This is a genomic window from Cryobacterium zongtaii (assembly GCF_002909375.1).
Classification (GTDB): Bacteria; Actinomycetota; Actinomycetes; order Actinomycetales; family Microbacteriaceae; genus Cryobacterium; species Cryobacterium zongtaii.
Genome location: NZ_PPXD01000017.1, coordinates 1 through 56,837 on the forward strand (window position 1 = coordinate 1; position 56,837 = coordinate 56,837).

Here is a 56,837-nt window from a genome sequence, read left to right on the forward strand (position 1 = left end):
ATGATGCCCTTGAGCTCCGGCGTCACCCCACCGCGCAGCGGGTGCAGGCCTTGGCTGAGCTTGCCGAACGAGAACGTGGACTTGGCCTCGAGGATCTCCACGGTGGGCGCGGCACCGTCCGGGTTCAACACCGCCTGCCACGTCGCCGCCATCTCCCGAATCCGGTCCGCCGGAAAAGTGAACCCCGCCGACGCACCCAGACGGCGGACCGGCCCCGTGCAGGCAGGCCCGGCACCATCGGTATCGGTATCGGTATCGGTATCGGTGGCGATGGCGATGTCGCCGGGTCCGGGGGTGCGGCCGAATACCGACCCGGTTGCCGATTCCACCAGCTCGGCTTCACCGCCGTCCACCAGCGACTGGTCTGCATCGAAGCGGCCGTGCACCTTGTAGTCGGCCAGGCCCTTGACGATGTTCTCGGCCGCGTCGATGCCGATCTCCCCGGCGGTCAGTGCCGCGGCCACGAACGGGAACTCGGGCTCGAGGACCGTGCCGCCCAGCATCCGCGGTGCGACCTTCTCACCCAGGGCCACGCGTCGTTTCATCTCCGGACCCGACATGCCCGTCAACCGAATCAGCAAATCCGTGGGGTGCGAGGCGCCCAACCGCCACGCCAACGACTCGGAACCCAACCCCGTACGAGCCCGGTAACCCACCACGGTCGCCGTGGCCACCCGGGCCGCATCCACCGGCCGACCGGTGCGCTCGACCATCTGCGTCAACGCGACCACCTCCGGGTCACTCAACGCGTTCACGTCAATGGAGTCCATCACCGCCATCACCGTCCGCGCCGCATCATCCAACGCCTGGAGCTTCTGACCGAACGCACCGGTATGCGCGCCCTGCACCCCGGGCAGCTCGGCCGGGTCTCTCCACTCAGGCCGTGGCTTAGAGCGGCCCCGACCGGTCTGGCCGGGACGGGACGAGCCCGCGACAGGGCCAGTCGCAGGGCCGACTGCAGGGCCGGCTGCAGTGTCGGCCTTCATGTCGATGGTGCCGCTCAAACTGTGGGCATCCAGTGCCGTGAAAGGATCCGGACCGGCCAGGCCAGTGTTCCAGTCGTGCAGGTTCGACCCGGTGGGAGTCGTTCCCGTCGGTGCGGTGGAGCCACTATCCAGCTCGTCGTCCATACCCCCATTCTCTCACGAATCGCACCTATATGCGAGGAAACGTCAGCAAATTCTCAAGCACATATCGAACACAGTTCTGAGCTAAAGGGGCGGGCAGCGAGGGTCTCGACAGGGTCGACCGATGGGCGGGGTCGGTCGCCCTCGAGGACAGGTTCCAGGGCCTGCTGCGACCGGACCCGACCGGGCGCTCGGTTAGAAGCCCAGCCGACCGAGCTGCTTCGGGTCGCGCTGCCATTCCTTGGCGACCTTGACCCGCAACGAGAGGAATACCCGCTTGCCGACGAGAGGTTCGATCTGCTTGCGGGCGCGCATGCCGACGTCTTTGAGCCGGCTGCCCGACTTGCCGATGATGATGCCCTTCTGGCTGTCCCGCTCCACGAAGAGGTTGGCGTAGATTTCGACGAGTTCCTGGTCGTCACGTTCGATGATGTCGTCGATGGTCACGGCGATCGAGTGCGGCAGTTCGTCGGTGACGCCCTCTAGCGCCGCCTCGCGGATGTACTCGGAGATGCGCGATTCCAGGCTTTCGTCGGTGACGGCATCCGCCGGGTACAGCGGCGCGTCGCTGAGCGGCAGCAGGCGCAGCAGCTCGCTGCTGAGCACATCGAGCTGGATGCGGCTGGTCGCCGAGATCGGCACGATCGCCTCCCAGTCGCGCAGCTGCGAGACCGCGAGAAGCTGGTTGGCGACGCTGGTCTTGGAGGACATGTCGATCTTCGTGACGATGGCCACCTTCTTGGCGCGCGGGAAGTTGTCCAGCTGTTCGTTGATGAACTTGTCGCCGGGGCCGATCGGCTCGTTGGCCGGGATGCACAGGCCGACGACGTCGACGCCGCTGAGCGTCGACTGCACGAGACTGTTCAACCGCTCACCGAGAAGCGTGCGGGGCCGGTGGATGCCGGGGGTATCGACCAGGATCAGCTGGCCGTTCTTCTGGTGCACGATGCCCCGGATGGCGCGGCGGGTGGTCTGCGGCTTCGACGAGGTGATCGCCACCTTCTCCCCCACCAGGGCGTTCGTCAGGGTGGACTTGCCCACGTTGGGGCGCCCGACGAAGGATACAAATCCCGCCCGGAAATCAGGTTCTTGTGTCATTGCCGTGTGCTCCTTCGGTGTCCGGCATTCCCAGGAATGCGGACTGTGCGTTTCTCAACGCCTTGTCTGGTTCAACCAGCACTGTGCTGATTCGTTTGCGTCGACCCTCGGTTCGCTCCGCGGTGAGGATCAACCCGCTGGTTCTGGCTTCGGAGCCGGCGACCGGCAACCTGCCGAGCGCCTTGGCCAACAGTCCGCCGACGGAGTCGACCTCGTCGTCGTCGAGGTCGAGGTCGAAGAGTTCGCCGAGTTCATCGACGGGCAGGCGGGCGCTGACCCGGAAACGGCCGTGGCCGAGATCCTCGATCTCGACGACGTCCCGGTCGTACTCGTCAGAGATGTCCCCGACGAGTTCCTCGATCAGGTCCTCGAGGGTGACCAGGCCGGCGATGCCGCCGTACTCGTCGACGACCATGGCCAGGTGGTTCGACTCCAGTTGCATTTGGCGCAGCAGCGCGTCGGCCTTCTTGGACTCCGGCACGAACTGGGCGGGTTTGGCGAGTTCGCCCACCCGCAACGTCTCGAGGTTGCGGGGCCGTTCGTAGACCAGCCTGGACACGTCCCGCAGATACAGGATGCCTGTCACGTCGTCGACTTCGCCGTCGACCACGGGGACCCGGGAAAAGCCCTTGCTGAGGAACAGACCCATCGCCGCACCGACGCTGGAATCGGCGTCGATGGTGACCATGTCGGTGCGCGGGATCATGAGCTCGCGCACGACGGTCTCACTGAACTCGAAGATCGAGTGGATCAGCTCGCGGTCGTCTTCCTCGATCACGTCGAGTTCGGTGGCCTCGTCGACCATGCTCAGCAGCTGGTCCTCTGAGGTGAACGTGGCAAGCCGGCTGCGGCCGGGGGTCACCCGGTTGCCGAGGGCGACGAGGGCGTTGGCGACCGGGCCGAGAAGCACCCTGAGGAAGTGCACGAGGACGGCAGTGAGCGTGAGCAGGGTCTGCGGATGCGCCCGACCGACGCTGCGGGGGCTCGCACCGACGAGGACGAAGGACACCGCCGTCATCAGCAGAGCCGACAACAGCAGGGCAAGCCAGATCGCGTCGATGGTCGTGGCGAAGACCAGGGTCACCAGCACCGCTGCGGTCGTCTCCGCGATGATGCGCACAAAGTTGATGGCGTTCAGGTGCGCGCCGGTGTCGGCGGCGATCGCGCTCAGGGACCGCTTGGATCGCGCCGTCACGGCGAGCTCGGCGATATCCGCCCTGGACTGGGACATGATCGCCGCATCGACGGCGGCCATCAGCCCGCCGAAGGCGACGAGCAGGATGGCGGCGGCCAGGAACCACCCGACGATCATCGGGGCCGGCGTCGTTCCTGCATGGCGAAGCCGATCAGGATGTCGCGCTGGATGCCGAACATTTCTTTCTCTTCGTCGGGCTCGGCGTGGTCGAAACCGAGCAGGTGCAGCACGCCGTGCGCGGTGAGCAGCAGCAGTTCGTCGAGGGTGCTGTGGCCGGCGGTTTCGGCCTGACCCTGGGCCACCTGCGGGCACAGCACGATGTCGCCGAGCAGACCCGGCGGGGTCTGGGCGTCTTCGGTGCCCGGGCGCAGCTCGTCCATCGGAAAACTCAGGACGTCGGTGGGACCCGGCTCGTCCATCCACTGCACGTGCAGCGCTTCCATAGCGCCCTCGTCCACGAGGACGATGGCCAGTTCGGCGTCGGCATGCACATGCATGGTGTCCAGCGCGAAGGCGGCGAGGCGCTGGATGGTGGCTTCGTCGACCGGGATGGCCGACTCGTTGTTGATTTCGATGCTCAACTGGATCTCCGTTTCGGGGTGCGATCGCGCGGGTTCCCCTGGTGCGGAGCGCGGGAGGCGAAGTCGCGGGCCTGTTCGCTTTCGTAGCGTTGGGCCTGCTTCTGCGCGTCGTATTCGGTGTAGGCGTCGACGATGCGGCCGACGAGGCTGTGGCGCACGACGTCGGCGCTGGTCAGGCGCACGAAGGCGATGTCGTCGATGCCGTCGAGAACCTTGGTGACCAGGCGGAGGCCGCTGGCGCCGGCGGGCAGGTCTACCTGGGTGATGTCGCCGGTGACCACCATCTGGGAGCCGAAGCCGAGGCGGGTGAGGAACATCTTCATCTGCTCCGGGGTGGTGTTCTGTGCTTCGTCGAGCACGATGAACGCCGAGTTGAGGGTGCGGCCGCGCATGTAGGCCAGCGGGGCCACCTCGATGGTGCCGGCCGCGAGGAGCTTGGGCACCAGCTCGGGGTCCATCATCTCGAACAGGGCGTCGTAGAGCGGCCGCAGGTACGGGTCGATCTTGTCGGTCAAGGTGCCGGGCAGGAAGCCGAGCCGTTCGCCGGCTTCGACGGCCGGCCGGGTGAGGATGATCCGGTCGACCTCCTTGCGCTGCAGGGCCTGCACGGCCTTGGCCATGGCGAGGTAGGTCTTGCCGGTGCCGGCAGGGCCGATGCCGAAGACGATGGCGTTCTCGTCGATCGCGTTGACGTAGTCGCTCTGCCCGAGGGTCTTAGGCCGCACGGTGAGGCCACGCGAGGTGAGGATGGCCTGCCCGAGCACCGTCGAGGGGCTGGAGGTCGCGTCGGCCCCGAGCATCCTGGCGGAGGTGCTCACCTCGGCCTCGCCGAGGTCGGCGCCGGTGCGGAGCAGCAGCTGGAGCTCCTCGATCAACCGCACCACGGCCTCGACGGAGACCGCCGCGCCGGTGAGGGTGACCTCGTTGCCGCGCACGTGCACGACGACATTGGGGTATTCCTTCTCGATGGTGCTGAGGAACCGGTCCTGCGGGCCGAGCAGGCGCACCATGGCGACGCCGTCCACCAGGAGCTTGCGCACCACGTCGAGCGCACCGCCGTCAGGAGTTTCGGCGTCAGAGGGCAGCAAGCGTGCCCTCCTCAAGAGCGCCGCCGAGGACGTGCGCGTGCACGTGGAAGACGGTTTGACCGGCCGAGGCTCCGGTGTTGAAGACCAGGCGGTACTCACCGGCGCAGTGTTCGTCGGCCACCCGGCCGGCCACGGCGATCAGCTCGGCCAACAGCGCAGGGTCCCCCGCGGCGAGTTCACCGACGTTGCGGTACTGCTGCGACTTCGTGGTCACCACGACGTGCACGGGCGCCTGCGGGGCGATGTCGTTGAACGCGATGATGTCATCGGTTTCCGCGACGATGGTCGCGGGAATTTCGCGCGCGGTAATGCGGCTGAAGATCGTGGGTTCTGCACCGGAGGAAGCCATGGTTCTATCTTAAGCGCTCCTACCAGCGCCCGAGGGTTGCGTTCAGGATGGCGACCGCGGCGGGACCGGCCGTCGAGGTGCGCAGCACGGTATCGCCCAGGCGCACCCGGCTGGCACCGGCCTGCTCGAGGATGTCCAGTTCACTCGGGGCGATGCCGCCCTCCGGCCCGACGACGAGCACGATATCCCGGTCGTCGGTGGGCACGGCGATCGCGGTCAACCTGAGCTCGGCGGTCGGCTCGAGCAACAGCATCCGGCTGGTCCCAGCGAGCTGGGCAAGCTGCTTGGTACTGGTCAGCGGCAGCACGTCCGGCAGCCACGGCCGGATGGACTGCTTGCTGGCCTCCCGCACGATGGCGGACCAGCGCGCCTGCCCCTTGGCGATCTTGACACCCTCCCAGCGGGCCACCGACCGGGCGGCGGCCCACGCGATGACCCCGTCGACGCCGAGTTCGGTGGCGGCCTGCACGGCGAGTTCGTCGCGGTCACCCTTGGCCAGGGCCTGTACCAGCAGGATGCGCGGCACGGCCGGCGGCGTCCGGGTCACGGTGTCCACCCTCGCCGTGAGCTCGGCCGGTGCGGCCGACAGGACCGTGACGCCGAGCACCAGGCCGGCGCCGTTACCGAGCAGCAGGGTCTCGCCCGGGCGCACCCGGCTGACGGTGACGGCGTGCTTGGCCTCGGCCCCGGTGATGCTCACCGTGGCCCCGACCGCGGGGTCCGCGGTGGACGAGCCGTCGGCGGAGGCGCCGAGGGCCTCTGACAGGAAGAAGTGCGCCATCGAACGTTGTCCTAGCCGAGGAACCTGTCGCGGAGCTTCGCGAACAGGCCCTGCTGGAACTGGCTGAGGGCGGGCGCCGGAACCTTGTGCCTGGCGGCGAAGGCCTCGATCAGTTCCCGCTCCTTGTGGTCGAGCTTGGTGGGGGTGAGCACCTGCACGCCGACCCGCAGGTCGCCGCGGCCGTTGCCGCGGAGCCTCGTGACGCCGCGGTCCTTGACCGTGAGGATCTCGCCGGCCTGGACGCCGGGGCGCAGTTCCACTTCGATGTCACCGTCGAGGGCCTTCACCGTGGCCGTCGCTCCGAGGATCGCGTCGGTCATCGGCACCTCGAGGGTGCAGAGCAGGTCGTCACCGTCGCGGCTGAAGACGTCGTGGTGGCGCACCTTCATCTCCAGGTACAGGTCACCGTTCGGGCCACCGGCCGGCCCGGCCTCGCCGCTGCCGGGCATCTGCAGGCGCAGGCCCGTGTCCACGCCGGCGGGGATGTCGACCGGCACGGTGCGGCGGGCACGCACGCGGCCCTGGCCCTGGCAGGTGACGCACGGGGTGGCGATGATGGTTCCGTAGCCGCGGCAGGAGCCGCAGGGGCTGGAGGTCATCACATTGCCGAGCAGCGAACGCACGGCGCGCTGGATGCTGCCGGTGCCGTGGCAGATGTCGCAGGTGACCGGGGATGTACCCGGCTGGCAGCAGGTGCCCGAACAGGTGGCACAGACGATCGCCGTGTCCACCTCGATGTCGCGGTGGGTGCCGAAGATGACCTCGTCCAGGTCGAGTTCGACGCGGATGAGGGCATCCTGGCCGCGTTCACGCCGGGATCGGGGGCCACGGCTGCCGCCGCCGCCCCCGCCAAAGAAGGTCTCGAAGATGTCGCCGAAGTTGCCGGCGTCGAAGCCGCCGCCCTGGCCGTTGCCGGAGCCGCCGCGGTCGTAGTTCTGGCGCTGCTTGGGGTCGCTGAGAACGTCGTACGCGTGCGTGACGGTCTTGAACCGTTCGGACGCCTCGGCGCCGGGGTTCACGTCGGGGTGCAGCTGGCGGGCGAGCTTGCGGTACGCCTTCTTGATTTCGTCGGTGCTGGCGTCGCGGGCGACGCCGAGTGCTTCGTAGTGGTCAGCCAAAGCTGGCTCTCCTTGGGGTTCTGGGGTGGGGAAGGCGGTCGAGATAGGTGTGGGGCGGCTAGTTCTCGCCGAGCAGTCGGGAGAGGTACCGGGCGACGGCGCGCACGGCCGCCATGTTGTTGGAGTAGTCCATCCGGGTCGGGCCGAGCACACCCAGGCGGGCGGCGTCGCCGCGGGAGGTATAGCCGCTGGTGAGCACGGAGGTCTCGCCGAGCCCGAACGGTGCGTTCTCCCGGCCGATGCTCACCGACACGCCGTGCTGGTCTGTGGCCATTTCGCCGAACAGGCGCAACAGCACCACCTGCTCCTCGATGGCCTCGAGAACCGGATAGATGCTCCCGGTGAAGTCTTCCTCGGTGCGCACGAGGTTCGCGGCTCCGGCCATGACCAGGCGGTCCTGCCGGTTCGCTCCGACCTGATCGCGCAGGGTGCCGGTGATGAGATCGACGAGCTCGGTCTGCTCCGGCGATCCCAGACCGGTCGGGCCGCTCAGGGCCGTGGCGGCCGCCGCCATGCCGAGGCCGCCGACGACGGCGTTCAGCCTGGAGCGCAGCTCAGCCAGGGCGGCTTCCTCGATCGGGCGCGGCAGTTCAACGACCCGTTGCTCCACCCTGCCGGAGTCGGTGATCAGCACCGAGAGCACCCGGGTGTCGCTGAGCGGCACGAGCTCGATGTGGCGGACCGTGGCCCGCGACAACGAGGGGTATTGCACCAGGGCCACCTGGTGGGTGAGCTGGGAGAGCAGGCGGACACTGCGGGCGAGGACTTCGTCGAGATCGGCGGACTGGCCGAGGAAGACCTCGATGGCCTGCCGTTGGACGCCCGTGAGTGGACGCAGGTCGGCCAGGTGATCCACGAACAGTCGGTAGCCCTTGTCGGTGGGGATGCGCCCCGACGACGTGTGCGGCGCGACGATGAGTTCTTCCTCTTCGAGCAGGGCCATGTCATTGCGGATCGTGGCGGCCGAGACGCCGAAAGCGTGCCGGTCGACGATCGACTTGGACCCGACCGGTTCGCGGGAGGCCACGTAGTCCTGCACGATGACCCGAAGGACTTCGAGGCTGCGGTCTGATACCACTGGACGCTCGCCTCCCTCTCCCGTTTGTGCCGCCGACGGCTGGCACTCTCTTCGTATGACTGCCAATCATAACGCGGGCGTCTGGGATACCCGTTGCTCACGGACGAATTCGCGCAGTACCGTGGTGGCACACGTATCTCCGTGGCGGTATCCACCGCTGTTTTTCATCGCTGAATCCACTTGCACGTCGAAGGGCATCGTCATGAGCTATCCCAATGGGCCTGGACAACCGACAGGGTCGGGCACCGCTGCTGCGCTGACTCCGGAGCAGGACAAGCTGTGGGCGTCCCTGGCGCACCTGGGCGGCATCCTCTCGTTCCTGCCGGCCCTGATCATCTGGCTGGTCTTCAAGGAGCGCGGGCGATTCACCGCCGGCGAGGCCAAGGAGGCGCTCAACTTCCAGATCACGCTGTTGATCGGCTATCTCGCCATCAGCGTGCTCAGCACCGTCCTGGCACTTCTCACCTTCGGCCTGCTGGCCGGGCTCGGCTCGCTCACCTGGGTGCTCTGGCTGATCGGCGCGATCTTCTCGGTACTCGGTTTTGTCAGCGCCCGCGACGGCCGCCCGTATCGCTACCCGTTCGCTCTGCGCCTGATCAACTAGCGCCCGATCAGCTAGTTTTCTCACTGCGGGCGCCCGAGACCGGCGCTATTCTGGTGACAGCTCGACCAGCACCATCCTCGCTCCCCCGAGCGCCCACGAAGGAGATTTAATGTCTGAGGCAACGCCTCCCCCCGCCAACCCGTACCAGGCACCCAGCCAGCTGAGCCCGGCCGACGAGAAGCTGTGGGCGACCCTGATCCACATCGGCGGAATCCTCTTCGGCTTCCTGCCCGCCCTGATCGGTTACATCGTGCTCAAGGACCGCGGTCCGTTCATCCGCGCACACGCCGCGACGGCCCTGAACTTCCAGATCACCCTGGCCATCGCCTACCTGGTCGGATCGATTCTCACCGTCATCCTCGTCGGCTTCCTGATCCTGGCCGCCGCCTGGATCCTCAGCATCGTCTTCAGCATCATGGCCGCGATCGCCGCGAACAAGGGCGAGTGGTACACCTACCCGCTGACGATCAAGTTCGTCAGCTGATCGTAAGAACCGGGCCTCACTAGTCGGTAAGCAGTCGGCGCACCACGGCGTCGGCGAGCAGCCGACCTGTGAGGGTCAGTTCGATGTTGCCGCCGATGGCCGCGCGAGCGTCGATGAGCTCGTCGGCGATCAGGCCGGCGACCTCTCGGCGGCCGAGCGCCGACAACGTCGCCACCGGGATTCCCTCGCGGATGCGCGTGAGCAGCAGCACCCGTTCGGTTTCGCGGGTGGCCTCGTCCAGGGTTTCCCGTCCGGCGGCCGGTGAGTGGCCGGCCAGAATGCGGTCGGCGTACGCCGCCGGATGCTTGACGTTCCACCAACGCACCCCACCCACGTGGCTGTGCGCGCCGGGGCCGATGCCCCACCAGTCGGCGCTGCGCCAGTAGGACAGGTTGTGCCGGGACCGGTGTTCGGTTCCCCGGGACCAGTTACTGACCTCGTACCATCCGTAACCGGCCTCGGCCAGACGCGCATCCGCGAGTTCGTAGAAGTCGGCCTGCAGGTCTTCGTCGGGCTGGACGAGCTCGCCCCGGCGGATCTGCCTGGCCAGCTTGGTACCGTCCTCGACGATGAGCGAATAGGCGCTGATGTGGTCGGGCTGCTGGCCGATGGCCGCGTCCAGGCTGGCCCGCCAATCCTCGATGGTCTCCCCCGGTGTGCCGTAGATCAGGTCGAGACTCACGTCCAGGCCCGCCTCGCGCGCCCAGGCCACCACGAGCGGGACCCGTTCGGGATCATGCGTTCTCTCGAGGGTGGCCAGGACCCGCGGTACCGCGGACTGCATGCCGAAGGACACCCGGGTGAAACCGGCCTGCTTGAGCTGGCGGAGATAGGCGAGGTCGACGGAGTCAGGGTTGGCCTCGGTGGTGATCTCGGCGCCCGGCACGATACCGAAGGTGTCGCGCACGGCATGCAGCATCCGCACCAGATGGTCTGCGGGCAGCAGCGTGGGGGTGCCGCCGCCGAAGAAGACCGTCGCGGCGGGCCGGGCCGGCACACCGGATTCGGCCAGGATGCGGGCGGCGGACTCCACCTCGAGGACCGCCTGGCTGGCGTAGTCGCTCTGCTTCACCCCGCGCAGTTCCGTGGCGGTGTAGGTGTTGAAGTCGCAGTAGCCGCAGCGCACCTTGCAGAACGGTACGTGCAGGTAGACCCCGAAGTCGCGGGTCGAGGCGCCGAGCGCGGCCGAAGCCGGGATGAGGCCATCCAGTGGTGCGGGGTCGCCGACCGGGTGCGGTCCAGCCATCCGGTCAGCCTCGTCCGACGGGGTGCAGGGCGAGCAGGTACTTGCGGGTGTAGCGCTCCTGCTGGACGCGCAGGATGGGCCAGGCCAGCGTGTAGTACCAGGTGCTGGGACGCGAGAAGGAGCGGATGGTGAGCCAGACGGAGTCGTCAGCGCGACGGTCGACGATGAAGCACTCCTCGCCGGTCTGCGGGTGGCCGCGCATGGTTCCGTAGGCGAAGCCGATCTTGTCGGCCTCGTCGATGACGTAGACGACCCGCACCGGTGCGGCGACGGTGAACGGGCCGGTGGGGATGGCCAGCTTGGCGGTCATCCCGTTGCTGATGAACGCGGTGCCGTCCTCGGCGAAGGTGGCCTCGTTCACCGGGTGTTCCTGGTTGGGCGCCGGGGTGCCGTTCTCGGTGAAGACGATGCCGGTGTACTGCACGCCGGTGCCGGCGTCGAGGTCGGTGACGTCGATGCCGCTGCCGCGCTGGATGCCCCAGCTCATCAACGCCGTCGTGGCCACCCGGAACCGTTCCTCGCCGCTGCCCAGGCGCACCGTACGCTCCAGCGGGCGGTGGCCCTTGGGCGGGTAGCGCATCAGGTCGGGGGCCAGGGTGCCGCCGATGGCGGCGTAGGTCACGGCGGCGTCGGTGAAGGTCGAGCGGCGCATGATCGTTACTTCTTTTCCTTCTTGGCCGGCTCGTCGCCGGAGAGTGCGGCGATGAAAGCCTCCTGCGGAACCTCGACCCTGCCGACCATCTTCATGCGCTTCTTGCCTTCCTTCTGCTTCTCCAGCAGCTTGCGCTTGCGGGAGATGTCGCCGCCGTAACACTTGGCGAGGACGTCCTTGCGGATGGCGCTGATCGATTCGCGGGCGATGATGCGGGCTCCGATGGCGGCCTGGATGGGCACGTCGAACTGCTGGCGCGGGATGAGCTTCCGGAGCCGTCCGGTCATCAGTACGCCGTAGTCGTAGGCCTTGTCGCGGTGCACGATGGCGCTGAACGCGTCGACCTGTTCGCCCTGCAGCAGGATGTCGACCTTGACCAGGTCGGCCTCCTGCGAGCCGATGGGCTCGTAGTCGAGGGACGCGTAGCCGGCGGTCTTGCTCTTGAGTTGGTCGAAGAAGTCGAACACGATCTCGCCCAACGGCATCGTGTACCGGATCTCGACCCGGTCCTCACCGAGGTACTCCATGCCGAGCAGGGTGCCGCGGCGACCCTGGCAGAGTTCCATGATCACGCCGACGTAGTCCTTGGGCGCGAGGATCGCGGCCTTGACGATGGGTTCCTCGACGACAGCGATCTTGCCGTTGGGGAACTCGCTCGGGTTGGTGACCGTGACGGTCTTCTTGTCGTCGGTGGTGACCTCGTAGATCACGCTGGGCGCGGTGGTGATCAGGTCGAGGTTGAACTCCCGGTCGATGCGCTCGGTGATGATCTCCAGGTGCAGCAGGCCGAGGAAGCCGCACCGGAAGCCGAAGCCGAGGGCGACGGAGGTTTCGGGCTCGTAGACCAGCGACGCATCCGAGAGCTTGAGCTTGTCGAGCGCTTCGCGCAGCGCCGGGTAGTCGCTGCCGTCGATCGGGTACAGGCCGGAGAACACCATCGGCTTGGGTTCGGTGTAGCCGGGCAGCGCCTCGGTGGCGGGCTTCATCGCGGTGGTGACGGTGTCGCCGACCTTGGACTGGCGCACGTCCTTCACGCCGGTGATCAGGTAGCCGACCTCTCCGACGCCCAGGCCCTTGCTGGGGGTGGGTTCCGGGCTGGTGACGCCGATCTCGAGGATGTCGTGGGTGGCGCGGGTCGACATCATCTGGATCTTCTCGCGCGGGCTGAGGTGCCCGTCGATCATGCGCACGTAGGTGACGACGCCGCGATAGCTGTCGTAGACGGAGTCGAAGATCATGGCGCGGGCCGGCGCGTTCGCGTCGCCGACGGGGGCGGGGATCAGCGAGGTGGCCCGGTCGAGCAGTTCGGACACGCCGACGCCGGTCTTGCCGGAGACCCGAAGCACGTCGTCGGGGCTGCCGCCGATGAGGCTGGCGAGCTCCTTGGCGTACTTGTCGGGGTCGGCGGCCGGCAGGTCGATCTTGTTGAGCACCGGGATGATGGTGAGGTCGTTCTCGAGCGCCAGGTAGAGGTTGGCCAGGGTCTGGGCTTCGATGCCCTGGGCGGCGTCGACGAGCAGGATGGCGCCCTCGCAGGCCGCCAGGCTGCGGGAGACCTCGTAGGTGAAGTCGACGTGGCCGGGGGTGTCGATCATGTTCAGCGCGTAGGTCTGACCGTCCATCTCCCACGGCATCCGCACCGCTTGGCTCTTGATGGTGATGCCGCGTTCGCGTTCGATGTCCATCCGGTCCAGGTACTGGGCACGCATGGAACGGTCGTCGACGACGCCGGTGATCTGAAGCATCCGGTCGGCCAGCGTGGACTTGCCGTGGTCGATGTGCGCGATGATGCAGAAGTTACGGATGAACGCGGGGGCGGTGGCGGCCGGTTCCAGCGCCTTGAGAGCTCTCGGTGACATGATGGCCCAATTCTCCCATGCCCCGCAGCATCGGTGTGACCTGCCCGGGTGGCAGTCGGTCATCCATTCGACGGATGACGGAACCAGCGGTCCTGATTAGGCTGGGCGCACCATGTCCAGCCTCGCACTCCGCACGTCCCCGCTCCGCCGGGATCCCATGCCGCCCGCCAGCATCGGCGAGGGTCTTCCGCACTCAGCGCTCACCCCGGTGTTCTCCGGCCTGCGGATCGGCCTGCACGTTCTGATCATCGGGCTGACCGGGCTGGTCATCGTGCGGACCCTGTTGGGGGCGGTGCCGAACCCCGTCGCCGTGGTGAGCCTGTCGCTGCTCTTCCTGGCCAGCTATGTCGGCGGCAGCGAGCTGGCCCGCCGGCGGCCGTGGCGATGGGTCGTGCCGGTCTGGATGGCCGTGCTGCTGGTGGAGTGGCTCGCACTGACCCTGCTGGCACCGGATGCCGCCTTCATCGTTTTCCCGCTGTTCTTCCTGCAGCTGCACGTGCTGCCCCTCAGGGCCGGCATCCCCCTGGTCCTGCTCAGCGTGCTGTTGACGATCTGGGCGATGAGCTTCCACGTGGGCCTGAGCCTGGGCGCCACCCTCGGCCCGCTGGTGGGCGCGGGCGTGGCGGTGGCGGTGGGCCTGGGCTACCGGGCACTGCTGCGCGAGGCCGCCGAACGGCAGAACCTGATCGAAGATCTGCTCACCACCCGCACCGAGCTGGCGGCCACCGCACGTGACGCGGGCACCCTCGCCGAGAGGGAACGCCTGGCCAGGGAGATCCACGACACCGTGGCGCAGGGGCTGTCGAGCATCCAGATGCTGTTGCACGCCGTCGAGGGCCGGGTGTCCGATCCGGCGGCCCTGGAGCACCTGCGCCTGGCCAGGGATACCGCGGCAGCCAATCTGCAGGAGACCCGCCGGTTCATTCGGGAGCTCACCCCGCCGGCCCTGGACAGCCAGACCCTGCCGGGCGCACTCGCCAGGCTCGCCTCGTCGGCAGAGCGCACCGCACCGGTCGGCGACCATGCCACCAGGGTCAGCCTGCATGTGACGGGTGACCCGATCGCGCTGCCGATGTCGCTGGAGACGACCCTGCTGCGGATCGCGCAGGGCTCGCTCGCCAACGTCGCCCAACACGCCGGCGCCAACCGTGCCGAGGTCACCCTGAGCTACATGACCGATGAGGTGGCCCTCGACGTCGTCGACGACGGGCGCGGCTTCACCCTCACGGACGCCACGGCTCAGAGCCCTGACTCGTTCGGCCTGGTCGCCATCCGGCAACGTGTCGAAGCGCTCGGCGGCTCCTTCGTCCTGGAGTCCGCACCGGGCTTGGGCACCGCGGTCGCGGTGCGATTCCCGATTCGTCAGGCGCGGGCATGATCCGGGTGCTGCTCGCGGACGACCACCCCGTGGTGCGGGCGGGACTGCGCGCCATGCTCGGCGCCGAGCCGGACCTGGAGGTCGAGCTGGAGGCCGGCACGGCGGAGGAAGCCGTGGCCCTGGCCGCCTCCGGCCGGGTCGACGTGGTGCTGATGGACCTGCAGTTCGGTGGTGCGCTGCCCAATACCGACCCACCGGGCACCCCCATGCAGGGCGCGGAGGCCACCCGGTTGGTCCGGTCCCGACCCGGCGCCCCGCACGTGCTGATCCTCACCAATTACGACACGGATGCCGACATCCTCGGTGCCATCGAGGCCGGCGCCAGCGGGTACCTGCTCAAGGACGCGCCGCCCGCCGAACTCGTCGCCGCCGTGCGGGCCGCGGCGGCGGGACAGAGCGCACTCGCTCCGGCCATCGTGACCCGGCTGGCCGACCGGTCGCTCGTTCCGGAGGGCCGGCTCTCCCCCCGCGAGGTCGAGGTGCTTGCCCTCGTGGCGGCCGGCCGCTCCAACCGGCAGATCGGCCAGGACCTGTTCCTCAGCGAGGCGACGGTGAAGTCGCACCTTGTGCACATCTTCGGCAAGCTCGGCGTCGGCTCGCGGACCTCCGCCGTCGCCAGCGCCCGCGCGTCGGGCACCCTGCGGGGCGCCTGATGCCCACCGCCGGTTACCGGGTCCCCGTCGTGCTCGTGCACGGGATCCGCACCTCGGCCAGCATGTGGCGGCACCAGCTGGAGTGGCTGGAGGCGGCGGGACATCCGGTTGTCGCCGTTGACCTGCCCGGCCACGGCTCGCGCCTGGGCGAGCCGTTCACCCTCGACGGTGCGCTCGGTGCCATTGATGGGGCGGTGGACGCCGTCGAGGGGCCGGTGCTGCTCGTCGGGCTGTCGCTCGGCGGCTACTACGCCATCGCCTACGCGGCCAGGAACCCGGACCGGGTGCTCGGCCTGGTGGCCGCCGGGTCGTCGTTCGAACCGGGCGGGCCGGGACTGGCCGCCTATCGCTGGCTCGCCCGGATCATCCACAGGTTCCCGGACCGCGGTCTCTGGCTGCACACCTTCCTGGTCCGGCGGATGCTCCCGCCGGCCGGGGTGCGGGATGTGCTCGCCGGCGGCGTAGGCCTGGACGTCATGGACGCGGGCCTCGCGGCGACGGGGCGATTGTCGCCGCTAGCCGATCTCAGGGCGTTTCCCGGACCGGTCTGGCTGGTCAACGGCGCGTACGATCACTTCCGCCTGCACCAACGACGGTTCCTCGTGGCGGCGCAGCGAGGCACCCTCGTGACGGTTCCCGGGGCCGGCCACCTGGTCAGCCTGCATCGGCCGCACCGGTTTGATACTGTGCTCAGGCGCATCATCACTGAGATCGAGGCCGATCTCGATCAGAACTCGCCCGATTCGGTCAGCCAGCCGGGCAGATAACTGGTATCGTTGCCTGTTGGCTTGCGTGTTGGGTCCCACCCCACACGATTTTCGCCGCACGGTGCCCTCTATCGCCGGGCGGCCCATCCGAACAAGAACCTAACGAAAGCGTATAAAACGTGGCAAACATCAAGTCGCAGATCAAGCGGATCCTCACGAACAAGAAGTCGCAGGAGCGCAACAAGGCGGTCAAGAGCGAGTTCAAGACCGCCATCCGGGCCACGCGCCTCGCCGTCACCGCTGGTGACAAGGACAAGGCTGTCGCCAGCCTCGCCGTTGCTTCCAAGAAGCTCGACAAGGCCGTCAGCAAGGGCGTCATCCACCAGAACCAGGCAGCGAACAAGAAGTCCGCTATCGCCAAGGCTGTCAACGCGCTCTAAGCAGCACCGCTCTTCAGCAGTTCAGAAGTACAGACACACCCCCGCCCTCCTGGGCGGGGGTTTTCTGTGTTGCCGCCGGATCCGGCCGGCCCTTTCCGAGGTGCCCGGCCGACGCTATGGTGGCGTCGTGACAAGCGAGCAGACCGGCCCGGTAAAACCGTCCGCCTGGCGCCATCAGGCCCGGTTCCTCGGCGGCGCGTTCGCCGTGGCAGCCGCCGTCATCGCCGTCGGCCTCTGGTCGGCCCCCGCAGTCACCGCATACGAGGGCCTGAACCCCTGGGTGTTCGCGGGGCTGCTCGGTTTCATCCTCGTGTTGACCGGGGCCTGCGTCCTGTTCGCGGCCTCGCTGCCCACCGCGCCCCCCAACACGGCACCGTCCACCGCCGCACTGTCCATCACCGCGCCCGCCGCAGCGCCGCCGGCCACCGAAGCTGCCGCGCAGCCCGCAGCTCAGCCTGCAGCGCACCCGGCAGCACACACGGCAGCCCCTCGGCGGGGGCTGACCATCCTCGGGTCGGTGTTCGGCGTCGTCGGCCTCGCGCTGGCCGCTCTCGCGGTGGTGCTCACGGTACTGTTGCCGATGCCCACCCAGCGGATCATGGTGCAGTTCACCGACCTGTATGGCAGGGTCCAACTGGAATACTGCCCGTCCCTGCCGGCGTCGTTCGCCGCGACGGCATCGCGGGCCGATCTGGCCGGCTCCTCGACCATTTTGCCGGTGAAGGTGAGCGGGGATATCTGCGGCGACCCCGAGTTCACCGACGGGGTGTGGATCTACCTGAACCGCTCGTCGGTCACGGTGTCCGGCCAGCCCTGAGTCGGCCTCGGCCGCCCGGTCCGTGACCGGCCGCCCTCATTCGCCGCGTTTGGCGATGACCGTGACGAGCCGCTCGAGGGCGAAGATCGGGTCTCTGCCGGCGCCCTTCACGGCCGCGTCGGTCTCGGCGAGCATCACGATGCACCGGGCCAGACCGTCATCGCTCCAGCCGCGCAGATCGCGTTGGGCGCGCTCCACCTGCCAGGGGGCCAGGCTGTAGGTGGCCGCCAGCTGGGCGGACCCGCCGCGCACGCCGAACAGCTTCGCCATGGTGCGGATCTTGCTGGCGAACGCGGCGACGATCGGGACCGGGTCGGCTCCTGACGACAGCGCGTGCCGCAGGGTGACGAGTGCCTCGCCGAGACGCCCGGCGATGGCGGAATCGGCGACCTTGAACGCGTTGGTCTCGACTCGGCCGCCGTAATAGCGGTCTACCGTGGTCTCGGTGACCTCGGCTCCGGTGTCGGCGATGAGCTGCTGGCAGGCGGCGGAGAGCTCGGCCAGGTCGTCGGAGAACGCGGCCACCAGCGACCGCAATGCGCTCGGGGTGACTCTTTTGCCCGCCGAGCGGAATTCGGCGGTGGCGAAGTCGTGCTTGTCCGAATCCTTCTTGAGCTCGGCGCAGACCACTTCCACGGCGCCGCCCACGCCGCTGCGGATGGTGTCCAGGAGCTTCTTGCCGCGCACGCCGCCGCCGTGGCGCAGCACGACGTAGGTGTCGTCTGCGGGGTTCTGCAGGTAATCGATGGCCTCGGTGAGGAAGGTGTCGCTGCACTTCTCGACGTTGCTCACGCGGATCAGCCGCGGCTCGCCGAACAGCGAGGGGCTGGCCAGGGTGAGCAGCTCACCGGGCGCGTAGCTGTCGGCCTGAATGTCGCTGACCTCGAGGCTGGGGTCCTCCAGCTTGAGGAAGTCCCGCAGCGACCGGATGGCGCGTTCGGCGAGGAAGGTCTCGGTGCCAGAGACGAGCACGACGGGCGCCGGGCGCACCTGATGCCAGGCGAGCTGCGGGATCTTCGCCGCGCCGGCCTTGGGGGCCGGTTTGCCGGCTCGTGCCTGTGCGGTTGTTCGTGCGGCCACGCGGCTCCCTTCGCTACCAACCCAGCCTAACCGGCACCTGTGACCTTCTCCGTCCAGACCACGAGTCCCCGGCGGGCCGTCGGGGCACCGGTGCCGGGCGCGACCACCACCATCCCGTCCCGGTCGGTGCGCAGCACGGTGGTTCCCGCCGCGCCGAGGATGTCGAGCACCGACCTGGTGGGGTGTCCGTAGCCGTTGTCCGCACCGACCGATACGACTCCGATGCTCGCCTCGATCTCGGCGTAGAGGGCGGCACTCTGGTCGCGAGAACCGTGATGGGCGACCTTGACCACGTCGACGGCAGCGATCTGACCGGCGGCCATCAGCCCCTTTTGCGCCTCTTCGTCGAGGTCGCCGAGGAAAAGCGACCGGATGCCGCCGCCGTCGAACGCCATGCTGACGCTACCGGGGTTCCCGGTCTGCATGAAGGTCGAGCCGCGGATCGGCCACAGGATCTCCCAGGTCAGTGCGCCGAGGGCGCCGGTGTCGCCGCGGGCGGTTTCGCGTACGTCGGCCCCGCCGGCGGCGAGCCGGTCGAGCAGCGCCGCATCCTGGCTGGTCTCCGGCCGGCCCACCAGTGCGGTGTCCACCCGGCCGATCACCGCGGCCAGACCGCCGATGTGGTCCAGGTCGTAGTGGGTGAGGACCAGCAGATCGACCCTGTCGACGCCGAGGGTGTCCAGGCAGTCGGCCAGCAGCGCCGGGTCCGGGCCCACGTCGACGAGCGCGACCGACGCACCGTCACGCACGAGCACGGCATCGCCCTGGCCGATGTCGCAGGCGGCGATCTGCCAGGCCGGGGGAAAGACTGCGGCCCGGCCCAGCTCGTAGCCGACCGCGCCTCCGATCGCCCACCCGGCGACCACGCAGACCAAGGTCCCGCTGACGGTCCGCACCAGCACTGCCACCCGGCCGGAGCCGCGGGCGGCAAGCAGAGTCAGCACGGCGACGGTACAGGCCACGACGAGGACCACTCCGAACGGTCCACCCGGCCAGGGCAGGCTGTTGGCAGGCATACCGGCGGTCGTGGTCGCGACAGCGGCGATCCAGGTGGCCGGCAGCCAGGCCAGCCACACCAGCGGGGTCGCGAGAACGGGTGCCCAGGGCAGGAGCAGACAGGCGACCAGGCCGGCGACAGTGGCCACCGGCGCGGCGGGGGCTGCGAGCAGGTTTGCCGGCACCCCGTACATCGGGAGCGTCGGACTGAGCATGACCAGCACCGGCTGGCAGGCCAGCTGAGCGGCGATCGGGATCGAGAGTACCGCGGCGACGGGTGTGGGAAGCCAGCGTCTGAGCCGTCGGCTGAGCGGCCCTGCCAGCACCAGCAGCCCGAGGGTGGCCAGCACCGACAGCGCGAAGCCGTAATTGCGGGCCAGCCAGGGATCGAAGATCAGCAGACACAGCGAGGCCATGGCCAGGGCAGGGAGTCCCCGCCCTGGCCGACCGAGCGAACCTGACAGCAGAACGATGGTCGCCATGGTCGCGGCCCTCACCACGCTCGGTTCCGGAGTGACGAGCACCACGAAGCCGGCCAGCACGACCAGCCCGCAGACCAGCCGCCACACCCGGCCGAGGCCCAGCGCGGCTGCTGCCACCAGGACGATGGCGAGCACAATGGCGCAATTGGCTCCGGACACCGCGGTGAGGTGGCTGAGCGAGCTCGTCTTCATGTCCTGGTCGAGGCTGTCATCCACCGCCGTGGTGTCGCCGATCGCCAGCCCGGGCAGCAGGCCGGCTCCATCACCGGGCAGCTCGGCGGACGCTGTCGCGAACCCCTCGCGAACGGCGTTCGCCCAGGCCAGCCACCACGGCGCGGGGTGAACCGGTTCCGGTGGGGCTCGCCCGAAGATCAGGACGGCGGCCGCGTCACCCGGCTCCGTTGCGCCGAGAGTGCCCGTCATCCGGATCCCAGCGCCGATGGCGGGGGTCTCAGCGGATGCCGGGGCGAATACGACGGCGGGCACCGACAGGCCGGTCCCGGCTGGGGAAGCCTCCCCCGTGCTCGCCTGACCGGGTGGCTCGCCGATGGAGGTGAGCGTGGCCCGGAACCGCATCTGCACCCCACCCCCGATGGCCGACCGGCGACTCTGCGCCGGCGCCGACCAGACCGTGAGAACCACTGAGGCCTCGCCGTGTTCGGCTGCGACGGCGCGAACGGATTCGGGCAACCGCACCGGCGCCTGCACCGCGACGGACAGCCCGGCCAATGCGGCCGCAGCGCAGCACACGGCCAGGGTGGCCAGTACCGGGCGGACGCGCTCCACCAGGAAGCCCGCGCCACGTGCTCGCGACCCGGTCACGAGTGCACCAACGGTCAGCAGGATAGCGGCGGCCGCAGCCAGGCCGGCCACGAGGGCGGCATCCGTCGTCGTCGCCACCAGCAGCCCGGCCGACAACCAACATGCCATGGCCGGCAGCACCAGCCGCAGGTCCACACTGTTCCGGCTTCGGGTCATGCCGTCCTGGTTCATACGGTGATCAGGTCCGTGAGCGCGGCGAAGGTCTTCTCGCCGATCCCGGTCACATTGCGCAGGTCGTCGATGCTCGCGAATCTGCCCTCCGCCGCGCGGTAGTCGAGGATGTGCTGGGCCATAACCGGTCCGATCCGAGGCAGTGTGTCGAGGTCCGCCAACGTGGCCGTGTTGAGGTCGACTTTCGCCGCCGCACCCCCGTTTCCGGTTCCCGGTGCGCCGCCGGGCGTCCCGGCGCCTCCGGCCTGCGCCCCGGCAGGCGGACCGGGCACGACCTCGCCGTGCGCCGGAACGTAGAGCTGCTCGCCGTCGGCGACGAGTCTGGCCAGATTGAGGCCGGCCTCGTCTGCGGTGGGCAGCAGACCGCCAGCGGCGGCGACCACGTCGATGACCCTGGCACCCTCGTGCACTTCGAAAAGACCGGGATGCGCGACGGCACCCAGCACGTGCACAAACACTCCGGGCGCTTCCGCTTCGCCGGTCGGCGCACCGGTGCCGCGCGGGTCGGCCTGTGCTTCCGGGGTCGCGCCGGTGGGCGGACCCGCTGTCTGGCTCGCAGTCGCGTCGTCCACCAGCGGGTCCGCGCCCGGATTCGCCGGTACCGCAACGCTGTGGCCGACCTGCCCGATGGCGGTCACGGTCACGCTGATGCCGAGCGCCGCGAGCAACAGGACGATGGCCGCGCCCACCCCGACGCGTATCCGGGTGCGGCCGGGGCCGGCCGACAGGGCCCCTGGCCTCCCAGAGCGCGGGCGGGATGACGGCGTCAAACTGGCGAACGGGTCAAAATCCATGCGGACAGGCTAAACAGCGCCGCCGCTCGCACCGGTTCCGTGAGGAATCTGTGTCGGGGCGACTACCGGCCAGCCTGTGGAGGAACCCACCGCGGGGCGCCGGGGTTTTAGAGCCGGTCCGCGTTGTGGTGGTTACAGCGCTCCGCCCCGCGCACCGGCCCTCAGGGGAACCTGTGCGCGGGGCGGAGCCGGGCCCGCCTGTGGAGGCGGGGCGTGCGGCCTAAGCGGCGGGCTTGGTGACGATGCTCACCATCCGGGGCGCCCGCACGATCACCTTGATGATCTCGCGGTCGCCGATCGAACGGATCGCGGCGGCCGATGCACGGGCGAGGGCCTCGAGATCGTCGCTGCTGATCTTCGGGGAAACCTCGAGGCGGTCGCGCACCTTGCCGTCGACCTGCACCACCGCGGTCACCGACTCGGCGACCAGGAGGCTGCGGTCGGGCTTCCGCCACAGGGCGAGCGCGACGCACGGTTCGTAGCCGAGCCGCTCCCACATGTCTTCGGCCGTGTACGGGGAGAACAGGTTCAACGCCATCGCGGTGACCTCGGCGGCTTCGCGCACGGCGGCATCGGCCGGTCCGGCACCGGTATCGATCACCTTGCGGGTCGCGTTGACGAGCTCCATCATTCGCGCCACGACGACGTTGAACTTGAACGACTCGATCAGCGAAGGGGCGTCGGCCAGGAACCGGTGGGTGACGCGGCGCAGGGCAACGTCCCCGGTCTTCCACTCCACATCCGGGGCGCTGGTGACGTCGCGCGCGACGCGCCAGGCACGGGCCAGGAACTTCGCCGAACCGACCGGGGACACGTCGGCCCAGTCGATGTCGTCTTCGGGCGGGCCGGCGAACGCCATGGTCAACCGGACGGCGTCGACGCCGTACTTGTCGACCTCCTCCGTGAAATAGACCAGGTTGCCCTTGCTCTTGGACATCTTGGCACCGTCGAGGATGACCATGCCCTGGTTCAGCAGAGCCGTGAACGGTTCGGTGAAGGTGACGTAGCCGAGGTCGAAGAGCACCTTGGTGATGAAGCGGGCGTAGAGCAGATGCAGGATGGCGTGCTCGACGCCTCCGACGTACTGGTCGACGGGGGCCCACTTGTCGGCTTCCTTCGGGTCGAACGCCTTGGTGTCGTCGGTGGGGTTGAGGAAGCGCAGGAAATACCAGGAGCTGTCCACGAAGGTGTCCATGGTGTCGGCGTCGCGCTTGGCCGGGGTACCGTCAATCGGGTTCACGACGTTCACCCAGTCCGCGGCACCACCGAGCGGGGAGGTGCCCTTGGGCTTGAGGTCGAGGCCGTCAGTGGGCGGCAGCAGCACCGGCAGCTGGTCTTCAGGCACCGGGATCTCGGTGCCGTCTTCGCCGTGAATGATCGGGATCGGGGTTCCCCAGTAGCGCTGGCGGGAGATCAGCCAGTCGCGCAGGCGGTAGTTCTTGGCCGCCCGCCCGGTGCCGTCGGCGACGAGCTTGTCGATCATCCGCTTGATGGCGTTGGCCTTGGTGAGGCCGTTGAGGGCCCCGGAGTTGACCAGGCGGCCGTCGCCGGTGAGCGCGACGCCGGTCTGGGCGGGGTCGAGGGCGTCGGAGTCGAGGGACGGCAGTTCTTCGGAGCCGTCCAGCATCCCCGGGGTGATCACCGGGATGACACCGGTGACCGGCGCCGTGGTGTCCACGACGACGCGTACCGGCAGGTCGAACCGCAGGGCGAAGTCGAGGTCGCGCTGGTCGTGGGCCGGAACCGACATCACGGCGCCGTGACCGTAGTCGGCCAGCACGTAGTCCGCGGCCCAGATCGGCAGGCGCTCACCGTTGGCGGGGTTGATCGCGTACCGTTCGAGGAAGACGCCGGTCTTCTCCCGGTCGGTGGCCTGGCGTTCGATCTCTGTGCTGTTCTGCACCTGCACCAGGTACGCCGCGAAGCGCTCGCGTACCTCGGGTGAGGCGTCGGCGACGAGGTCGGCGGCCAGGTCGGCGTCGGGGGCGACGACCATGAACGTGGCACCGAAGAGGGTGTCCGGGCGGGTCGTGAAGACGCTGACCGGCTCCGCGCGACCTTCGATAGTGAAGTCGACGTCGGCGCCGATGGAGCGGCCGATCCAGTTGCGCTGCATGTTCAGGACCTTGGCCGGCCAGGTGCCCTCGAGCTGGTTGAGGTCATCGAGCAAGCGGTCGGCGTAGTCGGTGATCTTGAAGTACCACTGGGTGAGCTTCTTCTTCACCACGACGGCGCCGCTGCGTTCGCTGGTGCCGTCGGCGAGCACCTGCTCGTTGGCGAGCACGGTCTGGTCGATCGGGTCCCAGTTGACCCAGCTGTCCTTGCGGTAGGCCAGGCCCTTCTTGTACAGCTGCAGGAACAGCCACTGGTTCCACTTGTAGTACTCGGGGTCGCTGGTGTGCAGCTCGCGGGACCAGTCGAAGGATGCCGCGTAGAGCTTCATGCTCTTCTTCTGCTGCGCGATGTTGTCGTAGGTCCAGCCGCGCGGGTCGATGCCGCGCTTGATGGCGGCGTTCTCGGCGGGCAGGCCGAAGGAGTCCCAGCCGATCGGGTGCAGCACGTTGAAGCCCTGCTGGCGCCAGTAGCGAGCGACGATGTCGCCGAGCGCGTACACCTCGGCGTGGCCCATGTGCAGGTCGCCGGACGGGTACGGGAACATGTCCAGCACGTACTTGCGCGGCCGGGTGTCGTCGGGGTCGCTGGTGCGGAACGGCTCCAGCTCGTCCCAGATCGGCGCCCACTTCGCCTGGATGGCGGCGAAGTCGTAACCGTCTTCGTCCTCGGGGCCGTTGGACATGGTGTCGTGCTCGTGTGCCACGTGACTCTCATTCATTGTGGTGAGGTGGCGTTCTGCACAGCGGGTATGTACCCCGTTGGCGACGCCCAAGCTCCTAGGTTACTAAACCCTGGCCATCCGCCGGGTCCGGCGCCGCGGCGGAGGCCAGGATCGCGCCGATCAGGGCCCTGGCTTTGATTCGGGTCTCCTCGATTTCCTCGTCGGCCACCGACAGAGCGGTGATCCCACCGCCGGTCCCGATGGAGGCGCCGGCCGGGCCGAGCACGATACTGCGGATGACCATGGCCAGATCGACGGCGCCGTCACAACCGAGGTAGCCGAACGCGCCGGCGTAGACGCCGCGCTCGCCGCCCTCGAGCCCCCGGAGGATACTCATGGCGCTGGTCTTGGGCGCCCCGGTCATCGATCCGGCTGGGAAGCAGGCCTCGATGGCGTCGACCGGCGTCAGGCCGGGCGCGAGGCGCGCCTCGACCGTGCTGACCAGCTGATGCACGTGCGGGTAGCTTTCCACCTGCAGCAGCGACGTCACGGCGACAGTGCCGAGCGCGGCGACGCGGCCCAGGTCGTTGCGCATGAGGTCGACGATCATGAGGTTCTCCGCCCGCTCCTTGTCGCTGGCGAGCAGCTCCGAGGCCAGCATCCGGTCGGTTGCCGGGTCGAGGGACCGGGGCCTGGTGCCCTTGATGGGGCGGGTGCGCACCCTCCCCCGCGGGCTCACGGAGAGGAATTCCTCCGGCGAGGCGCTCAACAGCGCATGCGCGCCGAATCTGAGCAGACCGCCGTGGTGGCTCGGGCTCCCGACGCGCAGCGCGCTGTAGACATCGAGGGGGTCGAAGCGGCCGCTGACGGTGACTTCGTTGGTGAGGCAGAGCTGGTAGGCGTCGCCCGCCGCGATGCGCTCCTGACAGGCGCCGATCAGCCGGGTGTACTGCGCCCTGTCATGCCGCCAGCGCACCTCGGGCGGCGCGGCGGGTGTCTGCGGCCGGTGGGCCGCGACGGGTGCGCCAGCCAGCCGGGCGTCGAAACGGCGGGCGGTGTCGAGCAGCCAGTCCTCGACGTCGTTCCCCGGCTCCCCCGCCGCCGCGCGGGCCAGCAGCGTGACGGTGCGCGCAGCGTGGTCGAAGGCGATGGCTCGGTCCACACAAAGCAGCGCTGCGTCAGGCGCCGCGTCGGGCGCCGGGCCGACCGCGAGGCTGTCGGACGCCTCCCCCGACCTGACCAGTCCGTAGCCGAACCAGCCCACCCAGCCGAGCCGGAAACCGACGTCGTCCCTGGCGTCGGCTGAGGCTGCCTCGGCGCCAACCGGTTCCGACCGAAGGAAGTCGAAGACGGTGCTGACCGACGTGACGGGTGCCGTAGCGGGGTCCATCGGCCGGGAGCAGGTTACGGTGCCGGCGCGGGCCGATGCAGTAACGAACCGCGAGCCGTGGTGCGCGGCGGCGAGGTAGCTCACCCCGGTGCTCGCGCCGGCCCCGGCATCCAGCCAGACGGCGTACGGCGACTCCGCGTACAGCAGGTCGAAGGCATCGGCAGGGTCAAGCCAGTGCGGCAGCGAAACCGAGCGCAACGCCTCTGAGTGCACCGGGAGGCCCCGGTCGGGGCGGCTGGAGGTGGTCGGCACCCGTCCAGCCTAGGGTGCGGCAGGCCCTGGTCCCCGGGATGCGCGGGTCAACCGAGTCGCCAGGGGAAGATGCCGTGGGTGACAACGGCCACGAGGAGTCCCCACAGGGTGCCGATGGCGAGGGCGACAACGATCCTCACGGTGCGCGGCTTGAGCCAGGCGATAAGCGCGAAGGGAACGGTCATGACCACGGCGGCGAAGATGCACGCGCGGACCGCGAGTCCGGCATCACTCGTATCGAGTCCGTAACCGCCACCGCTGCAGCCGCTGATCCCGCACCATGAAATTCCGGCCACTGCGGCTGCCGGCAGGCTGATGAGGATGACCACGGGGACGGCCCACAGCAGGTGCAGTGCCTGGCGCGATTGCAACCCGTTGGTCACATACCGGGACCGGCCGGAATTCCCGATTTTGGTCACTGTTCAGTGTCGCGCTTCGCGGCCGGTCGTCACCAGGGCCCAGAACACGGGCCAGCACCGCCGACGCGGCACACAACACGAGTTCGCAGACACGCTTTAGGCTGGCGGGGTGAACGACGTACTCAACTGGATCCTGGATGCCGTGAGCGCCGTCGACCCCGTCGTGCGCACCCTTCTCGCGGGTGTGGGGATGCTCCTGGAAACCTCCGTGCTGATCGGGTTGGTCGTTCCCGGCGACACCATCGTGATCGTGGCCAGCACCGCGGTGGAGGGCCCCGTCGAATACATCGCCCTGGTGTTGGCGGTCATCCTGGGTGCGCTGGTCGGCGAGAGCATCGGCTTTTACCTGGGACGCCGGTTCGGACCCTGGATCCGGCGCAGCTGGCTGGGCCGGCGGATCGGGGAGAAGAATTGGGCAGCCGCGGAGCGCTATCTCGCCCGGCGGGGCGGTATCGCCGTGTTCCTCTCGAGGTTCCTGCCGGTGCTGCACTCTGTCATCCCGCTCACCGTGGGCATGAGCACCATGCGGTACCGCACCTTCCTGACCTGGACCGTGCCCGCCTGTGTGCTCTGGACCGTGGCCTACGTGAGCGTCGGCGCCGCCGCGGCCGAGGGCTACCGCAGCATCTCAGACCAGTTGCACTTCGCGGGCTACCTCTTCGTCGGGGCGATCGCGGCGTTCGGTGTCGTCGTGGTCGTCATCAAACGGTGGCTGAAGCGCCGGGAAGCCCGGTTCATGGAGCGAGAGCTTCCCCCGGAGTAGCCTCCAGCTGGAGTCCGGACCCGGCCGTGAGCGTCAGAGTGCGAGTGATCAGCTCCGCGGGCACCGGCGTGTGGGAGATAAGCAGCACCGCCCGGCCGGCGCCGGCCGCCGCCGACAGGATGTCCCGCACGAGAGTGTCGCCGAGGCCGGTGTCTACGTTGGCCGTGGGCTCATCGACGATGAGGACCGGGAAGTCGGCCAGCAGCGCCCTGGCCAGGGCTATCCGCTGGGCCTGGCCGCCGGAGACGAGGGCCCCGCGCTCGCCCACCCGGGCATCCAGGCCGCCGCGCCGGCGAACCCAGTCGGCGAGCCCGACCCGGGCGAGCACGTCGAGAAGGTCATCGTCGGTGGCGGTGTCCCGCGCGAAGAGCAGGTTCTGCCGTACGGTGTCGTCGAACAGCCACGGTCGTTGCTCGCACAGTCCCACGATCCGCCGCACCTCGGCCGGAGCCAGGTCTCTGGCTTCGACGCCGTTGACCCCGTATGACCCTGTGTAGTCGAGGAAACGCACCAAGGTCTGCGCGAGGGTGGTCTTGCCCGCTCCACTGGCCCCCGCCAGGTGGACGCGGTCGCCGGCGTTCAGCCGTAGCGTCACCCCGGCCAGCGCGGGATGATCTGTTCCCGGCCAGCTGGCTCCCAGCGCCGTGAGCTCAATGAGCGGGTTGCCGGTCTGAGGCACGACGGCGGTCGGCTCTGACGCCTCTCGCAGGGCGACATCCGACGGGATTTCGGCTGGAATCGTCTCAGGCACCGCCGTCGCCACCCGCTCAGCACTGGAGCGGACCTGGCGCCAGGCACTGATGGCCGGGGGGATCATGGCGAAGACCTCGAACACTGCCATGGGAATCAGCACGACCACGGCGAGGGCGGGGCCGGACACGCCGCCGGAGCCCAGGGCCGGGATTGCCGCAATGAGTGCGAGCACGGTCGCGGCGCCGGCGCACAGTGAGATCACGGCGGCCTGCACTCCGGCTCCCGTTGAGCTGCGGAGCGACGCCGTCCGCAGCCTGTTCTCCACCGCTGCGAGTTCGGTCAGTCGGGTCTCGAGGGCGCCGAAGGCCGTGAGCACGTCGAGGTTCTCGACGACCTCGAGCACCTCGTCGGCCAGGGCACCTCGAAGCGGTGCCAGGTCGCGCTCGGAGCGGGCCGACAGCGCCGCTGTCGCGAGGGTGCCGACGATGCCGGCCACGATCAGGCACACCATCAGGATGAGCCCCGCCGACGGCAGCACCCACCAGACCCCGACGACGCTGAGAACGGCCACCAGGCCCGAGGTCGCCAGGGGCTGCACTACCCGCAGCGGCAGGTCCTGCAGGTCGTCGACATCGCGCACCAGCCGGGTCAGTAGGTCGCCCCTCCTGGTGCCGGCGAGTCCGGCGGGGGCCAGGGGCAGCAGACGGGCGAAGATCCCCAGCCGCAGTTCTCCGAGCTGGCGGAACGCCGCATCGTGGCTGAGCAGTCGCTCCAGATAGCGGAGCGCCGCGCGGGACAGGGCGAACGCGCGTACACCGACGACGGCCAGGCCGAGGAACAGGATCGGTGGCATTTCGGCGGCGCGGGTGATGAGCCACGCCGAGCAGGCCAGGAGCGCCACCGCACTGGCGGCGCTGCCCACCCCGGCCGCGAGGCCGGGCAGGCTGCGGCGTGCCGGCGGTTGGGCGAGTCTGAGCACGGACCGGGTCGCCGTGGACACACCCAATGCGAAGGGTGAACGTCGATCAGACATGGGCGACCTCGTTCAGGTGGACGACGTGGTCGGCGGCGGACACGAAGGCCGGGCGATGACTCACGACGATGACGATGCGGCCCTGTCCGGCCAACCGGCGCAGTCCCACGATGAGGGCCTGTTCCGACGTCGTGTCGAGAGCCGAACTCGGCTCGTCGAGCACGAGGACCGGACAGTCCAGGGAGATGCATCGGTAGATGGCCCTCGCGGCGGCGACCCGCTGGGATTGACCGCCGGACAGTCCGGCCCCGTTGACACCCAGGCGCAGTGCGGGATCCAGATCGCCGGCGCCCGCCCACCGCAGCGCGGTGGTGACCAGGGCATCGTCGGTGACGTCTGCGCCGAGGGCGACGTTGCTCGAGATACTGCCGGAAAATAGGCCGGCGCGTTGCCCGGACCAGGCGAGCCAATGCCGGCTGTCGTCGGGGAGCACGGCCCTGGCGCCGAGGAACAGCCTGCCGTCGTACGGAATGAAGCCCTGAAGGGCACCGATCAGGGTGGACTTGCCCACGCCGCTCGGGCCGCTGAGCACACTGAGCTGCCCGGCGGCGAAGTCAGCGCGGAGACTGTCGATAATCGTGGCGTCGCCGCGGCGGATGGTCACCGCGTCGAAGAGGAGGGTGTCGACACTGTCGACGTTGTGGGGCGTTGCGGGAACAGTCGCGCCGGCCGTCCCTTCCGAACCGACCCGGGGCATACGGTCCGGGAGGTCGTCGTTTTCCAGGATGGCGAACACCTCTTCGGCCGCGGCGAGGCCGTCGGCCGCAGCGTGGAACTGTGCGCCGACCTGTCGCACCGGCAGGAAGGCTTCCGGCGCCAGCAGCAGCACGAACAGGCCCACACCCAGCAGCAACGACCCGTCGACGAGCCGCAGTCCGATGGACACGGCGATCAGGGCCACCGAGAGGCTGCCGGCGAGCTCCAGCGCGAATCCGCTGAGGAACGAGACCCGCAGCACCTTCATGGTGCGGCCCCGGTACTCGTCGGTGAGGTTGCCCAGGCGGGCGGCTTGGCGGCGGTCCCGACCGAAGATCTTCAGGGTGGCCAGGCCGCCGACCACGTCGAGGAAACCCGCCGACAGCCGTTGCAGGGCATCCCATTGCTGACGTTGCACGACCTGGGTGGCCTGGCCGATCAGGATCATGAACACGGGGATGAGCGGAAGAACGATGATCACCGTGATGCCGCTGGCCGGGTCCTGCCAGAGCATCACCAGCACCAGGATCGGCGTGGCGATGGCCGTCAACAGCAGTTGGGGCAGGTACCTCGCGAAGTAGTTGTCGAGTGCGTCCAATCCGCTGGTGACCACTGTCGCAACCCGGGCGGACTGCTGGCCGGCCAGCCAGTCCGGTCCTCGCTCAGCCAGCCGGCGAAGAACCGCGGTGCGCAGCTGACTCTTCACGGCTGCGGCCCCCCGGCTGGCGGCGACCTCGAGAAGCCACACCAGTGTGGCGCGCAGGATGACCACGGCGGCCAGCGCGGCGACGGTGCTGCTGAGCGACTCCAGCGACTCGCCGCTGACCGCGAGCGTGATGCTCTGGCTCAGGAACCAGGCGAACGCGACGATGGTGAGGGTCTGGGCCAGGCCCAGAACCGCACCGACGAGGAGGAACCACCGGGCTGCGGAGGCATGGGTGAGAAGCCGAGGATCGAGGGGACGCATCCGTTTTAGTGTACGGCGGCTTCGATGTGCGACCGGCTGATCCGCTTGCGGAACACCCAGTAGGTCCACCCCTGGTAGCCCAGGATCACGGGGGCCGCGATCAGCGCGGTCCAGCTCATCACCTGCAGCGTGTACGGCGTGGACGAAGCGTTCTCGATGGTCAGGCTGTTGGCCACATCGTTGCTGGCCGGCATCACATCAGGGAACAGCGACGCGAACAGGGTCAGCACGGCGAAACCGATGGTGACGGCCATGAGGCCGAACGCGGTGCGCTCGTTGCCGCGCAGGTTGGCCAGGTACGCGGTGATCAGGGCCACGGCCGCGACGGCGGCGAGGATGCCGGAGGCGAGGGTGCCGTAGGCGAGCGTTGTCCAGACCAGGAAGGTCGCTGCCACGACGATGGTGACCAGCCCCGACTTGATCGCCAGGGCGCGGGCCCGCACCCGGATGTCGCCCTCGGTCTTGGTGGAGACGAAGATCACGCCGTGCGTGAAGAAGAGCAGCAGCGTGGTGAGGCCCGCGAGCAACGCGTAGGGGTTGAGCAGATCGAAGAAGCTGCCGATGTAGTTGAAGTTCTCATCCAGCGGCACGCCGCGGACGACGTTGCCGAAGGCCACACCCCAGAGCAGGGCGGGCACGGCCGAACCGACCACGATCATGGTGTCGAAGGACTTCTTCCACTTCAGCTCGGGCCGCTGGTGCCGGTACTCGAACGACACGCCCCGGGCGATCAAGGCCAACAGGATGAGCAGCAACGCCAGGTAGAAGCCGCTGAACATCGTGGCGTACCACTCGGGGAACGCGGCGAACAGCGAGGCGCCGGCCACGATGACCCAGGTCTCGTTGAGGTCCCAGACCGGGCCGATGGTGTTGATCAGGACGCGGCGGTCGGTGTCGTCCTTGCCGAGGAACGGCAGGGACATGCCCACCCCGAAGTCGAACCCGTCGAGGACGAAGTAGCCGATGAACATCGCGGCGATGATCCAGAACCACAGGATATTGAGTTCCATGGTGAGCTCCTAGTAGACCGTGGTCGTGTGCTTGATTTCGCCGGACACCGGGTCCGGCGCCGGAGCGTCGTCCGGCCCCTTCTGGACCGCCTTGAGGATCAGGCGGAATTCCACCACGGCGAGGGCGCCGTAGAGCAGGGTGAAGGCGATCAGAGAAATGAGGATCTCGAGCCCGCTGACGTTCGGCGAGACACCGTCTGCGGTTTTGAGGAGGCCGAAGACCAGCCACGGTTGCCGGCCCATCTCGGTGAAGACCCAGCCCACACTCATGGCCAGCAACGACATCGGGAAGGACCAGATCGCGATCTTCCACATCCAGGTCTTCGGGCTCCGTCCCTTGCGGGTGAACCAGAGGCCGGCGACGGCGACGAGGATGTGGGCGATGCCGAGTCCGATCATCCACCGGAACGACCAGTAGGTGACCCAGATGATCGGCGCGTAGTCGCCGGGACCGTAGAGCTGCACGTACTGCTCCTGGAGGTTGTTGATGCCCTCCACCGTGCCGTCGAAGGTGTGCGTGGACAGGAACGACAGCAGGTACGGGATGCGCACGGAGAAAAGTTCACTGACACCGTCGGGGGTGCCGAGGGTGAAGATCGAGAAGGAGGCCTCGGCGCCGGTGGCCGTGTTGTACATGGCCTCGGCCGCGGCCATCTTCATCGGCTGCGCCGCCACCATCGCCAGGCTCAGCTGGTCGCCCATCAGGGTGGTGAGGGCTCCGGAGATGACCATCATCCAGAGGCCGAACTTGAGCGCGGGCCGCATGGTCTCGAGGTGTTGATTGCGGGACAGGTGCCAGGCGGCGACCGAGATGATCAGGCCGGCGGAGACCATGAAGCAGGCGAAGATCGTGTGCGGGAAGGCCGCGAGGGCGATCGGGTTGGTGAGCAGCTCGCCGATGCTGGTGAGCTCGGCCCGACCCTTTTCCTCGTTGATCTGGTACGCGACAGGATTCTGCATGAAGGCGTTCGCGGCGATGATGAAGTACGCCGACGCGATGCTGCCCACCGTGGTGAGCCAGATGGTGGCCAGGTGCAGGCCCTTGGGCAGTTTGTCCCAGCCGAAGATCCACAGGCCGATGAAGGTGGCCTCGAGGAAGAAGGCGGTGATGCCCTCAAAGGCCAAGGGCGCTCCGAAGACGTCGCCGACGAACCGGGAGTAGTCCGACCAGTTCATGCCGAACTGGAACTCCTGCACGATGCCGGTCACGACGCCCATGGCGAAGTTGATCAGGAAGATCTTGCCGAAGAAGTGGGTCAGTTGGAGGTACATGGCCTTGTTGGTGCGGTACCAGGCGGTCTGGAAGATCGCCACCGTCGTGACCAGGCCGATGGTCAGTGGTACGAACAGGAAGTGGTAGATCGTCGTCAGGCCGAACTGCCAGCGCGACAGGAGTAACGGGTCAAGCCACTCGTTCATTTGCCCTCCAAGACGGTTTTTCTACGTGTCGTAGAAGACTACTATTCTACGTTCGGTAGAAAGCGCCGTTTCGCTTGGTAAAGTTTCCTCATGGGAAGTCTGGGCGTGCTCGAGCGAATGTTGATGGACCTGCTCTGGTCTGCCGACGCTCCCCTGACCGCCAACGAACTGCGTGATGCTCTGCTCGATCCCGCCGCCACCGGCGCGAAGCCCCTCGCAACGACGACGGTGCTCACCGTGCTGTCGCGCTTGGAGAGCAAGGGCTTCGTCACTCGCGACCGCGATAGCCGGCCGCACGGGTACACGGCAGTGAGCTCCCGGGCACAGCACACCGCCGAGCTCATGCACGAGGTTCTGGGCACGACGAGCGACCGCACGGCGACGCTGGCCCGGTTCATCGGCAACGTCAGCCCGCAGGAGGCGCAGACCCTGCGCGCCCTGCTCGAGAGCATCGGCCCGTCGCCGGAGTGACGATGGCCGTCATCCCCGGCACGAGCCTGTCGGCCCTGGCCGGGTAGCGCGCCGTGCTCAACACCGCACTGGCCCTGATGGCGCTGGCCGTACTCCTGGCCTGGCCCGTTCCGATTCTCCTTGCCGGGGCAGACTGGCCGCCTCGCGCGCCCGGCCTGGCCCTCGCCCTGTGGCAGGCGATCGCTCTGGCCGGTGGCATCTCGATGATCGGCTCGTTGCTGGTCTTCGGCCTGATCCCGTTCGGAGCCACCCCCGTGTCGGCCCTCGGCGCCCTCGCCGTGCACGTCGCGGCCGGCACTCTACCCGCCGGGGCCACGCTGGCGGGGGTGATGGCGCTCTGCCTGGCGTTGATCCTCGGCACCCACCTGCTGCTCAACCTCAGTGCCACGTTCATCCGCGCCGAGCGGCAGCGCCGTCGTCACCACACCCTGATCGGACTGCTCAGCGATCCGTTGCCCTTCGATACCGAGGGCACCAGGGTCATCGACCATGCCGCGCCGATCGCGTACTGCTTGCCCGGGGGCACCAGATCGGCCACGGTGTTGTCCAGAGGTCTGCTGCACCTGCTGGATGCCGACCAGCTGCGTGGCGTCGTGGCGCACGAGCGCGCCCACTTGCGTCAGCAGCACCACGTGGTATTGCTGGCGTTCAAGTCCTGGCACAGCGCCCTGCCCTGGTTCCCCATCGCCAACCGCGCCGAAAATGCGGTGGCCCTGCTGGTGGAGATGATGGCCGACGACCAGGCCAGGCAGGCTGTCGACGACCGCACCCTGGCCAGGGCGATCGCGCTCGTGGGCACCGCCCACCTGTCGGAGGTCTCCGGTACCCAGACGCCGCTCGCGGCCGCGGGCGGCCTCGATGACGTCTCCTCGGCCGACCTGGTCGGGCCGCGGGTGAGCCGTCTGCTGGGCGAGGTCCCCGGGCTGAGCACGACGGCGCGCACCCTGGTGGTCTGCACGACCGTCGCCCTGCTCCTGCTGCCCCCGGCGCTGCTGCTGACGAGCTGACGTTCGGGGGTTGCCCCCAGAACGGTCCCCGGGACGGTTCCCCGGGAACGTCTGCGCGGTTAAGCCGCAGAGGCCGGTTCGGGCCTGGCGGCGTCGAGCGGGCCCACCGCCGTGCGGGATTCGCGGAATGCCGCCCGGTACGTGAGCTGCGCGCCCACCGTCACGGCGGCGACGAGAACGGCCGTGAGAATGAGCCATCCCACCGGCGGTTGCCAACTCGGTGCCATGAACATGGCTTCGATGCCGCCATTGACCGTGACCATGTACCGCCGGAGGGTGGAGACGAAGGAGAACACCTGCCCGATCGACAAAAGAGCAAGCAGGGTGATCACGAAGCGTTTGAGGCTCGCGGAAGGCTGTGGCCGCTGATCGGAATCGTCGATCGCCAGGCCGCAGGCGACGAGCAGGCACATCATCATGGCCAGCATGTAGCGACCCTGCCAGATGCTGCCGATCGAACTGATCAGAATGGCCTGCGTGATCGCCGGCACCAGCACCATGACCAGGGCCAGGCCGAGAACGGCGAACTTTCCCCGCCGCGATCCCCAGGCCACGGCGGCGACCAGCACGGTCACGATACCGAAGCTGAACACGATGATGCTGAAGCTGGGCGACGGTGTGTCGGTCCAACCGAAGAACCCGATCAGCCCGTCGCTGAAGTCGAGCGTACGCAGCACCATCGTGAAGAACTCGATGGTCGGGCTACTCCCGGTATTGGCGGTGGGGTGCTCCGCGAAGGTGGCCAGGCCGAGGTACCACGCGACCGTCAGTCCGCTGACGAGGCCGCATGCTCCGATGGCCACCCAGGCAGCCGGTTGGCGGACCAGACCCGCCACGACACGCGGATTGGCGAACACGAGTGCCGCCCCGACGATGATCAGCACCCAGAGCAGCGAGATGCTTCGTGTGCTCAGGAGCGCCGCGGCCGTGACGACTACCAGTGCGGCGCGTTCCCACAGGAGACGTCTGGAGGCCGGTGTCTGCAGGGTGAGCACCAGGGTGGCGAACAGCGCCCCCGCTGACGCGACTTCGACGCCGTTGGGATTGATCGACCCGCCGAGATACAGCACCATCGGCGTCACCGCGACCGCGGCAGCGACGATGACCCATCGGGACCGGGGCAACTGCATCAACTGCATGAACATCACGGCCAGGGCGGCGGCGGACAGTACCGCGCTGAGCGCTCGCATCGCATACAGCGCCGGTGTCCCGTCCATCACCAGCGTCGGCAGCCCGACGATGGCGTAGTAGGCGGGGCTGTTCAGCCCGGCGGACGTTCCGGTGACCACGATGTCGGTCGGATCGCCCTCGACAGGGCGAACGCAGCCGGCAGAGATATCCGGCCGGAATTTGTAGCAGCTGAGTTCGTGGGCGTGGGCAACGGACCGCGGGACCTCAGCGCGAGCCAGCGACCGGTCCTGGTCCCAGGGCACACTCTCGATCTGTCCGCGGGCGACGGCGGCGGCGCGGATCGCATGCGACGCCTCATCGGGTGCTGACATCATCGGCGACGCCAGGGCCCACAGCAGCATCGGGGCCAGGATGACCACAAAACTGGTGACAAAGACCCGCCATCGGCGGCCGGTGCGATCCGATGGTGCCGATGACGTATCGCTGGTTGCTGCTGTCTTCATGCCGCTGCTGTGTCCGCATCTATTGAACCGTTCGGCGGGGGCGACCGCGGACGGGAGGAAAGGAATCACGGCGGGCTGCCCACGCCGCGGAAAGTTTAGCGCTCGGGTCAGAGCTCCTGGGTATCCTGCAGCCGCTCTCCGCGGCCGGTCGCGGTACCGTGCAGATCTTCGGAATCCACGCGGCTTTCCAACTCCCGGAGGCGCAGATCCTGCAATGCGGACATCTCCACGAGAGTGCGGGTCTTGCTTTCCAGATCGGTCAATTCGGCGCTGTGCTGGATACAGACGAGGAACAACACGGCGATGCTCACGAAGAAGACCAGGTTGGTCGGCACGTCCACTCCGAAGCGCGCTGCCGCCCAGATGAGAGTGTCGGGGAACACGCTGATGACAAGCGCGAGAAGGCCGGCGATGACCCACCACAGCGCGTGGCGCTCGCGCAGGCGACGTCGGCGCAGCATCTCGATCACTACGCCCAGCGTCGCGAGAGCGGCAAGGACGCCGATGATATAGGTGGAAAAGCTCACGGACTCAGGCCTCCGGTCGAAGTGGCAGCGACGGACGGATGAGTGCGAAGCACAGGGCGACGAAGGCCCGGCCGAGGTAAGCGGCGGATCGAAGCGGGTTGTGTGACGGCTGCCCCCCTGCGCGCACCCGCATGACGACAGGCACCTGTTCGATGCGGCAGCCGGCACGAGAAGCGATGACAAGGGCCTCGATGGTATCGCCCAGGTATTCCGCCGGATAGTGCGACGCGAACAGTGCGACCGCACGAGGCCCGGAGGCCTTGAACCCGGAGGTCGTATCGGTCAGCGTGGTCCGCGCGGTCCGGCTGAGAATGACGGACAGCACACGCATAGCCCATCGACGAGGTCCGCGTGCCTCGTAGTCGCCGACTCCGGCGAAGCGGGCACCGATGACCAGGTCAGCGTCATCGAGTCGCTCGAGCAGGGCCAGCACGTTCGCCGGATCATGCTGGCCATCTGAATCGATCTGAACGACATTGTCGAAGCCGTGAGCAATGGCGTACTTGAAGCCCAGTCGCATGGCACCGCCGACCCCGAGGTTGACGGGAAGCTCAGCGACGACGGCGCCGGCGCGACGGGCAAAGGCCGTCGTCTGGTCGGCCGAACCGTCATTGACCACCAGGCAGTGCACCCCCGGCAGAGCGGAGAAGACTTCACGCACGACGTCACCGACCGACTCTTCCTCGTTGAAGGCCGGCATGACGATCAGGGTGCGCGCGAGGACCGACGACATGTCCTGGGCGAGCCTCACCGGGCTGGCCCCGACCGGCGGGACCGAGACGCTCCCGAGGGAGCGGTCCCCCGGCGTGATCGCCAGGGCGTGGCCGAGAAGAGCGCGGGTGCCCCGGCGGTCCCTGGCCGTGATGGACGCGGGGATGCGGGTCACGGCGTTGAGCCGGGAAGAGTAGTGGCGCGAGGCGACCCGCGCCGCACGTTTCCACCCCATGGCGGTCATCCGCTCCGCACACTCCGCGAAGTAGCGCTGCTCTTCGACGAAGCGGGACCCGTCGTCTGCCTTCCACGAGGAGACGCTGCCGGAGTGCCGGCGATACCGGAAACTCGGCTGGTCGTCGAGCACGAGCGTGCCACCGGCTACGACGATGTCGATGAGCAGGGCGAGGTCGAGGGCGACATCGAGGTCGTCCCGGAAGCCGTGTCGGTGCAGACGTGACGTGCGCCACGCGATGGAGGGGAAGTAGGTCCAGGCGCCAGCGAGGAGACTCGATGCCAGCCGTTCTCCCGAGATCTGCGTCGCCCCGGTCACGCGCGGCCGATACCAGCCCTTGACCCGATCAGCCAGGGGCAGGACATCCTGGCCGGTGGCGTCCATGACCTGAACCCCCGGCTGAACGAAGTCCGCTTCGGGGAATTCCTCGACAAGCTGGCGAATCCGGGCCACGTAGTTGGGCAGGAGGAGGTCGTCGCATCCGACGATGGTCGTGAAATCCGCAGTGGCCAGTTCGGCGCACTTCTTGAAGTTGCCGCTCACGCCCAGATTGATCTCGTTGCGGAGGTAGACGATGCGGGGATCGTCCAGACCGGCCACCCAGGCTCCCGGGGCGGCATCCGGGTACTGGTCATCGATCACAACGAGACGCCAGTTCGGATCCGTCTGCGCCAGAACACTCTCCACGGCAAGCCGGAACAGAGCCGGATCGCCGTAGAACGGCATCATCAGGTCGACGGAAAGGGCCTGGATCGGGCGAGCGCTCGACGACGTCATGAGCGACTGACGTCTGCGCTAGGTGCGGACGCGGAAGAAGCGACGTCAGCGTCGCTGCAAACCGTGTGTTCCAGCGAAGATGTGCTTAACATTCTGATTAGGACTCTCTGGTGACTATCGATCGGATCTCCTGCGGCCCAGGGCCATGTTGCCGCGACGTTCACCCACCATTCTAACGACGGGAATTCCAAAGAGCCGCGCTGACCCGCGAGATGGGGTGCTATCGCCAGAGTGTCGTCGAGGGGGTGTAGCCGACGCGGTGTAATAGAGTACCTAAAAGTACTGAATGGCAACACGCGTTCAGCTGCTGGGGGGAGCGCGCGATTGCCTGTGGGCGGCCACCCGAATCTGACCTCTGAACGCGCTGGCCAACGTAGGGAAACGCTCATGATCCGTCTGCCGAATGTCTTACGGATGAGCGCTCGGCGCTGGACGGGATTCCTCGCGGCGATCATCGCCGTCGTGCTCATTGCCCCGCTTCTGGTGGTCGGCCAGGCGCCGTCCCGCGCGGAAGCCGCCTCGGCCGCCGACTTCAACCCCGGCAACATCATCTCTGACGCTCAGTTCTACAACTCGAAAACGATGAGCGTCGCGCAGGTGCAGGCGTTCCTCAATGCCAAGGTGCCCTCCTGCCGCTCCGGCTACACCTGCCTCAAGGACTACCGCGCAGACTCGTCCTATCAGCCGCAACGGGCCGCCGGCTGCGCCGCTTACCCCGGCCCGGCCAATCAGAGCGCTGCGGAGATCATCTGGCAGGTGTCCTCCCTCTGCGGCATCAACCCGCAGGTGATGCTGGTCCTGCTGGAAAAAGAACAGGGACTGGTGAGTGCAACCGCACCCACGTCCGGCATCTACCGCAAGGCGACGGGGTTCGGCTGCCCGGATACCGCCGACTGCGACGCCGTGTACTACGGCTTCTTCAATCAGGTTTACAACGCCGCATACCAGTACAAGAAGTACCAGGCCACACCGAGCGGACGTAACTTCCAGGCCGGCCGGACGAACACCATCCAGTGGCACCCCAACGCCGGATGCGGATCGTCACAGGTGTACATCGAGAACCAGGCCACGGCAGGCCTCTACAACTACACCCCGTATCGACCCAACAGTGCCTCGTTGGCCAACATGTACGGCACCGGCGACGGCTGTTCCACCTACGGCAACCGCAACTTCTTCCGTATTTTCACGGACTGGTTCGGCAACACCCAGGGCGGGGGCGACTTCGCTCGCACCGAATCGAACGGCACGATCTACCTGCTCTCCGGAACCACGAAGTACGCCGTTCCGTCGATGGACGTCCTGAACGGCCTCGGCGCGCTCGGCCCGTTCCGGATCGTTTCGCAGAGCTACCTCGACAGCTTCTCGACCTCGCCCCTCCTGGCGAGCACCCTGGTGCGTGACGCGGGCAGCGGCGATATCTCCCTCGTCCAAGCCGGTGTGCGGCATCGCTTCACCTCGTGTGAGCTCGTGAGCTCGTACGGATTCGCCTGTGCCGCGGCCGTCAACCTCTCCCCTGCCCAGCTGGCCAAGCTGCCGGTGGGTGGCGAGATGAGCAAGTTCTTCGTGGTCAACGATGGAACCGTCTACATGCTGTCACCGGGCGGCCGCACCGCGATCACCGCGTGGGAGACCGTCATCAGCCTCAACGGAGGCACGGTCCCCTACATCGCCACCATGAGCGCCCAGGCGGCCGCAGCGCTTCCCATCGTCCAGGCGGTGCTGGCACCGATGAGCCTGGCCAAGTCGTCCAGTTCGGCAACCGTTTACTTCATCGACGGGCTCAAGCGCAAGCTCCCGATCGCCTCGTTCGGTCTGGCGAGCGAGTTCGGTGCGAACGGCTTCAAGACCGTGCCGCAGTCCCAACTCGATACCTACTCCACGGGTGCGGCACTGACGCAGACCGTTCGGTGCGACGGCAAGGCTTACTTCGCGGCCGCCGGCACCTTGCGCGAGTTGGCGCAGGGCGCGGAAGCGGCAGGCCTGCCGGTCACCGATCTGTCGGCCGACTCGTGCGCCCGGCTGCCCCGGGGCGAAACCATTGCCGGCGCGTTGTTCGTGATCTCGCCGGAAAGCCCGACCGTCTACGGGGTCAAGGCCGGCACGGCTCGCGCCGTACCGACCTGGACCACGTTGCTCGCCTTGAACAACGGTTCCGCTCCTCAGATCGTGTGGATTTCGCAGGGCGCACGATCCGTGATCCCGCTCGCGTCCCCGTACCTGCCGGGCGCCTCGCTCGTTCGCAGCCCGGGTGACACCACGATCTACTTCGTTGACGGTGCCACCCGCAAGATCCCGGTGGCCTCGTTCACGACGACGTCGGCGTTCGGAATCAACTCGTGGTCGTACGCCACCGATGCGTCACTGGCCACCTATACCGCGGCCCCCGGGAGCCTCACGCGCGTCGTGCGGTGCAATTCCACCGAGTATTTCGCCGCGGGCGATCGAATCTACCCGCTGGCCGGTGGAGTCACTCATGGAATGCCCGTGACCGACCTGACCGGAGGAACCTGCGCTGTGCTTGCCCAGGGCGGCGGCGCACCCATCGAGCACGTCTTCGTGAAGACCTCCGACAACGGCACGGTGTACGTGGTCGAGGCCGGGACACGACGTCCGCTCGGTTCGTGGAACCAGATCGTAGCGATCAACGGCGGCAAGCAGCCGGTCATCCTGGTGGATGGCCCGGGAACGCTCAACGACATCCCGGTCGGTCCCGCCGTCTAGGGCACTGAGCACACACCCGAACACACAAGAAACGGCCCCGTGAAGATCACGGGGCCGTTTCTTGTGTACGCAGGCGGCTAGATCAGGCCTTCCTGGGTCAGCCACTCCGTCGCGATCGTGTCGGCGGCGGCCTGGTCGTTCACGCTCTGGGCGTTCAGGGCCATCAGGGTGTCGGTGTCCAGGGCAGCGCTGACGGCGTTCAGGATGTCCGCGGCCGAGTCGTCGACCTTGTCGGAGACGACGGGCACGACGTTGTCCGGCAGGAACAGGTTGTCGGGGTCGTCAAGGGCGATGAGGTTGTTCGAGGTGATGTTGGGATCCGCCGTGTAGATGTTCGCGAGCTGGATCTTGTTGTCGACAAGAGCCTTGACCGTCAGAGGTCCGCCGCTGTCCTCAACCGGGGTGAAGCCGGCGATCTCGATGCCGTACTCCTCCTTGAGGGCGGTCGGTCCATACGGGCGGGTCTCAAGCTCGGAGTTGCCGCCGACGGTGATCGGTTCGGTGACCTCGGACAGCGAGGCGATGTCGGTGAGGCCGTAGGTGTCCGCGAACGCCTGGGTGACGGTCCAGGAGTTCTGGTCGCTGGCCTCGGCCCGGTCGAGCACGGTCAAGCCCTCCGGCAGGGCCGCTTCCAGGGCCGTGTAGACCTCGTCGGCGGTGCCGGTCGGGGCATCGGCATCCAGGGCCTGCAGCAGGCTGCCGCTGTATTCGGGGAACACGTCGATCGAGCCTGCCTCGATCTCGGGGAGGTAGGCCTCACGCTGGCCGATGCGGAACTGGCGGTCGACCGTGAAACCGCCGTTCTCCAGCGCCTGCGCGTAGATCTCCGCGATGATCTCGTTGGAGTAGTAGTCCTGCGATCCGACGACCAGAGTGTCGGATCCGGCCGAACTCTCTCCCTCGTCCAGGGGATCCCCGGACGCGCACCCTGCAAGGGCTACGACAGCCCCAACCGCGACCGCGCTGACAAGCGCGAGCCGGCCTCGTGTGTTTGTGAACATGCTGTTGTCCTTCCTCAGGTACCGAAGATTCGGTAGATGTATCACCGTGCGGCTGCGGGGCCGCCGGTGCGAAGCTTGGGGGCTGTGCCGAGGCGCCCGGAGACACCCCGCGGTACAACAAACCGTTGGATCAGCGCAAAGATTCCCTCCAGCGCCAGGGCCAGCAGGATTACGAGGATCGACCCGCCCAGCATCTCGGCATAATCCCTGGTTTTCAACCCCGAGAACAGATATCGACCCAGACCGAGATCGGCCACATAAGCGGCCAGGGTCGCTGTCGCGATCACCTGCAGGGTGGCCGAGCGCAGCCCGCCGATCAACAGGGGCAGGCCCAGGGGCAGTTCGACCTTCCTCACGATCTGCAGTTCGCTCATTCCCACGGCGCGCGCTGCGTCGATGGTGCGCCGGTCGATCGCCTCGAACCCTGTGTACGCGCCGGCCAGGATGGGCGGGATCGCGAGCACCGTGAGGGCCACGTACGGGGCCACGACGCCGATGCCGACCCAGAGCGCGACCAGGGTCAGCAGGCCCAGGGTGGGAATGGCCCGCAGCCCTCCCGACGTCGTCACCGCGAGGCCGCGGCCTCGGCCGGTGTGACCGATGAGGTAGCCCAGCGGGATCGCGATAGCCGACGCGAATACCAGGGTGACGAGGGAGAAGACGAGGTGCTGTCCGATGCGCAGCGGAATCGCGTTGAGCCCGACGTAGTTGGCCGGGTCGAGGATCCAGTCGATGGCGCTGGCGAAGAGGTTCATGCTGCGCTCACCTCGAGAGGAACACTCGGCTTGGGCGGGGCGACCCGTCGGGTCCAGGGCATCAGCAGCCGACCGGCGAGCACCAGCGCACCGTCGAAGACGAGCGCAAGGGCCACCGTGGCGACGAGGCCGGCGACGATCTCGGCCTGGATTCCGCGCTGGAAACCGTCGGTGAAGAGGCTGCCCAGGCTCTGCACCCCGATCACCGCGCCGACGGTGACCAGGCTGACGGTGCTGACCGCCACGACCCGCATGCCCGCGAGCAGGACCGGGCCGGACAGCGGGAGCTCCACCTGCCAGAACCGCGACCAGGTGGAATAGCCCATCGCGGAGGCGGACTGGCGGACGTCGGCATCCACCGAATCGAGACCGTCGGTGACGACCCGCACCATGAGGGCGATGCCGTACAGGGTCAGGGCGATGATCACGTTCACCGGGGACAGCAGGCTGGTGCCGATCACGGCGGGCAGCACGAAGATCAGCGGCAGCGAGGGCACCGCGTAGAGCAGGCCGGCGCCGGTGAGGATGATCCCGCGGCTCACCCGGTAGCGCCGGGCGAACCAGCCCAACGGAACGGCGATCACGAAGCAGATCACGATCGGCGGCAGGCTCAGCACCACGTGGTCGAGGGTGCGCGCCCAGATCAGGCCGAGGTTGGCCAGGACCCAGGTCATCGGGCGCTTTCTGGCTTCAGCACACCGGCTAGGCGCCCGTCGCTGTCGACCACGACGTCCTCGTTCCCGTGCCGCTCCACGTGCAGCGCCCGCCGGCCCCGATCGGCGCCCACGAAACTGGCGACGAAGTCGTCGGCGGGGTTGGCGAGCAGTTCGGCGGGCGAGCCCACTTGGGCGATGCGGCCGCCGTCCCGCAGGATCACGATCTGGTCTCCCAGCAGGAACGCTTCCTCGATGTCGTGGGTGACGAAGACGACGGTCTTGTCCAGCTCCTTCTGCAGCCGAACCAACTCCTGCTGGAGCTCGGCGCGCACGATGGGGTCAACGGCACCGAACGGTTCGTCCATCAGCAGGATGTTCGGGTTGACCGCCAACCCCCTGGCCACGCCGACGCGTTGCTGCTGACCGCCGGAGAGCTGGCTCGGGTATCGGTCGGCCAGCGCGCGGTCCAGCCCGACGGTGTCCAGCATCGCCAGGGCATCCGCTCTGGCTTGACGCTTCGGCGTGCCGCGCAGCAGCGGCACCGTGGCGACGTTGTCGAGGACCGTGCGGTGCGGCAGGAGTCCGGAGTTCTGCATGACATAGCCGATTCCGCGGCGCAGCTTCACGGGGGGCAGAGTGGCGATGTCCTCGCCGTCGATCTCGACCGAGCCGCTGGTGGGGTCGACCATGCGGTTGATCATCCGCAGCAGGGTGGTCTTGCCCGATCCGGAGGACCCGACGAGCACTGTCGTCTTGTGGGAGGGCAGGACCAGGCTGAAATCCTCGACTGCGAGGGTGCCGTCGGGGAAGCGCTTGCTGACGGAACGGAACTCGATCATGGCTGGGCTCAATCCTCGGTGCGGGCTTGACGTCCGTCACCCCCTTCGAATGCGGGGCGACGGAAGCAGGCAAGTGCGGATGACCAGCCAACCATTCTTCGGAGCCGAATCCAAAGCGGATTGCCGTTGTTCGTCTTCAGCGCCACAGGCGACGAGTCGGGCTAGGCGTCCGTACCGTAGTAGCCGACGAGGTAATCGTGCATGATGCGTCGGCACTCTGCGATGAAGCGCTCATCACCCTGGGTGTTCCAGGTGAAGGCGCGAGACAGCAGGGAGTCGGCCATTTCGACGGCGACTTCGAGTCTGAAGATGAGGTCGGGGCCACCGGACAGGCCGAATTCCTCCGACAGGACTCCGGCGATCTGGTTGGCGAAGAATCCCGAATCCAGCTGGTCCGGCCCGGTGGACTGGGCGCGTTCACGATCGGCGAAGTGCAGGATGCGGAATCCTGGCTCGGCGCGATACAGCTCCACGAAGGCCGAGATCCCGCAGTCGACGGCTTCCCACCAGGTTCCCGGCTGGGTCTCCTTGAGGGTGTCGGCGACACGCTGGCGGAAGCGCTGGACCGCACGCTCGCGAAGTCCCTCGAGGACCGCGACCCGGTCGGGGTAGTAACGGTACACAGTGCCGATCGAGGCTCCCGCACGTTCGGCGACCATGGCCGTCGTGATGCGGTCGAAACCGACCTCGTCGACGACCTCGGCCGCAGCGTCCAGAAGTGCGGTCAACCTGGCGGCACTGCGCTGCTGGATGGGCTCGGTGCGGATCTGCCGTCCCTGTGCGACAGAGTCTCCCCCGAATGTGTCGATCAGCGCCACGTGTCCTCCTTGAATATACGTCACAATCTTAGGGCCCCCGACTGACACCCCAGACACAGAACACACCCCCCAAATGGAGTGGGGAGTCTGCCCCGGGCGGGTCGCCGTGGTGGTTCTCCAGCCCGGGACCGTGCCAAGCAGCCCCGCGGCGCATGAGAGACTGAACTGTGTCAAAGTCCCCCGCCACACCTTCCACTCCCCTCAACCCCGTGCGCCTCATGCACCGAGCCGCGCGGATCGAGGATTGGCTTCACGACAAGCGGGAAAAGTTCGCCCGTCGGCGCGGACACCTGCCGGTCGTCATCCCCTATACCGGCTATGGCACCACGGAACGCGTGCGGATTCTCTGCCGCGTCCTGTTGGCGAAACCCGTGAAGTCCACCGGCACCACCCCCAAGCGACGTCGCACCGACAGGCGTGACGCGAGCATCCGGGGCTGGCGGAGCTTCACCAGCGTGCCGGTCAACGACGTCACCGTCACCATCGACATCGGCGGCAAGGCACACCGGGTGCAGGCCGACCGCGGCGGAGTCGTCGACACCGTGATGCAGGTCAACCTCGAGCCGGGCTGGCACACCGCTTCGCTGCACACCCACGCCTCCGGCAGCGTCGACGCTCCGGTCTTCGTGGTCGCCCCCGATGTGCGCACCGGCGTGATCTCCGACGTCGACGACACCGTCATGGTCACCACCTTGCCCCGTCCGCTCCTGGCCGCGTGGAACACCTTCGTCCTCGACGAGCACGCTCGCGTTCCGACGCCGGGCATGGCGGTGCTGCTGGACCGCCTCGCCGATGCGACACCGGGGGCTCCGGTGATCTACCTGTCCACAGGTGCCTGGAATGTTGCGCCGACGCTCAGCCGGTTCCTCTCCCGTAACCTCTACCCGGCCGGGGCGCTGCTGCTCACCGACTGGGGACCCACCCACGACAGGCTGTTCCGCAGTGGCAAGGAGCACAAGCGCGACAACCTGCGCAGGCTGGCGCACGAGTTCCCCGACATGAAGTGGGTCCTCATCGGCGACGACGGTCAGCACGACGAGGCGATTTACAGCGAGTTCCAACAGGATTTCCCGCAGTGCGTCGCCGCGGTGGCCATCCGTCGGCTGTCGCCGAGCGAGGCCGTGCTGGCCGGCCGTAGGGCCAAGGACGCCGTGGAGGCCAAGCCGGATCCGCTCTGGGTCTACGGACCCGACGGCGCGAGCCTCGCGGCCCAGCTGGCCGGCCTCGGACTCATCACTGATCCCGGAGCGCCCGGACCCACCGATTGACCCGTGGCCGGGCGCCGGCGGGTGCCGGCCTGCCGGTCAGGAGAGGATCGGGGCGGTGGAACGACCCGCGAGGAGCCTGTCGAGTCCGCGGTTGATCTGGCGTGCCCAGAGCGGTCCGCGGTAGAGAAAGCCGGTGTAGCCCTGCACGAGGGTGGCGCCGGCGTCGAGACGCTCGACGACCTGATGCGCAGTCTCGACGCCGCCGACCGAGATGACGCACAGTTCGGCCGGCACGGAGGCCCGGATGAGGCGCAGGACGGCCAGCGACCGGTCGTTCAGGGGCGCTCCGGAGAGCCCGCCGGCGCCGGCCGCGGCCACGACGGCCGGGTCGGTCAACAGATTGTCCCGGCTGATGGTGGTGTTGGTGGCGATGATGCCGGCCAGGCCGAGTTCCACGGTGAGGCCGGCGATGCGGGTCACCTCGTCATCGGTGAGGTCGGGTGCGATCTTGACCAGCAGCGGGGTATCGCCGGCGTGTTCCTGCACCGCCCGCAACAGTGGGGCGAGCTGATCGAGTTCTTGCAGGCCACGCAGGCCCGGGGTGTTGGGGGAGCTCACGTTGACCACCAGGTAGTCCGCGAGAGGGGCCAGTGCAACGGTGCTGACCAGGTAGTCGGCCGTGGCGTCTTCGACCGCGGTGACTCGGCTCTTGCCGATGTTGATGCCCAGGACCGGACGGTTGGGGGTACGGCGAACCTGGCCCAGGCGCGCGACGGCCGCCTCGGCACCGCCGTTATTGAAGCCCATCCGGTTGATGACAGCGCGGTCGGATACGAGACGGAACAGGCGCGGTGTGGGGTTGCCGGGCTGGGCGACCGCGGTGAGCGTGCCGACCTCGACGTGCCCGAAGCCGAGCCGGCCGAGCCCGATGACGGCGTGGCCGTCTTTGTCGAACCCGGCCGCAACACCGAACGGCGAGTCGAAATGCAAGCCGAGGGTGTCCACCCCGATGTCGGTGCGCGGGCGGGTGAACCTGTGCACAAGCGGGCCGAGGCCGAGGCGCGGCATCCACCGGATGACCTCGAAGGCCAAGTGGTGAGCCCGCTCGGGGTCGATCCGGGTGAGCACCAGCTTGAAAAGGGTGGGGTACACGTCTACCGTTCGGGTTCGGGATCGGATTCCGACGCGGCGGTGTGCTCGGTGCGCAGCTGGCCGATCGCACTCTCGAAGTCTTCCAACGAATCGAAGGCCTGGTAGACGCTGGCGAAGCGCAAGTAGGCCACTTCGTCGAGGTCACGCAGCGGGGCGAGGATGGCCAGGCCGATGTCGTTGGCCTCGATCTGGGACGCACCGGTCTGACGGATGGTCTCCTCGACCTTCTGCGCGAGCATGGCCAGGTCAGAGTCGGTGACCGGGCGGCCCTGGCAGGCCTTGCGCACGCCGGAGACGATCTTCTCCCGGCTGAACGGTTCGACCACGCCGCTGCGCTTGATGATGTTCAGGCTGGCGGTTTCGGTGGTGCTGAACCGGCGACCGCACTCCGGGCACTGCCGGCGGCGACGGATCGAGAGCCCGTCGTCGCTGGTGCGGGAGTCGATGACACGGGAATCTGGGTGGCGACAGAACGGGCAATACATTGTGCCTACGAGCCTACCGTTCCGCGGCCGTGCTGAATCGGACGCTGACGGCGTCACCGTGGGCGGGCAGCGCCTCTGCAGCGGACAGGGCGAGGATGTGGTCGGCCACGCCGGCGAGGCCGTCTCTGGTGTAGCGCACGACCTGCTGCGGGCGCAGGAAGGTGTACGCGCCGAGGGCCGCCGAGAACCGCGCCTGTCCCCCGGTGGGCAGCACGTGGTTGGAGCCGGCGGCATAGTCGCCGAGGCTGACCGGCGCGTACGGGCCCAGGAAGATGGCGCCGGCGTTGTCGATCTGGCCGAGGACGGCGTCGGGGGCTTCGGTCTGGATCTCGAGGTGCTCCGGACCGAACGCGTTGCTGAACGCGGCGGCTTGCTCGAGGTCGTCCACCAGCACGATGGCCGATTGGCTGCCACCCAGCGATGCGGTGACCCGTTCGGCGTGCGTGGTGGTGGTGGCCAGGTCGTTCAGGAGCGCTTCGACGGCTTCGGCGAGCTCGGCGGAGTCCGTGACGAGCACGGCGGCGGCGAGTTCGTCGTGCTCGGCCTGGCTGACCAGGTCTGCGGCGACGAAGGCCGGGTCGGCCGCGGCATCGGCGATCACGAGGATGTCGGTCGGTCCGGCTTCGGAGTCGATCCCGGTGACGCCGCGCACGAGCCGCTTGGCGGCGGCGACGTAGACGTTGCCGGGGCCGGTGACGAGCTGCACGGGGTCGAGGCCGAGGCCGGGCACGCCGTAGGCGAAGGCGCCCACGGCGCCGGCGCCGCCCATGGCGTAGATCTCGTCGACGCCGAGAAGACCGGCGACGGCGAGGATGGTGGGGTGCACTCGTCCATCGAAGTGACTCTGCGGCGGGGATGCGAGGGCGATGGAGGTGACCCCGGCCACCTGCGCGGGCACCACGTTCATCACGACGCTGGACGGGTAGACGGCCTTGCCGCCGGGAACGTAGAGGCCGACCCGCTGCACGGGGCGCCAGCGCTGCACGATCTCGGCGCCGTCGGCGATCGTGGTGGTCACCAGAGGCGGCACCTGTGCGGCACTGGCCAGGCGCACCCGGCGGATGGTCTCCTCGATCGCGACGCGGACATCCGGGTCGAGGGCCTCAAGGGCCTCGGCGACGTGGGAAGCCGGAACGCGAACGTGCTCGGGGCGTACCCTGTCGAGGCGCTCGGCCTGGTCGAGCAGGGCCTGTTCGCCGCGTGCGCGCACATCATCGATCAGTTCGGCGGCAACGTCGCTGGCGACCGTGACGCTGGTGAGCGCCCGGGGCACCGAGGCCAAAAGTTCGGCCGGAGCAGGCCGCGTTCCTCGAAGGTCAATCGTCTGGATCATGTCACTCCAGCTTATCCAAGAACGGTGCTCGCACGGGAATAGGCTGATCGGTGAAACGATTGGCACCACTATGAACGAACGCATCACCGCACCGGCGGGTCTCCCCTCCGCAGGTCTCCCCCACGCCCCGGCCCTCGACACCGACCCGAACGCGCCTGGCGACCTGGCCGCGTTCAAGAACGCGTTTCGCCGTCATGCGGCCGGCGTCGCGGTCGTGACCGCGCTGGACGCTCAGGGCAAGCCCGTCGGATTCACCGCGACATCCCTGGCGTCCATGTCGGCGGTGCCGCCCCTGGCTACCTTCAACATGGCGAAGTCGGCCAGCTCGTGGCCGGCCATCAACGAGACCGAGCGCGTCGTCATCCACCTGCTCGGACTGCGCAACCGCACCCTGGCCGAGCGGCTGGCCGGACCCAACGCCGAGCGCTTCGTCGGCGATCACTGGCGGGTGGGACCGTACGGCCTGCCCGTTCTCAACAACGTGACGTCGTGGATGGTGGGACGGATCGTGGAGCGCGTGACCGTGCACAACTCTGCTGTGGTCGTAGTGCAGATCGAGGGCGGCGGCCTCGGCGATGACGACGAGGCGCTGATCTATCACGAACGCCAGTACCGGGCGTTGGGCGAAACGCTCTAGCTCATCCGGTTCGGGCCGGTGGGTGCCGACCCCGCGGTGGCCAACCTGCGGACGGCGCGGTTCACCCGGCCGGGGTTTGGGCCGCTCTGGCGGCCGCCTTGCGTCGCTGTCGTTCCGCTTCCGTCGCGGCAGCCTCCGCCGGGGTGGGCGCGGTTCCGCCCAGGTGGGCGGGCTGCCACCAGCGGCCGGCACCAGGCTCCGGGTAACGCGCCTGCAGGCCGTCCACGAGCTCCTGCAGCACGCCGTGCAGTCGCTGGGTCACCTGCTGCGGATCGTCCTCGGCGTCTACACGTACCGGCGTGCCGACCGCGAAGGAGACCGGGGTGCGATAGGCCTCCCGCACGGATGGCTTGTGGTTTTTCGTGAGCAGCCGGTGGCCACCCCAGACAGCGATGGGCACGATGGGCATCCCGGCCTCCATCGCCATCCGCGCCGCACCGGTCTTCAGGTCCCGCACGGTGAACGACGCGTTCACTCCCCCTTCGGGAAACACCCCGACGAGTTCGCCGGCGTTGAGCGCCCGCACCGCGTCGGCGTAGGCCTGGGCCCCGGCCGTCATGTCGACGTTGATGTGCCGCATCCCACGCAACAGCCAGCCGACGACGGGCTTGTCGAACGCACCCTTCTTGGCCATGAAGCGGATGTGCCGGCGGTTCTTTCGCCAGGTCATCCACTCCACGAGGGCGAAGTCCGCGTAGCCGAAGTGGGTGATGGCGAGGACCGCCCCTCCGGCGTCCGGAAGGTTGGTGAGGCCCGACGCCGACGGCCTGAGCCTGAAGGCTCCGAAAATTGTGCGACCCGCTGCAATCGCCGTGCTGTAGATCGGTTCCCCGCTGCGCCTTCTCATGCCCCCAGCGTAGAACAAACGGCTGTCAAACTGCTGGTCACACGGGGGTCATTGGTCCCGCGCCGTGGCCGGTGTCGGGCACCGATGGGTTCATGACGATCGGAGCGGTCGCGCTATCGTGTCGGCATCCGAGCGAAGGCAACCATGGACGAGACAGTGACGACAGGCTGGGGTGACTTCGCCGTGGCCATGGTGGGCGCCGCCGCGGCGCTGGCGGGCCTCGTCATGGTGGCGATCTCGGTGAACATCCGGGAGATCCTCGCGCTGCCCGGGCTGACGGCACGGGCCGCGGCCGCCGTCGGCTCCCTCGTGCTGGTGGTGGTGACCGGCGGCCTCCTTCTGGTGCCCGGCCAGCCCGGGGCGGTCCTGGGCGTCGAGGTTCTCGTCGCCGTCGCCCCGGCGGTCGTCCTGCATACGATCTCACTCCGCCACCGGGCACGGAACAGCGCGAGTGGGCGGTTCTCCCTTGCCCTCTATCTACCGCTCGCGGCCCTTCAACTGCTTCCCTTCGCGCTGGGCGCGGTGCTCCTCATCGTCACGAGCACCTCCACCGGCATCTACCTGGTCGCGGCCGGGGTGATCCTCACCGTCATCGGCTCCATGCTCGACGCCTGGGTCCTGATGGTGGAAATCCTCCGTTGATACCCTCGCGAACTGTGACTTAAGCACATAAGAGTCGCGCGTTTTGGGGCTTTTCTCACAGCTCGCGGATGCTGTGGCCGTGGGGCGGGGTGAGTGTCGGGGGTAGGTGAGACGATCTCAGTATGAGTATCGCTGACGAGGGACTACCGCCCACTCCGGACGGTGACGACTATTCTCCGGAGCCCACCCTGGACGACCGTGTCCAGGCCGATCTGGTCCGGCACACCGAACGGATCGCGGCCGATGACCGCGTCATCGCCCGGGCCCAGGCCCGCCGGATCGAGCACCTGCTGGACCTGCAGGACTGGAGCGAACAACCCCGGGTCGCCTCGCGGTTGCACGGCAACCCGGCGAACATTCGCCTCGCCGACGACAATGCGGCCAGCCTGACCGAGGACCCGGCCCGTGCGGCCGCGTACAACCGGTGGGACGACCGGGAGGTCGCCCGGCGCACGATCGTGAGTGAGACCGCGTGTCTGACCCGGGTGGCCGAGCGCACCATCGACCGGCAACTAAACGAGGCCCGGTTCCTCAGCTCCTACGCACCGGCGACGTTCGCGGCGTTCTCGAGAGGGGAGATCAGCTACCGGCATGCCACGACCCTGCTCGGGCAGCTGCTCACCCTGCCGGATGGGGGCCAGGCGGCGTTTGAGGAACGGGTGTTACCGGAGGCGAAACGGCTGCCGGTGTCCGGGTCATCGACAAGGCCCGCCGGTTGCGGGAGAAGCTGCACCCGGAATCGATCGTGACCCGGCACAAGAACGCCCTCGCCGACCGGCGTGCGTACTGGGAGGCCGCCTCGGACGGGATGGCGTGGTTGCACTGGTACGGCACCGCGCACGGCACCAAGGCCGCCTTCGACCGGATCAACGGCATGGCCGTGCAACTCACGCACCTCGGCGACCCGACCCCGGCCGACCAGACGGATGGCGCCAGCAGCGGCGGCACGGTCATGGTCACGGTGCCCGTGCTGACCCTGCTGGGCTTGGACGAGGAACCCGGCACCCTCGAAGGGTACGGGCCGATCTCGCCGGAGGTCGCGCGACTCAAACACCGCAGCCAGTGGCGAGTCACGCAGGAACCCGACGGGATCCTGCACTGGACCTCACCCGGCACACGCAGCTACCGCGCCGATCCGGCCAACCCGATGGGACCACCCCGACCCCGGCCACCGGTCGCCGGGCCCAAGACCCGGAAGCGGCCCGGCGACGATAGTCACCTGATGCCCCGGCCGAGGCCGACCCGGCAGCCGACACCGCCGGCACCCGGGAACCCACCGTTCTGACCGGGGCCTCCGCCCGAATTCATCTGGAGCGGGCAGAGGGTCAAGTCAGGCAGTACGGGCCCAGGAGGCTCTTGAGTTCGCCGAAGAGGTCGGCGGTCACGGTGACCCGGCTCGGCAGCTCGAAGACGCGGGCGGTGTCACCCTTGATCAACTTCAGGCGCACCTCTGAGGTACCGCCGTGTCTCTTGAGCACCTCGCCGAGCTGGGTGACGGTATCGGTGGTGGCTCGCGCCTCGAACAGAGTGATCGACAGGGTGCCGTGATCGGACGCCTGACCGAGCTCGGGCGCAAAGATGCTGTACGCGTGCAGGTTCATTCCGTCATCGCGCATACTCACCCGGCCGCGCACCACCACGACGGAGTCGCTGACGAGGTCAAGGGAGAACTCTTGGTACGCCTTGCCCATGAACATGACGTCGATCTCGCCGCCGAAGTCCTCGACCGAGATGATGCCGTACTGGTTGCCCGACTTCTTGGCGATGCGATGCTGCACATTGGTGATGAGGCCGGCCACGGTGACGGTATCGGCATCCTGGGTGTGCTCGGAACTGATCAGATCGGTGATCGTGGTGCTGGCGTGCTTGGCCAGCGGAATCTCGAGGCCGGCCAGAGGGTGGTCGGAGACGTAGAGGCCGAGCATGTCGCGCTCCAGTGCGAGCTTCTCCTTCTTGCTCCACTCCGGCCGGTCCGGCACCTGGTCGGTCTCCTGAGGGTCGTCGAAGAGGCTGTCGAAGTCGAAGCCGACCATGCCGTGCGACTCGTCACGTTTGATCTTGACGGCGGAGTCGACGGCTCCCTCGTGAATCTCGAACATGGCGCGGCGGGTGGCGCCGAGGGAGTCGAAGGCGCCGGACTTGATCAGGGACTCGACGGTGCGCTTGTTGGTGACCTGCAGCGGGACCTTGCGGAGGAAATCGTGGAACGACTCGAAGTCGCCCTTCTCAGTGCGGGCGGCCCGGATGGCTTCCACCACGTTGAAACCGACGTTACGCACGGCGCCCAGGCCGAAGCGGATGTCGGTGCCGACGGCGGCGAAGAAGCCGATCGACTCGTTGACATCCGGCGGCAGCACCTGGATGCCCATCCGGCGGCACTCGTTGAGGTACAGCGCGAGCTTGTCGCGGGCATCGCCGACGCTGGTCAGCAGGGCGGCCATGTACTCGGCCGGATAGTGCGCCTTAAGGTATGCGGTCCAGTAGGACAGCACTCCGTAGGCCGCGGAGTGGGCTTTGTTGAAGGCGTAGTCAGAGAACGGTAGAAGGATGTTCCATACGGTGGTAATGGCTTCCATTGAGTAGCCGTTGGCTATCATTCCGCCGGAGAAACCCTCGAACTGCTTGTCCAGCTCGGACTTCTTCTTCTTGCCCATCGCGCGTCGCAGCAGGTCGGCCTGACCCAGGGTGAAGCCGGCCAGCTTCTGCGCGATCGACATCACCTGCTCCTGATAGACGATGAGGCCGTAGGTGCCGCCGATGATGTCTTTGAGGGGCTCCTCGAGCTCTTTGTGGATCGGGATGATCTCCTGCTGACCGGTCTTCCGCAGCGCGTAGTTGGTGTGCGAGTTCGCGCCCATGGGGCCGGGCCGGTAGAGCGCGATGACGGCGGAGATGTCTTCGAAGTTGTCGGGCTTCATGCTGCGCAGGAGCGCGCGCATCGGGCCGCCGTCCAGCTGGAACACCCCGAGGGTGTCGCCGCGGGCGAGCAGTTCGTAGGCGAGCACGTCGTCGAGGTCGAGGTCTTCGAGCACCGGGCGGTGGCCACGGTTCGCTTCGATGTTGTCGAGGGTGTCGTCGATGATGGTGAGGTTGCGGAGCCCCAGGAAGTCCATCTTGATCAGGCCCAGGCTCTCGCAGGCCGGGTAGTCGAACTGCGTGACGATCTGGCCGTCGGCCTCGCGGCGCATGATCGGGATGATGTCGATGAGCGGGTCGGACGACATGATCACGCCGGCGGCGTGCACACCCCACTGGCGCTTGAGGTTCTCGATACCGAGCGCGGTGTCGAAGACCGTGCGCGCTTCAGCATCTGTCTCGATGACGGCGCGGAAGTCGCCGGCCTCGCGGTAGCGGGGGTGGTCCTTGTCGAACATGCCGGTGAGCGGCATGTCCTTGCCCATGATGGGCTGCGGCATGGCCTTGGTGAGCTTGTCGCCCATGCCGAACGGGAAGCCCAAAACCCGGCTGGAGTCCTTCAGCGCCTGCTTGGCCTTGATGGTGCCGTAGGTGACGATCTGCGCGACGCGCTCGGAGCCGTACTTCTCGGTGACGTAGTGGATGACCTCGCCGCGGCGACGGTCGTCGAAGTCGACGTCGAAGTCGGGCATGGAGACGCGGTCGGGGTTGAGGAAGCGCTCGAAGATCAGGCCGTGCACCAGCGGGTCGAGGTCGGTGATGCCCATGGCGTACGCGACCATCGAGCCGGCGCCGGAGCCACGACCTGGACCGACTCTGATGCCGTTCTCCTTGGACCAGTTGATGAAGTCGGCGACGACCAGGAAGTAGCCGGGGAAGCCCATCTGGGTGATGACGCCGACCTCGTAGTCGGCCTGCTTGCGCACCGCTGCCGTGATGCCGTTCGGATAGCGACGCAGGAGGCCGAGTTCGGTCTCCTTGATGAACCAGCTTTCCTCGTTCTCGCCCTCAGGGGTGGGGAACCGGGGCATGTAGTTGGCCGAGGTGTTGAACTTGACCTCGCACCGCTCGGCGATGAGCAGAGTGTTGTCGCACGCCTCCGGGTTGTCCCGGAACAGGTGCCGCATCTCGGCGGCGGTCTTGAGGTAGAACTCGTTGGAGTCGAACTTGAACCGGTTGGGGTCGTCCAGGGTGGATGCCGACTGCACGCAGAGCAGCGCCGCGTGCGCTGTCGCGTCGTGCGCGTGGGTGTAGTGCAGGTCGTTGGTGGCCACCAGCGGCAGATCGAGTTCCTTGGCCAACTTGAGCAGGTCCGTCATGGTGCGGCGCTCGATGTCGATGCCGTGGTCCATGATCTCGCAGAAGAAGTTGTCCTTCCCGAAGATGTCCCGCAGCTCCCCCGCGGCCTGCCTGGCCTCGTCGTACTGGCCGAGCCGGAGGCGGGTCTGCACCTCGCCACCCACGCATCCGGTCGTACCGATCAGACCCTTGGAATAGGTGCTGAGCAGTTCGCGGTCCATTCGCGGCTTGAAGTAGTAGCCCTCCAGCGACGCGAGGGACGAGAGCCTGAACAGGTTGTGCATTCCCTCGGTGTTCTCCGAGAGCAGGGTCATGTGGGTGTACGCACCGCTACCGCCGACGTCGTCGCGGTTTTGGGCGTTGGTGCCCCAGCGCACCCGGGTCTTGTCGCGACGGTCGGTGCCCGGCGTGATGTAAGCCTCGGTGCCGATGATCGGCTTGATCCCGGCATCCGTGGCGGTCTTCCAGAAATCGAACGCGCCGAACACGTTGCCGTGGTCGGTGACGGCGATGGCCGGCATCTTCTGTTCAGCGGCCGCCGCGATCAACGGCTTGACCCGCGCGGCGCCGTCGAGCATGGAGTACTCGCTGTGCACGTGAAGGTGGACGAACGAATCATTCTGCGGCGACACGACTGCTCCAGCTGCTCTGGGGTTTATCTGATGACGAAGTGGGGGGTGCTGGTCTTCCAGCCTAAGCGCCGGAGGACGCCCCTGCCCTGATCAACGCAGCCTAATCGCCGCGCAGTAAGCGCAGAGCGTTGGCCAGGTCGTCCGGGTACTCGGCGTTGAAGGTGACCCATTCGCCGCTGGTCGGGTGATCGAAGGAGAGCTGCTTGGCGACCAGCCACTGCCGGGTGAGGCCGAGCCTGGCCGAGATCTTCGCGTCGGCCCCGTACATGGCGTCGCCGACACACGGATGCCGCTGGGCGGCCATGTGCACCCGGATCTGGTGGGTTCGACCGGTCTCCAGATGTACCTCGAGCAGGGACGCGGAGGGGAAGGCTTCCAGGGTCTCGTAGTGAGTGACGGAGTCCTTGCCTCCGGCGATCACAGCGAACTTCCAGTCGGAGCGCGGGTGGCGCCCGATCGGCGCGTCGATGGTGCCGCTGGACGGGTCTGGGTGGCCCTGCACGACGGCGTGGTAGA

General features: G+C 68.0%; 52 protein-coding genes and 1 pseudogene (1 of these 53 running past the window's edge). 16 read left to right on the plus strand and 37 right to left on the minus strand.

All coding sequences use genetic code 11. From position 1 onward, the window contains the following. The 9 genes from C3B61_RS10700 to hrcA form a co-directional block, all read right to left on the minus strand. On the minus strand, positions 1-1,130 hold a 1,130-nt coding region (locus C3B61_RS10700; protein WP_133160281.1), incomplete at its 3' end, for a hypothetical protein. Positions 1,131-1,322: 192 nt separating this feature from the next. Beyond that, positions 1,323-2,225, minus strand: a complete 903-nt coding sequence (gene era / locus C3B61_RS10705) for a GTPase Era (protein WP_088456110.1) — start codon at positions 2,223-2,225, stop codon at positions 1,323-1,325. Beyond that, the gene (locus C3B61_RS10710) at positions 2,209-3,537 is read right to left on the minus strand and encodes a hemolysin family protein (RefSeq protein WP_103460587.1); all 1,329 of its coding nucleotides are present in this window, start codon (positions 3,535-3,537) and stop codon (positions 2,209-2,211) included. Before C3B61_RS10710 ends, era begins: the two co-directional genes overlap by 17 nt. Next, the gene (gene ybeY, locus C3B61_RS10715) at positions 3,534-4,001 is read right to left on the minus strand and encodes an rRNA maturation RNase YbeY (RefSeq protein ID WP_088456108.1); all 468 of its coding nucleotides are present in this window, start codon (positions 3,999-4,001) and stop codon (positions 3,534-3,536) included. The genes C3B61_RS10710 and ybeY overlap by 4 nt, the downstream gene beginning before the upstream one ends. Next, complete coding sequence (locus tag C3B61_RS10720; RefSeq protein ID WP_103460659.1) at positions 3,998-5,011, minus strand: PhoH family protein; 1,014 nt, start codon at positions 5,009-5,011, stop codon at positions 3,998-4,000. The genes ybeY and C3B61_RS10720 overlap by 4 nt, the downstream gene beginning before the upstream one ends. Positions 5,012-5,075: 64 nt before the next feature. Next, entirely contained in the window at positions 5,076-5,438 is a 363-nt protein-coding gene (locus C3B61_RS10725) for an HIT domain-containing protein (RefSeq protein WP_088456107.1), read from the minus strand. Positions 5,439-5,457: 19 nt separating this feature from the next. Further along, positions 5,458-6,219: a 16S rRNA (uracil(1498)-N(3))-methyltransferase gene (locus C3B61_RS10730; protein WP_103460588.1), complete on the minus strand. Its 762-nt coding sequence runs from the start codon at positions 6,217-6,219 to the stop codon at positions 5,458-5,460. Positions 6,220-6,230: 11 nt separating this feature from the next. Next, entirely contained in the window at positions 6,231-7,337 is a 1,107-nt protein-coding gene (gene dnaJ / locus C3B61_RS10735; protein ID WP_088456105.1) for a molecular chaperone DnaJ, read from the minus strand. A gap of 58 nt (positions 7,338-7,395) precedes the next feature. Then, on the minus strand, positions 7,396-8,415 hold the full coding sequence (gene hrcA, locus C3B61_RS10740; RefSeq protein ID WP_088456104.1) for a heat-inducible transcriptional repressor HrcA: 1,020 nt from the start codon (positions 8,413-8,415) through the stop codon (positions 7,396-7,398). A 202-nt stretch (positions 8,416-8,617) separates the two neighbouring features. Here hrcA and C3B61_RS10745 point away from each other — a divergent pair, with 202 nt between their 5' ends. Then, on the plus strand, positions 8,618-9,019 hold the full coding sequence (locus C3B61_RS10745; RefSeq protein WP_088456103.1) for a DUF4870 domain-containing protein: 402 nt from the start codon (positions 8,618-8,620) through the stop codon (positions 9,017-9,019). Between the two features lie 109 nt (positions 9,020-9,128). Then, the gene (locus C3B61_RS10750) at positions 9,129-9,503 is read left to right on the plus strand and encodes a DUF4870 domain-containing protein (protein WP_088456102.1); all 375 of its coding nucleotides are present in this window, start codon (positions 9,129-9,131) and stop codon (positions 9,501-9,503) included. A 19-nt stretch (positions 9,504-9,522) separates the two neighbouring features. On the opposite strand, the gene hemW is transcribed toward C3B61_RS10750, so the two are convergent. The 3 genes from hemW to lepA are packed head-to-tail and all read right to left on the minus strand — an operon-like array spanning position 9,523 to position 13,260. Beyond that, on the minus strand, positions 9,523-10,749 hold the full coding sequence (hemW, locus tag C3B61_RS10755) for a radical SAM family heme chaperone HemW (protein ID WP_103460589.1): 1,227 nt from the start codon (positions 10,747-10,749) through the stop codon (positions 9,523-9,525). Between the two features lie 4 nt (positions 10,750-10,753). Then, on the minus strand, positions 10,754-11,401 hold the full coding sequence (locus C3B61_RS10760) for a DUF1990 family protein (protein ID WP_103460590.1): 648 nt from the start codon (positions 11,399-11,401) through the stop codon (positions 10,754-10,756). 5 nt (positions 11,402-11,406) lie between these two features. Further along, positions 11,407-13,260, minus strand: coding sequence for a translation elongation factor 4 (lepA, locus tag C3B61_RS10765; protein ID WP_088456099.1), 1,854 nt, complete (start codon positions 13,258-13,260; stop codon positions 11,407-11,409). A gap of 112 nt (positions 13,261-13,372) precedes the next feature. Between lepA and C3B61_RS10770 the strand changes: the two genes are divergently transcribed. The 5 genes from C3B61_RS10770 to C3B61_RS19885 all read left to right on the plus strand — a co-directional run bounded on the left by C3B61_RS10770 (position 13,373) and on the right by C3B61_RS19885 (position 17,255). Next, the gene (locus C3B61_RS10770) at positions 13,373-14,638 is read left to right on the plus strand and encodes a sensor histidine kinase (protein WP_244285910.1); all 1,266 of its coding nucleotides are present in this window, start codon (positions 13,373-13,375) and stop codon (positions 14,636-14,638) included. Continuing rightward, positions 14,635-15,291, plus strand: coding sequence for a response regulator transcription factor (locus C3B61_RS10775; protein WP_088456098.1), 657 nt, complete (start codon positions 14,635-14,637; stop codon positions 15,289-15,291). The genes C3B61_RS10770 and C3B61_RS10775 overlap by 4 nt, the downstream gene beginning before the upstream one ends. Beyond that, positions 15,291-16,058 carry an alpha/beta fold hydrolase gene (locus C3B61_RS10780; RefSeq protein ID WP_103460591.1) on the plus strand — a complete coding sequence of 256 codons (768 nt, stop codon included), beginning with the start codon at positions 15,291-15,293 and terminating at the stop codon, positions 16,056-16,058. The genes C3B61_RS10775 and C3B61_RS10780 overlap by 1 nt, the downstream gene beginning before the upstream one ends. A 119-nt stretch (positions 16,059-16,177) precedes the next feature. Further along, a complete protein-coding gene (gene rpsT, locus C3B61_RS10785; protein ID WP_088456096.1) occupies positions 16,178-16,438 on the plus strand; it encodes a 30S ribosomal protein S20 in 261 nt (86 codons plus the stop codon). A gap of 127 nt (positions 16,439-16,565) precedes the next feature. After that, entirely contained in the window at positions 16,566-17,255 is a 690-nt protein-coding gene (locus C3B61_RS19885; RefSeq protein WP_208858806.1) for a hypothetical protein, read from the plus strand. 36 nt (positions 17,256-17,291) lie between these two features. Here C3B61_RS19885 and holA read toward each other — a convergent pair whose 3' ends face one another. From holA to C3B61_RS10820, 6 genes are all read right to left on the minus strand, one after another. Further along, complete coding sequence (holA, locus tag C3B61_RS10795; RefSeq protein ID WP_103460592.1) at positions 17,292-18,335, minus strand: DNA polymerase III subunit delta; 1,044 nt, start codon at positions 18,333-18,335, stop codon at positions 17,292-17,294. Positions 18,336-18,361: 26 nt separating this feature from the next. Next, positions 18,362-20,791: a ComEC/Rec2 family competence protein gene (locus C3B61_RS10800; RefSeq protein WP_165791153.1), complete on the minus strand. Its 2,430-nt coding sequence runs from the start codon at positions 20,789-20,791 to the stop codon at positions 18,362-18,364. An 11-nt stretch (positions 20,792-20,802) separates the two neighbouring features. Continuing rightward, a complete protein-coding gene (locus C3B61_RS10805; protein WP_103460594.1) occupies positions 20,803-21,600 on the minus strand; it encodes a helix-hairpin-helix domain-containing protein in 798 nt (265 codons plus the stop codon). A 220-nt stretch (positions 21,601-21,820) separates the two neighbouring features. Beyond that, complete coding sequence (leuS, locus tag C3B61_RS10810; protein ID WP_088457983.1) at positions 21,821-24,397, minus strand: leucine--tRNA ligase; 2,577 nt, start codon at positions 24,395-24,397, stop codon at positions 21,821-21,823. A gap of 94 nt (positions 24,398-24,491) precedes the next feature. Then, complete coding sequence (locus C3B61_RS10815; protein WP_244285911.1) at positions 24,492-26,018, minus strand: anthranilate synthase component I family protein; 1,527 nt, start codon at positions 26,016-26,018, stop codon at positions 24,492-24,494. Positions 26,019-26,065: 47 nt separating this feature from the next. Next, complete coding sequence (locus C3B61_RS10820) at positions 26,066-26,437, minus strand: hypothetical protein (RefSeq protein WP_103460595.1); 372 nt, start codon at positions 26,435-26,437, stop codon at positions 26,066-26,068. Positions 26,438-26,546: 109 nt separating this feature from the next. Here C3B61_RS10820 and C3B61_RS10825 point away from each other — a divergent pair, with 109 nt between their 5' ends. Continuing rightward, positions 26,547-27,200: a DedA family protein gene (locus C3B61_RS10825; protein WP_103460596.1), complete on the plus strand. Its 654-nt coding sequence runs from the start codon at positions 26,547-26,549 to the stop codon at positions 27,198-27,200. Here the strand turns inward: C3B61_RS10825 and cydC are convergent. Genes cydC through C3B61_RS10845 form a run of 4 tightly spaced genes read right to left on the minus strand, consistent with a single transcriptional unit; the run spans position 27,172 to position 33,018 of the window. After that, positions 27,172-28,926: a thiol reductant ABC exporter subunit CydC gene (cydC, locus tag C3B61_RS10830; protein WP_103460597.1), complete on the minus strand. Its 1,755-nt coding sequence runs from the start codon at positions 28,924-28,926 to the stop codon at positions 27,172-27,174. The genes C3B61_RS10825 and cydC overlap by 29 nt on opposite strands. Continuing rightward, on the minus strand, positions 28,919-30,589 hold the full coding sequence (cydD, locus tag C3B61_RS10835) for a thiol reductant ABC exporter subunit CydD (RefSeq protein WP_103460598.1): 1,671 nt from the start codon (positions 30,587-30,589) through the stop codon (positions 28,919-28,921). Before cydD ends, cydC begins: the two co-directional genes overlap by 8 nt. Positions 30,590-30,594: 5 nt before the next feature. Continuing rightward, positions 30,595-31,599, minus strand: coding sequence for a cytochrome d ubiquinol oxidase subunit II (cydB, locus tag C3B61_RS10840; RefSeq protein ID WP_088456087.1), 1,005 nt, complete (start codon positions 31,597-31,599; stop codon positions 30,595-30,597). A 9-nt stretch (positions 31,600-31,608) separates the two neighbouring features. Further along, a complete protein-coding gene (locus tag C3B61_RS10845; protein WP_088456086.1) occupies positions 31,609-33,018 on the minus strand; it encodes a cytochrome ubiquinol oxidase subunit I in 1,410 nt (469 codons plus the stop codon). A 90-nt stretch (positions 33,019-33,108) separates the two neighbouring features. Here C3B61_RS10845 and C3B61_RS10850 point away from each other — a divergent pair, with 90 nt between their 5' ends. Further along, positions 33,109-33,489 carry a BlaI/MecI/CopY family transcriptional regulator gene (locus C3B61_RS10850; protein ID WP_088456085.1) on the plus strand — a complete coding sequence of 127 codons (381 nt, stop codon included), beginning with the start codon at positions 33,109-33,111 and terminating at the stop codon, positions 33,487-33,489. Between the two features lie 53 nt (positions 33,490-33,542). Beyond that, a complete protein-coding gene (locus tag C3B61_RS10855) occupies positions 33,543-34,496 on the plus strand; it encodes a M56 family metallopeptidase (RefSeq protein WP_241990299.1) in 954 nt (317 codons plus the stop codon). Between the two features lie 59 nt (positions 34,497-34,555). Here the strand turns inward: C3B61_RS10855 and C3B61_RS10860 are convergent, their stop codons facing one another. The 4 genes and pseudogenes from C3B61_RS10860 to C3B61_RS20060 form a co-directional block, all read right to left on the minus strand. After that, a complete protein-coding gene (locus C3B61_RS10860; RefSeq protein ID WP_103460599.1) occupies positions 34,556-36,130 on the minus strand; it encodes a DUF2142 domain-containing protein in 1,575 nt (524 codons plus the stop codon). Positions 36,131-36,237: 107 nt separating this feature from the next. Further along, complete coding sequence (locus tag C3B61_RS10865) at positions 36,238-36,657, minus strand: DUF2304 domain-containing protein (protein WP_088456083.1); 420 nt, start codon at positions 36,655-36,657, stop codon at positions 36,238-36,240. A 4-nt stretch (positions 36,658-36,661) separates the two neighbouring features. Continuing rightward, entirely contained in the window at positions 36,662-37,390 is a 729-nt protein-coding gene (locus C3B61_RS10870; protein ID WP_103460663.1) for a glycosyltransferase family 2 protein, read from the minus strand. Positions 37,391-37,975: 585 nt separating this feature from the next. Next, positions 37,976-38,380, minus strand: a pseudogene (locus C3B61_RS20060) (glycosyltransferase family 2 protein); the annotation flags it as partial. A 414-nt stretch (positions 38,381-38,794) separates the two neighbouring features. On the opposite strand from C3B61_RS20060, the gene C3B61_RS10880 reads away from it, so the two are divergent. Continuing rightward, positions 38,795-41,101 carry a hypothetical protein gene (locus C3B61_RS10880; protein ID WP_103460600.1) on the plus strand — a complete coding sequence of 769 codons (2,307 nt, stop codon included), beginning with the start codon at positions 38,795-38,797 and terminating at the stop codon, positions 41,099-41,101. 77 nt (positions 41,102-41,178) lie between these two features. Here the strand turns inward: C3B61_RS10880 and C3B61_RS10885 are convergent, their stop codons facing one another. The 5 genes from C3B61_RS10885 to C3B61_RS10905 form a co-directional block, all read right to left on the minus strand. Next, positions 41,179-42,102, minus strand: coding sequence for an ABC transporter substrate-binding protein (locus C3B61_RS10885; protein WP_103460601.1), 924 nt, complete (start codon positions 42,100-42,102; stop codon positions 41,179-41,181). A 41-nt stretch (positions 42,103-42,143) separates the two neighbouring features. Continuing rightward, entirely contained in the window at positions 42,144-42,857 is a 714-nt protein-coding gene (locus C3B61_RS10890) for an ABC transporter permease (RefSeq protein WP_103460602.1), read from the minus strand. Then, positions 42,854-43,531 carry an ABC transporter permease gene (locus C3B61_RS10895; RefSeq protein ID WP_103460603.1) on the minus strand — a complete coding sequence of 226 codons (678 nt, stop codon included), beginning with the start codon at positions 43,529-43,531 and terminating at the stop codon, positions 42,854-42,856. Before C3B61_RS10895 ends, C3B61_RS10890 begins: the two co-directional genes overlap by 4 nt. Further along, positions 43,528-44,352: an ABC transporter ATP-binding protein gene (locus C3B61_RS10900; RefSeq protein ID WP_088456078.1), complete on the minus strand. Its 825-nt coding sequence runs from the start codon at positions 44,350-44,352 to the stop codon at positions 43,528-43,530. Before C3B61_RS10900 ends, C3B61_RS10895 begins: the two co-directional genes overlap by 4 nt. Positions 44,353-44,513: 161 nt before the next feature. After that, positions 44,514-45,170, minus strand: a complete 657-nt coding sequence (locus C3B61_RS10905) for a TetR/AcrR family transcriptional regulator (protein ID WP_103460604.1) — start codon at positions 45,168-45,170, stop codon at positions 44,514-44,516. A gap of 218 nt (positions 45,171-45,388) precedes the next feature. Between C3B61_RS10905 and C3B61_RS10910 the strand changes: the two genes are divergently transcribed. Continuing rightward, positions 45,389-46,438, plus strand: coding sequence for an App1 family protein (locus tag C3B61_RS10910; protein WP_103460664.1), 1,050 nt, complete (start codon positions 45,389-45,391; stop codon positions 46,436-46,438). Positions 46,439-46,474: 36 nt separating this feature from the next. On the opposite strand, the gene C3B61_RS10915 is transcribed toward C3B61_RS10910, so the two are convergent. From C3B61_RS10915 to hisD, 3 genes are read right to left on the minus strand one after another with little or no spacing between them, the layout of a single operon-like run. Then, positions 46,475-47,530 carry a quinone-dependent dihydroorotate dehydrogenase gene (locus C3B61_RS10915; RefSeq protein ID WP_103460605.1) on the minus strand — a complete coding sequence of 352 codons (1,056 nt, stop codon included), beginning with the start codon at positions 47,528-47,530 and terminating at the stop codon, positions 46,475-46,477. Positions 47,531-47,532: 2 nt separating this feature from the next. Next, a complete protein-coding gene (nrdR, locus tag C3B61_RS10920) occupies positions 47,533-48,015 on the minus strand; it encodes a transcriptional regulator NrdR (protein ID WP_088456075.1) in 483 nt (160 codons plus the stop codon). A gap of 13 nt (positions 48,016-48,028) precedes the next feature. Next, positions 48,029-49,348 carry a histidinol dehydrogenase gene (hisD, locus tag C3B61_RS10925; protein WP_103460606.1) on the minus strand — a complete coding sequence of 440 codons (1,320 nt, stop codon included), beginning with the start codon at positions 49,346-49,348 and terminating at the stop codon, positions 48,029-48,031. A 70-nt stretch (positions 49,349-49,418) separates the two neighbouring features. Here hisD and C3B61_RS10930 point away from each other — a divergent pair, with 70 nt between their 5' ends. After that, complete coding sequence (locus tag C3B61_RS10930) at positions 49,419-49,985, plus strand: flavin reductase family protein (RefSeq protein WP_103460607.1); 567 nt, start codon at positions 49,419-49,421, stop codon at positions 49,983-49,985. A gap of 61 nt (positions 49,986-50,046) precedes the next feature. On the opposite strand, the gene C3B61_RS10935 is transcribed toward C3B61_RS10930, so the two are convergent. After that, positions 50,047-50,832: a lysophospholipid acyltransferase family protein gene (locus C3B61_RS10935; RefSeq protein WP_103460608.1), complete on the minus strand. Its 786-nt coding sequence runs from the start codon at positions 50,830-50,832 to the stop codon at positions 50,047-50,049. A gap of 144 nt (positions 50,833-50,976) precedes the next feature. Here C3B61_RS10935 and C3B61_RS10940 point away from each other — a divergent pair, with 144 nt between their 5' ends. The 3 genes from C3B61_RS10940 to C3B61_RS10950 all read left to right on the plus strand — a co-directional run bounded on the left by C3B61_RS10940 (position 50,977) and on the right by C3B61_RS10950 (position 52,759). Further along, positions 50,977-51,474, plus strand: coding sequence for a hypothetical protein (locus tag C3B61_RS10940; protein ID WP_103460609.1), 498 nt, complete (start codon positions 50,977-50,979; stop codon positions 51,472-51,474). A 122-nt stretch (positions 51,475-51,596) separates the two neighbouring features. Further along, entirely contained in the window at positions 51,597-52,223 is a 627-nt protein-coding gene (locus C3B61_RS10945) for a hypothetical protein (RefSeq protein WP_103460610.1), read from the plus strand. Next, positions 52,220-52,759, plus strand: a complete 540-nt coding sequence (locus tag C3B61_RS10950; RefSeq protein WP_103460611.1) for a hypothetical protein — start codon at positions 52,220-52,222, stop codon at positions 52,757-52,759. Before C3B61_RS10945 ends, C3B61_RS10950 begins: the two co-directional genes overlap by 4 nt. A 40-nt stretch (positions 52,760-52,799) precedes the next feature. Here C3B61_RS10950 and dnaE read toward each other — a convergent pair whose 3' ends face one another. Next, positions 52,800-56,267 (minus strand): DNA polymerase III subunit alpha, encoded by a 3,468-nt coding sequence (gene dnaE / locus C3B61_RS10955; RefSeq protein ID WP_103460666.1) that lies wholly within the window; start codon positions 56,265-56,267, stop codon positions 52,800-52,802. A gap of 154 nt (positions 56,268-56,421) precedes the next feature. Next, positions 56,422-56,837, minus strand: partial view of an RluA family pseudouridine synthase gene (locus tag C3B61_RS10960; protein ID WP_103460612.1) — the 3' portion only. 505 nt of this gene lie beyond the right edge of the window; the window shows 416 of its 921 coding nt (coding positions 506-921); its start codon lies off the right edge, out of view; the stop codon is at positions 56,422-56,424.

Coding starts and splice junctions, on each gene's coding strand:
- C3B61_RS10780 (WP_103460591.1), top strand. CDS start 15,291: ATGCCCACCGCCGGTTACCGGGTCCCCGTCGTGCTCGTGCACGGGATC.
- C3B61_RS10880 (WP_103460600.1), top strand. CDS start 38,795: ATGAGCGCTCGGCGCTGGACGGGATTCCTCGCGGCGATCATCGCCGTC.
- hemW (WP_103460589.1), bottom strand. CDS start 10,749: ATGGCTGGACCGCACCCGGTCGGCGACCCCGCACCACTGGATGGCCTC.
- C3B61_RS10760 (WP_103460590.1), bottom strand. CDS start 11,401: ATGCGCCGCTCGACCTTCACCGACGCCGCCGTGACCTACGCCGCCATC.
- C3B61_RS10850 (WP_088456085.1), top strand. CDS start 33,109: ATGGGAAGTCTGGGCGTGCTCGAGCGAATGTTGATGGACCTGCTCTGG.
- C3B61_RS10895 (WP_103460603.1), bottom strand. CDS start 43,531: ATGACCTGGGTCCTGGCCAACCTCGGCCTGATCTGGGCGCGCACCCTC.
- dnaE (WP_103460666.1), bottom strand. CDS start 56,267: ATGCTCGACGGCGCCGCGCGGGTCAAGCCGTTGATCGCGGCGGCCGCT.
- leuS (WP_088457983.1), bottom strand. CDS start 24,397: ATGTCCAACGGCCCCGAGGACGAAGACGGTTACGACTTCGCCGCCATC.
- C3B61_RS10930 (WP_103460607.1), top strand. CDS start 49,419: ATGAACGAACGCATCACCGCACCGGCGGGTCTCCCCTCCGCAGGTCTC.
- C3B61_RS10720 (WP_103460659.1), bottom strand. CDS start 5,011: ATGGTGCGCCTGCTCGGCCCGCAGGACCGGTTCCTCAGCACCATCGAG.
- C3B61_RS10945 (WP_103460610.1), top strand. CDS start 51,597: ATGAGTATCGCTGACGAGGGACTACCGCCCACTCCGGACGGTGACGAC.
- cydD (WP_103460598.1), bottom strand. CDS start 30,589: ATGCGTCCCCTCGATCCTCGGCTTCTCACCCATGCCTCCGCAGCCCGG.
- C3B61_RS10805 (WP_103460594.1), bottom strand. CDS start 21,600: ATGGATTTTGACCCGTTCGCCAGTTTGACGCCGTCATCCCGCCCGCGC.
- cydC (WP_103460597.1), bottom strand. CDS start 28,926: ATGTCTGATCGACGTTCACCCTTCGCATTGGGTGTGTCCACGGCGACC.
- C3B61_RS10940 (WP_103460609.1), top strand. CDS start 50,977: ATGGACGAGACAGTGACGACAGGCTGGGGTGACTTCGCCGTGGCCATG.
- C3B61_RS10860 (WP_103460599.1), bottom strand. CDS start 36,130: ATGAAGACAGCAGCAACCAGCGATACGTCATCGGCACCATCGGATCGC.
- era (WP_088456110.1), bottom strand. CDS start 2,225: ATGACACAAGAACCTGATTTCCGGGCGGGATTTGTATCCTTCGTCGGG.
- C3B61_RS10935 (WP_103460608.1), bottom strand. CDS start 50,832: ATGAGAAGGCGCAGCGGGGAACCGATCTACAGCACGGCGATTGCAGCG.
- C3B61_RS10885 (WP_103460601.1), bottom strand. CDS start 42,102: ATGTTCACAAACACACGAGGCCGGCTCGCGCTTGTCAGCGCGGTCGCG.
- C3B61_RS10710 (WP_103460587.1), bottom strand. CDS start 3,537: ATGATCGTCGGGTGGTTCCTGGCCGCCGCCATCCTGCTCGTCGCCTTC.
- cydB (WP_088456087.1), bottom strand. CDS start 31,599: ATGGAACTCAATATCCTGTGGTTCTGGATCATCGCCGCGATGTTCATC.
- C3B61_RS10870 (WP_103460663.1), bottom strand. CDS start 37,390: ATGTCGTCGGTCCTCGCGCGCACCCTGATCGTCATGCCGGCCTTCAAC.
- nrdR (WP_088456075.1), bottom strand. CDS start 48,015: ATGTATTGCCCGTTCTGTCGCCACCCAGATTCCCGTGTCATCGACTCC.
- C3B61_RS10775 (WP_088456098.1), top strand. CDS start 14,635: ATGATCCGGGTGCTGCTCGCGGACGACCACCCCGTGGTGCGGGCGGGA.
- C3B61_RS10800 (WP_165791153.1), bottom strand. CDS start 20,791: ATGACCCGAAGCCGGAACAGTGTGGACCTGCGGCTGGTGCTGCCGGCC.
- C3B61_RS10745 (WP_088456103.1), top strand. CDS start 8,618: ATGAGCTATCCCAATGGGCCTGGACAACCGACAGGGTCGGGCACCGCT.
- C3B61_RS10900 (WP_088456078.1), bottom strand. CDS start 44,352: ATGATCGAGTTCCGTTCCGTCAGCAAGCGCTTCCCCGACGGCACCCTC.
- lepA (WP_088456099.1), bottom strand. CDS start 13,260: ATGTCACCGAGAGCTCTCAAGGCGCTGGAACCGGCCGCCACCGCCCCC.
- C3B61_RS10770 (WP_244285910.1), top strand. CDS start 13,373: ATGTCCAGCCTCGCACTCCGCACGTCCCCGCTCCGCCGGGATCCCATG.
- C3B61_RS10725 (WP_088456107.1), bottom strand. CDS start 5,438: ATGGCTTCCTCCGGTGCAGAACCCACGATCTTCAGCCGCATTACCGCG.
- C3B61_RS10730 (WP_103460588.1), bottom strand. CDS start 6,219: ATGGCGCACTTCTTCCTGTCAGAGGCCCTCGGCGCCTCCGCCGACGGC.
- C3B61_RS10910 (WP_103460664.1), top strand. CDS start 45,389: ATGCACCGAGCCGCGCGGATCGAGGATTGGCTTCACGACAAGCGGGAA.
- C3B61_RS10890 (WP_103460602.1), bottom strand. CDS start 42,857: ATGAACCTCTTCGCCAGCGCCATCGACTGGATCCTCGACCCGGCCAAC.
- C3B61_RS10750 (WP_088456102.1), top strand. CDS start 9,129: ATGTCTGAGGCAACGCCTCCCCCCGCCAACCCGTACCAGGCACCCAGC.
- C3B61_RS10845 (WP_088456086.1), bottom strand. CDS start 33,018: ATGAACGAGTGGCTTGACCCGTTACTCCTGTCGCGCTGGCAGTTCGGC.
- hisD (WP_103460606.1), bottom strand. CDS start 49,348: ATGATCCAGACGATTGACCTTCGAGGAACGCGGCCTGCTCCGGCCGAA.